This is a genomic window from Faecalibacterium intestinale (assembly GCF_040096575.1).
Taxonomy (GTDB): Bacteria; Bacillota; Clostridia; order Oscillospirales; family Ruminococcaceae; genus Faecalibacterium; species Faecalibacterium intestinale.
The window spans coordinates 1-57,671 of record NZ_JBBMEN010000007.1 but is presented as its reverse complement, the minus strand read 5'-3'; the positions used below and the strand labels follow the sequence as shown (position 1 = coordinate 57,671).

The following is a 57,671-nucleotide window of genomic DNA, read 5'->3' as shown; positions in this document are numbered from 1 at the left end:
CAAAATGCTCTGCCCTGTCCCCTTTTGCAATGCACACACCGGTGTGTACCTGATGGGTCTTGCCGGAGAGGGCACGCAGCATCCGCTTGGCGTCCTCTGCATCGCGGGGCTTGCCGAACACGGTGCCATCCACATCCACCACCGTGTCGCAGCCGATGACAACGGCATCCGGGTGCTGCTTTGCCACCGCAAGGCACTTGCCGATAGCCAGCTGCTCCACCAGCTGCGCCGGGGTGGGTGCTGTGACGGCGCTCTCGTCAAAATCGCTGACGCAGACGGTGAAATCGGTGGTGTACAGGGAGAGCAGTTCCCGTCTGCGGGGGCTGCCAGAGGCTAAGATCAGGTTATTTTCCTTCATTTTCTCCGTGTTCCCTTCTTTAGCGGCCGGTAGAGCCAAAGCCGCCCGCGCCGCGCTGGGTATCGCCCAGCTCCTCGGCGGGCACAAAGGCGGCGGTGTACACCGGAGCGATGCACAGCTGCGCCACCCGCTCGCCGGGCTGGATGGTGTAAGCCTCGGCACCCAGATTGACCATGGGCACCTTCAGCTCGCCGCGATAGTCGCTGTCCACCACGCCCACGCCGTTGGCCATGCACAGGCCGTGCTTGATGGACAGGCCGCTGCGGGCGTACACCAACGCTACGCTGTGGGCACCCGGCAGCTCGATGGCAAGGCCGGTGGGTACCAGCACCCGCTGCATGGGGGCAACGGTCAGCGGTGCATCCAGCACAGCGCACAGGTCGGCGGCAGCTGCGCCGGGGGTGGCATAGGCGGGCACCTTTGCCCGGGCATCCAGTACCTTATATTTTACAGTGATGGGTTCCATCGTATAACCTCGTTTCATTTTTCTGTTTTTTCGCTGGCAAAGCTTGAGACAATGCCGGTAGCTTCCTGTCAGTTCGTCCCTTTAAAATACAGGCCGCGGGTAAAATCGCCCTCAAAGGGGGCGTGGGTGCGGATCATTTCCAAAATTTGCGCTGCTTCCTCGCGGGATTCCAGCGTAAAGTAGGCCACACCGTAGTCCACCGCCAGTGCACCGGGCTTGTCACCCATGTAGATGGGCACGGGGTTATAGATGGTGCGCACCCCAAGGCCGCAGCGCACCGGGAACTTTTTGGCCTTGCGGTCGGTCAGCACGCCGGTCTTGTCGCAGTGGGCGCAGTCGTGGATGTTCTGCAGCGGGCAGGCGCGGGTGAGCATCAGCGGCATATGACCGTAGATCATCACGCCCGTGGGCACAGGCTTCCCGTTCCGGGTGGGTGCAATGGACGCAATATCGCTATCTTTTACCTCCGGCAGAATAAGCAGGCTGGAAAGCCCCTGCTCTGCATAGAACTGCGCCGCCGCATTGTTGGTGATGTTCAGCCCGAAGCCGCCGGTCATGGGCAGCCCACGGCACAGCCGCAGATGGGCGATGTTGCTGACCTCGTACCCGGCAAAGCCCGCATCCTGCGTGGCTGCGATGCGACGGGCGGTGTCCTGTTCCAGCGCACCAAACATGACCCGGGGCAGCTCCAGAATGGTCTTAGCCCGCCACTCCCGGGGCACACGGTCGGCCTGCGCAATGGGCAGGATGAGGTATTCCACTCCGTCAAGTGCCCGCTCCGGCACCTGTTCCCAGCGCTCGAACCGGGCGCGCAGGGTGCGGTGAGGCGGCAGGGTACGCTGCGGCAGGGCGGCAACGTGTTCCTCGGTGGTAGGCCACGGGCGCAGCACCTCCCGCTTTTTGAGCAGGACATCCAGTGCTTCCCGGCGCAGCTCGTTTACGGCGCTGCCGGGGATGAACCACGACCCGCCGTCCATTTCCACGGTGATCTTCTCTGCCGTAAAGGGCGTGCCGCCGGTCTTTGCCAAGCTGCGGTTCAGGCTCTCGGTGGGGTCGGTGCGGGCAGGCTGCGGCTCGGCGTCCCCATAGGCAAAGGCCTTGTTGCCATCGGCATCGGTAACGGTCAGCTTTTCGCCGCCTTCCTCAATTTCCAGCTTCATCTGCACCGGCACGCGGGAGCGCTCGCGGCGGTAAAGCTCGCGCAGCATGGGCAGGGTCTTTTTGGTCAGCTCGGCGTCGGCTTCGCTGCGCACACCGAACATCGTGCCGTCGATTTTTCCGTCCAGATACCCGGAGGTGAAACCGGAGCGGCTGAAAGCGTTCTTCAGCAGGTCGCGGTCGTAGGCGCGGCCCTCGCGGCCCGCCAGACAGGCGCTGACCGCCGCCGCCACATACTCCGGCGTGCGGAGACGACCCTCTATTTTTGCCGATGCTACGCCAAGCGCCTGCAGCTTGTCCAGCTTGTCGATGGCAGAGTTATCCTTGAGGGAGAGGTGATGCAGCCGCCCGGGCTTGCCCTCCGGCAGGGCGTTGGCTTCAAAGGGCAGACGACAGGGTCCCGCACAAGAGCCCCGGTTGCCGCTGCGTCCGCCCAGAAAGGCGGACATATAGCACTGGCCGCTCACGCTCATGCACAGCGCACCGTGGATGAAGCACTCAGTCTCGATGCCGCAGTGCTTTGTGATATGCTCCACCTCGGGCAGGCTCAGCTCACGCGCCAGCACCACCCGGGTAAAGCCCAGCTCCTTCAGTTCCAGTGCGCCCTGCAGGGTGTGGACGCTCATCTGGGTGGAACCGTGCCGGGGCAGCTGCGGGGCGATCTTACCAATTAAGGTAGCCACTGCCAGATCCTGACAGATGACCGCATCCGCACCGCTGGCCGCCACCGCCCGGATAGCCTGCTCCAGCGCCGACAATTCCGTGCCGTACACGGTCGTATTCAGCGCAACGTGCACCGCCACGCCCCGGGCGTGGCAGAAGCGCACCGCCTCCTGCAGGCTGTCTGCATCAAAGTTGCCGGCACCCGTGCGGGCGTTGAAACCCGAAAAGCCCAGATATACTGCGTCCGCGCCGCTGAACACCGCCGCGCGGAGCATTTCTTCACTGCCCACCGGGGCTAAGATCTCGATCCTTGCCATAGTTCTCCTTCTGACTTCTATTTATATAAGGTACATTCAGTTGGTCTCGTCTGCCTGCGCGCTGTCTGCCGCCGGGGTTTCCGGGGCTGCGGACTGCTCCTGTGCCGTCTCTGCCGCAGCGCGGGCGGCGCGTTCTTCCCGGCGGGTCTCGCGCTGGCGCTCCTTGGCAAGCTGCTCCCGCAGGGCAGCAGCTTCCCGGCGCAGCACGGCATTCTCGGCCAATGCCTTGTCCTCGGCCAGCTTTGCCCGGGCTGCATCTGCAATGTAGTCCTGGATCTGGCTGCGCATATTCTCGGCACTGCCGGTGCTCTTGCGGTATTCGTCCAGATAATCCATCGCGCAGAACACCGCCGCCTTGGTCACCGAAAGGTTATCATTGGTGTCCAGCAGCTTTGTGATGTCCTCGTCCAGCTTTTTGGCAAGACCGAGGATGTACTTTTCCGAATCTGTGGTGGCGATGGCATACGGTGTGCCCGCGATGTTGACCCTTACCTTGTTTACCATGGTGTTTTCCCCTTTTTATCCTGTATCTGTACGGCGCAAGGCCGTTTGTTCTGCATTTTACCGGAATTTGGCACCGTTCCCGGTAACGTTTCGGCTTTCGAAAACGTTTCGGCGGAGTTTCCTGTGCCATTACTGCCGGAATTACTCCCCGAAAAACGTTTCGCGGTTCAGTTCTACCCTCTATTATAATATAAATACGCCGCAAGAAAAAGTGTAATTTTTGAAATTTCGGCATATTTGTCAGAAAGTGGCCTGAAAAAATAGCAGTTACGGAAAAAAAGCGCCTGTTTCCTTGCATTTATAAATCGTTCATATTATAATAACGTTGTTATGTTGGCAGCCGGGCGAAAGAGGGAACGTTTCTGCTGCTATTATCTACTCAATTATTTTAGCAAAGCAAACGCTTATGCGGATAGGAGCACACTATGACATCAAAAGAATTTGGCAAAATTCTTCAGGACAAGCTCACCAGTGAGTACGGTGTGGAGCTGAATGTTGCCTCCAACCAGCAGATCTACCGCTCTCTGGCTCTGATCTGCCGTCAGATGATGAGCGAGAACCACAAAAAGTTCCAGTCCAAGGCTATCGGCACCGGCACCAAGCAGGTCTACTACCTCTGCATGGAGTTCTTGATGGGCCGCAGCCTGAAGATGAGCCTGTTCAATCTGGGTCTGGACGAGGTTGCCAAGAAGGCACTGGCTGACGCCGACATCAATCTGGACAGCATTTTTGAGGAAGAGCCCGATGCAGGTCTGGGCAACGGCGGTCTGGGCCGTCTGGCAGCCTGCTATCTGGACGGCATGGCCACCACCGATATCTGCGGCACCGGCTACTCCATCCTGTACGAGTACGGCATCTTCAAGCAGAAGATCGTGGACGGCTGGCAGCAGGAGCGCGCCGACAACTGGCTGCCCGGCGGTCAGGTGTGGCTGAAGAGCCACCCGGATCAGGCTGTGGAGATCCGCTTTGACGGCGAGATCCACGAGAACTGGGACAACGGCTTCCACTACATCCAGCACACCAACTACAACAGCGTCATGGCTATCCCCTCCGATATGTATGTGCAGGGCTACGACGGAAAGGGCGTTGCAAAGCTGCGTCTGTGGCAGGCAAAGGCCCCGGACTTTGATATGTCCAGCTTCTCTCTGGGCAACTACAACACCGCTATGAGCAAGAACGCCAACGCCGAGCTCATCTCCAAGGTGCTGTACCCCAACGATAACCACGTTGAGGGCAAGATCCTGCGCCTGCGTCAGCAGTACTTCCTGTCCGCTGCTTCTATCGGCGATATCGTGCAGAACCACCTGTCCAGCTATGCTACGCTGGAGAACCTGCCCGACAAGGTCGCTATCCAGCTGAACGACACCCACCCCACTCTGGCTATCCCCGAGATGATGCGCATCCTGCTGGATGAGTGCGGCTTTGACTGGGACAAGGCCTTCAACATCTGCCAGAAGGTGTTCTCCTACACCAACCACACCGTTATGGCCGAGGCTCTGGAGAAGTGGAACGTGGACATCTTCAAGATGACCCTGCCCCGCATCTACCAGATTGTGGTGGAGATGGACCGCCGCGCCCGCGAGGAGCTGGCAAAGGCCTTCCCCGGCGATCAGGGCAAGATCGACTACATGGCACTGATCGGCGACAATCAGGTGCGCATGGCCAACATCTGCGCCTACACCGCCAACAGCATCAACGGCGTTTCCAAGCTGCACAGCGAGATTATCAAGGAGAGCGTTTTCCACGATTACTACCTGTTCAAGCCCAACGCCTTCAAGAACGTGACCAACGGCATTGCATACCGCCGCTGGCTGCTGGCTTCTAACCCCGGTCTGTGCAAGCTGCTGGACGAGACCATCGGCGACGGCTACAAGCACGATGCTTCCGATCTGACCAAGCTGAACAAGTACGCCGACGACAAGACCGTGCTGAAGAAGCTGAACGAGATCAAGCTGGCCAACAAGAAGGACTTTGCAAGCTATCTGGCAAAGAGCACCGGTCAGGTCATCGACCCCAATTCCATCTTTGACTGCCAGGTCAAGCGTATGCACGAGTACAAGCGCCAGCACCTGAATGCGCTGAACATCGCTGCACAGTACCTGTACCTGAAGGAGAACCCCAACGCCGACTTCATCCCCAAGACCTACATCTTCGGCGCAAAGGCTGCTCCCGGCTACTACATGGCAAAGCAGATGATCCGCATGATCTGCAAGCTGGGCGACCTGATCAACAACGACCCCGCCGTGCGTGAGAAGCTGCGCGTGGTGTATCTGGAGGAGTATTGTGTCTCCCTGAGCGAGCACCTGATGCCCGCTGCCGAGGTCTCTGAGCAGATCTCTCTGGCAGGCACCGAGGCTTCCGGTACCGGCAACATGAAGTTCATGCTGAACGGTGCCATCACGCTGGGCACTCTGGATGGTGCAAACGTGGAGATCGCCGATGCTGCCGGTAAGGAGAACGAGCTGATCTTTGGTATGCTGACCCCCGAGGTGAACAACCTGAAGCAGGTGGGCTACCACCCCAACGCCTTTATCATGGGCGACGACGTGGCCAACAGCGCCCTGAACTTCCTGGAGCGCGGCTGGAACGGTGAGAACTTCCACGAGGTCACCGAGAATCTGCGCAGCAGCGACCCGTACATGGTCATGGCAGACTTCAAGGACTACCGCCGTGCACAGGCCGACCTGCAGAAGCTGTATGCTGACCGCGAGACCTGGGCCCGCATGAGCCTGAAGAACATTGCCAACAGCGGCATCTTCAGCGCAGACCGCGCCGTGCTGGACTACGCCCGCGATATCTGGTACGCTTCCCCCGTGCCCATGGGCAAGTAATTTTCCCCTGTAAAACCGCAAAGCCCCGGTGGCATTTCGCCCGCCGGGGCTTTTTTGAGAAAGGACGATCTTTTTTGTCTTGTCTGTTCAACAGCTACGACCCCTACTTTAAGCAGCCCTTTGGTGCCGTGCGCGCCGGGCAGAGCGTGCACCTGACCCTGTGCATCCCCGAGGAGCTGGGCTATGTGGACCCGCACCTTGTACTGCAAAAGGAGGGCAAATACGATGTGCCCGTGCACTACCGCATGAAATTTGACGGCCAGACACCCCACCAGAACCATTTCTCGGTGGATGTTGTGCTGGGCGACCCGGGCCTATACTTCTACTATTTTGATCTGTATACCGACTTCCGCCGCATCGTGCGCGGGGCAGACAACTGCGGCGTGGTCAGCTGGCAGGAGGGTGAAAGCTGGCAGATCACGGTCTACGAGCCGGATTTCCAGACGCCCGAATGCATCAAGGGCAAGGTGTTCTACCAGATCTTCCCGGACCGGTTCTGTGAGGGCATTGAGAACAAGCCCATGCCCTTCCCGGATCGGCTGTATCAGGCCGACAAGCACGCCGAGCCCTTCTGGCAGCCCAACGAGACCGGCGGCCACCTGAACGAGGACTACTTCGGCGGCGATTTAGAGGGCATCCGCATCAAGCTCCCCTACCTGCGGGAGATGGGCGTGGATTACCTGTACCTGAACCCCATCTTTGAGGCGCACTCCAACCACCGCTACAACACCGCCGACTACCTGAACGTGGACCCGCTGCTGGGCACCAACGAGGAGTTTGAGGTGCTCTGCCGCGAGGCCGCCAAGTACGGCATCGGCATCGTGCTGGACGGCGTGTTCAGCCACACCGGCTCCGACAGCCGGTACTTCAACCGCGAGGGCCGCTACGGCGAGGGCGGCGCTTACCGCGACCCCAACTCCCCCTACCGCAGCTGGTACGACTTTGACTCCAAGTACAAGGGCGGCTATCGCAGCTGGTGGGGCTTCGAGACCCTGCCGGAGGTCAACGAGGAGACCCCCTCCTTTGTGGAGTTCATCACCGGCGAGGGCGGCGTCATCGACACATGGCTGCGTCGGGGTGCTGCCGGTTTCCGTCTGGATGTGGCCGACGAGCTGCCGGACGAATTTATTGAGAAGATCCGCACCGCCGTCAAGCGGGTAAGCCCGGAAAAGTTTTTGCTGGGCGAGGTGTGGGAGGACGCCACAACCAAGTTCGGCTTTGACCACCGCCGCACCTACCTGCTGGGCAAGGGGCTGGACAGCGTGATGAACTACCCCTTCAAGAACTCCGTGCTGGATTTTGTCAAGGGCAAACCTGCCCAGCAGGCCGCCAACGAGATCCTTTCCATCTGCGAGCACTACCCTGCCCCTGCCATCAACACGGCACTGAACTTTTTGTCTACCCACGACACCGAGCGCGCTTTGACCGTGATCGCGGACGAGCCCGCCAACGGACGCGGCCGGGAGTGGCAGAGCGGCCGCAGCGTGACCGGCGAAGCCTACGAGGAAGGGATGCTGCGCCTGCGCATGGCCTATGCCATCATCTACACCCTGCCCGGCGTACCATGCCTGTACTACGGCGACGAGATCGGGATGCAGGGCTACCGCGACCCCTTCAACCGCGCCTTCTTCTGCTGGGACAGCCACGAGGAGCGTCTGCGCCCGGTGCTGGCACAGCTGGCGCAGCTGCGCCACAGCTGCGAAGCCTTCCGCACCGGAGAGCTGCGGGTGCTGCGGGCTGAGGACGGCATTCTGCACTACCAGCGCATCGGTAAGACCGAGACTGCGGAGATCATCGTGAACCGTTCTGAGCACATCATCGTGGAGCCGCTGGCCAGTGGCAAGCACACCGAGGTAAACCCCATGGGCTTTACCATCGTGGTGGAAGAAAACGGCCACAACCCCAACCACAGCTACTACGATATCCAGTAAATCAATTTTTCGGGACAGCGAAATACCTTTTGGGTGTTTTGCTGTCCCATTTTCATCCTTTCTTTTCCATTTTTGTCTATATTTTGTTTTCTGTGCAACGTTCCAGTAAAAAACTCTTGACCTTCCCCCAAGGGGATGCCGTATAATAGCAGCATAAGGAGGTAACATACCATGCAGATCTCCCCCATTCTCTGGCTGGCTGCAGCCGTGGGCTTTCTGGCACTGGAGGCCAGCACCTTTAATATGACCTCCATCTGGTTTGCCATCGGCTCCGCCGCCGCATTGCTGTGCTGCGTGTTCACCGGGTCGTTCCGGGTGCAGGCGGTGGTCTTTCTGGTGGTAAGCATCCTGTGCCTTGCAGCCTTCCGCCCGCTGGCGGCAAAGCTGCGGCTCAAACATACCGCCACCAACGGCGACCGCAATCTGGGACGGGAGGCCATCGTGCTTTCCCCTGTCACCGCCGAAGTCCCCGGCCGGGTGCGGCTGGACGGCGTGGACTGGAACGCCCGCTGCGCCACCCCCGGCGACACCCTTGACCCCGGTGCGCTTTGCCGCGTTACCGAGATCCACAGCACCCTGCTCATCGTAGAGCCTGTTCTGACCGAAAGCCGTAACCCCCACACAACAACCTGACAAAGGAGATGCACTATGGTTCTGTTTTTTGTCATCCTTGCGCTTGTTTTTGTTCTGGTGCTGGTCATTGTTTCCAACATCGTCATCGTGCCGCAGTCCAAGGTATATGTCATTGAGCGGCTGGGCAGCTACTCCGATACATGGACTGCCGGCCTGCACGTCAAGATCCCCTTTATTGAGCGCATTGCCAAAAAGGTAAGCCTGAAGGAGCAAGTTGCAGACTTTCCCCCTCAGCCTGTGATCACCCGCGATAACGTGACTATGCAGATCGACACCGTGGTGTTCTTTCAGGTCATGGACGCAAAGCTGTACACCTACGGTGTCAACCAGCCCATTGCCGCCATCGAGAGCCTTTCTGCCACCACCCTGCGCAACATCATTGGTGAGATGGAGCTGGATCACACCCTGACCAGCCGCGATGTCATCAACGGCAAGATCACCGCTATCCTTGACGAAGCCACCGACAAGTGGGGCATCAAGGTGAACCGCGTGGAGGTGAAGAACATCATCCCGCCGCGGGAAATTCAGGAAGCCATGGAAAAGCAGATGAAGGCTGAGCGCGAGAAGCGCGCCGTCATCCTGAAGGCCGACGGTGAAAAGCAGGCCGCCATCACCGCCGCAGAGGGCGAAAAGGAATCTGCCATCCTGCGCGCCGATGCTGTGAAGCAGCAGCGCATTCTGGAGGCCGAGGGCGAGGCACAGGCCATTCTGGCTGTGCAGAAGGCCAACGCCGATGCCATCCGTCTGCTGAACGAGGCCATGCCCAGCGACAAGGTGCTGGCCATCCGCAGCCTTGAAGCGCTGGCGAAGGTCGCCAACGGCAAAGCCACCAAGATCATCATCCCCTCTGAGCTGCAGAATCTGGGCGGCGTTGTGCCCAGCATCAAGGAATTGATGACCGACCCGAAGGACGCCGAGTAAGCGCCCACTTATCCAGCAGTAAGCTAAAACAGCTCCCGGTCACGTTAAGCGGCGTGACCGGGAGCTGTTCTTTTGCTATTTTGCTTTATCCGGGGGATTACTTCTCCCCTTTTTCCTCGTTCTCCTGTGCCTGCTGTTCGCGGCGCAGTTCTTTAATGCGCTTTTTCTCGCTCTGGACGTGGGGCCACGGCCAGGAGAAGCCCTCGTTCTGCTTGCACCAACGGGTAAGGGGGTAGAAGGCAAAGGCCAAGCCAAAAATGTACAGCAGAGCGTACAGCAGCGCATCCAGTGTGATCAGGGCATCCAATGCACCGATCACCGCCACAACGCAGCCTGCCTTTAAAAAGAACTGGCCGTTCTGGCGGCAGTATTCCTCAAAGTTTTCGGCCTTGACCGCCCTGCGCCCCTGATCGCCCCACACGCGGGGATTTTTCATCACCGAAAAACCGTAAAAGGCCATCATCAGGCCAAGGGTAAGTTGAAAGCCAAAAAACATGAGTCATACCTCGTTTTTATCAGAATCAGTCCTCAAACAGGGGCTTCATAAAGGGCAAAAAATCCAGCGTTGCAAAGTAATCGCGGGGGGTCTGGGCGCGGCGGATCAGCCGGTGAGAGCCGTCCTCGCACAGCAGCACCTCGGCGCAGTGCAGCTTGCCGTTGTAGTTGTAGCCCATAGCGGAGCCGTGGGCACCGGTATCGTGGATGTAAAGGATATCTCCGATGTCGATCTTGGGCAGCATCCGGTCAACGGCAAACTTGTCGTTGTTCTCGCACAGGCCGCCCACCACGTCGTACTTGTGGTCGCAGGGGGCGTTCTCCTTGCCCAGCACGGTGATGTGGTGGTAAGCGCCGTACATGGCGGGGCGCATCAGGTTTGCGGCGCAGGCGTCCAGACCGATGTACTCCTTATAGATGTGCTTTTCGTGGATGACGGTGGACACCAGCGCGCCGTAGGGGCCGGTAGTAAAGCGGCCCATCTCGCTGAAGATGGCTACATCCCCCATGCCGGCAGGCACAAGGATCTCTTCAAACTTCTGGCGCACACCCTCGCCGATGGCCATGATATCGTTCTCGGTCTGCTCCGGGCGGTAAGGGATGCCCACGCCGCCGGACAGGTTGATATAGCTGATATGCGCACCGGTAGCCTGCTGCACCCGGACAGCCAGCCGGAACAGGATTGCTGCCAGCTCCGGGTAGTAGGCATCCGAGATGGTGTTGGAGGCAAGGAACGCATGGATGCCGAACTGCTTTGCGCCCTTCTGCATCAGCTTTTTGTAGCTGTCGATCATCTGCTGCTCGGTCATGCCGTACTTGGCATCGCCGGGCTTGTCCATGACCTGAAAGCCCTCTTCGCTTTCGCCCAGCTGGAAGGTCCCGCCGGGGTTATAGCGGCAGAAGATCTCCTGCGGCACACCAGCCACCCGCTCCAGAAACTCCACCATGGTGGCATCGTCCAGATTGATGTAGGCACCCAGCTCGTAAGCCTTCTTCATATCCTCCACGGGGGTCTGGTTGGAGGAGAACATGATATCGTGGCCGGTAAAGCCGCAGACCTCGCTGAGCATCAGTTCGGTCAGGGAAGAGCAGTCCACGCCGCAGCCCTCCTCCTTGAGGATCTGCAGGATGACAGGGTTCGGCAGCGCCTTGACCGCAAAATACTCCTTGAAGCCCTTGTTCCAGCTGAAGGCCTTGTTGATGCGGCGGACATTCTCCCGGATGCCCTTTTCGTCGTAGACGTGGAACGGCGTGGGCACATCCTCGATGATCTGCTGTGCCATCGCCTCGGTCAGAAACGGTTTCTTTTCCATAATAACATCCCTCTCGTTTTGCGCAGCCCGGCATTTTCCGGCCTGCGGTCTATCCCATGCGGCCCAGTGCCGCAGTTCAAGCTGTTACAGTTTCAGGTTCTCCCGGGTGGGGGTAAAGGTGGGGATCATGGCTGCCAGCTGGCGCACCACGCCCTCATCGTTGTGGGCGGCAGCGGCTTCCAGCGCCTGCAGCTGCCCGTAGAACTCGGCAAGATCAATGGTGCGGGGGCTTGCCACAAAGATCTTATTGTGCTGGGTGCGGCGCATCTTGTCCTGCTCCTCGTCCATCATCAGCTCCTCGTAAAGCTTCTCTCCGGGGCGCAGACCCACGATCCTGATCTCCATATTCACGCCCGGCTCGTAGCCGTAAAAGCGGATGAGCTGCTTGGCAAGGTCCATAATGCGCACCGGCTCGCCCATATCCAGCACATAGATGTTGCCGCTCTCGGCCAATGCGCCCGCCTGCAGCACCAGCTGGGCTGCTTCCGGGATGGTCATAAAGTAGCGCACGATGTTGGGGTCGGTCAGGGTGACCGGCCCGCCCTTTTTGATCTGGGCTTCAAACAGCGGGATAACGCTGCCGTGGCTGCCCAGAACGTTGCCGAACCGCACCGCCACGCACTTCATATCCGTGTTGCCCGCAAAGGTCTGGATGAGCATCTCGCAGATGCGCTTGGTGCAGCCCATGACGCTGGTGGGGTTCACAGCCTTATCGGTGGAAAGCTGCACAAAGCGCTCCACCCCGTGCTCGCTGGCGCTGACCAGCAGATTTTTGGTGCCCAGCACATTGTTCTTTACGGCTTCGGCAGGGCTTACCTCCATCAGCGGAACGTGCTTGTGCGCCGCAGCATGGAACACCACCGTGGGGTGGTAGGTATCAAAAACCTCGTCCAGACGCTTTTTATCCCGGATAGAGCCGATGAGCACCGTGACCGGGATATCGCGGCCGTACTTCTGCTGCAATTCCATCAGCAGCTCGTAGGCGCAGTTTTCGTAGATATCAAAAATAAGCAGCTTGCCGGGCTTAAAGCGCATGACCTGACGGCACAGCTCGCTGCCGATAGAGCCGCCGCCGCCCGTTACCAGCACCGTTTTGCCGGTAAGGTAGCCGGATATTTTGTCGGTATCCAGCGTGACCTCCTCGCGGGAGAGGAAATCGGCGGGGTTCAGCTCGCGGAACACCTCCTGCTGGGGCGCACCGCTGCCCACCAGCTGCGGGTCGCTGAGCACCTGTACCGCGCAGTGGGTGCTGACGCACAGGTCGATGACGTGGCTCAGGCGGCTGCCCTTTAAGGTGGGGATGGCAATGATGATGCTGTGGATGCCGTAGCGATTGCACAGCTCCGGGATGTCCTCCAGCGTGCCCTTCACCGGCACACCGTGGATGGTCTGGTTCAGCTTTGCGGGGTCATCGTCCACCGCCACCACGGCGTGGCCGTATTCCTTGTTGGATTTGCACACGTTGATGGCCCATGCACCGGCTTCGCCCGCGCCCACGATCATTACAGGGCGGTTGGGGTCTTTGGCGGGCACCTTGCGCAGCTGCTCACCCAGCGGGTGGTTCAAAAACAGCCGCCATGCCAGACGGCTGCCGCCGATAAACAAAAAGATGAGCACGGATGCCATACAGTTGGCGGAATTAAACAGCACACCGTGGATAAAGTGGCGGTTCACTACATACACCACAGCGGTGGGCACGGCGATCATCCCGGCAAGACGGATCAGATCCCGCTCACCGGCGTACTTCCACAGCACCGAGTACAGCCCGCCCGCCAGAAAGCAGACGATATACACCGCCACGATCCACGGCAGATTTTCGTATAGCAGAGCGCGGTTGTGCGGCCACCACACGGCATCTACCGCACCGTCTGCCCGCAGCAGCAGGGCAAAATAAAAGCTGAATGCCACAATGGCAGCATCCATCAGCACCAGCAGCGCACGGCGCAGCAGCACCTGCGGGGTATTCTTGGTTTTATCTTTCACTTACGATCCTCTTTTTTCCTCTCAGCGCCAAAGGCTTTTGCCCAGCGCTGCTTTTTCGGCAGTGTTCCCCGGCAGTGCCGGAAGGATACAACTACACGTTTGTATTATACTCACAATCCCCGCCTGTGTCCAGAAAATTTACGTTTTTATCACTTTCCCCTGTTTTTCCCGGTCTTTGCCTGCCGCAGCACCGCCCGCACTTCCTCCCAAAGCCCCAGCGGCAGCGCCGCCAGTAAAAACACGATGGCCGTCACCGTGCCGCCCGCCGCCAGCACTGCCAGCTGCCCCGCCAATTCCTGTGCCGGAAAGCCCGCCAGCGCACGGCGCACGCCCCGCCCTGCCGCCCCGGCGGCGGCAGCAGCCAGCAGCGGTGCACCCAGCCAGCGCCGGAAGGCGTGCCCTGTGCCGCTGGAAAGCAGCAGCCGCCCGGTGTTGGCCGCGCAGGTGTAGAAGCTGGAAAGCAGGATCACCGCCAGAAAGCCCCGCATCCCGTACCGGGGCAGCAGCACCGCCACCCCGCCAATGCGCAGCACGGCGTCCCATACGCTGTACCGGAAAGCGGCTTTCTGCTCCCCGATGCCCTTCATGGCACCGTCCACCATGCTTTCCAAGTACATCAGCGGCATAGCCGGGGCAAGGATCTCCAGATAGAACCCGGTCTCCGGGCTATGGTAGAGCAGCTGCGCCAGCGGCCTGCCCCACACCCAGAACAGCGTACCCGCCAGCGCGGAGAAATACCCCGTGAGCCGCAGCATCCGGTCCAGCAGTGCGTTCAGCCGGGCGGTCTGTCCCTCGATATGCGCCTGTGTGATCTCCGGCATCAGCAAAACCGCCAGACTGCCCAGCAGCCCAAAGGGGAAATTGAGCAGCGGCAGTGCCATACCCTTTAAGGTGCCGTACTGCTCCAGCGCGGCGGTGCGCCCGCCGGAAGCCGCCAGATATACCGCAAGACAGGCGGGCACCAGCATATTCTCGGCCGTGTGCAGCGCGCTGGAAAGCGCCCTGCCGCCCTCCACCGGCCAAAGGATGTCCCACAGCCGCCGGGACACCTCCCTTGGCGGGCGCGGCGCTGTGCTGCCGAAGCAGCGTGCCGCCTCCCGCCGGTAAAACAATGCCATCAGGGCGGTGGATACGGCCTCGCTCAGGGCGGTAGCCGCCAGCACCAGCGCGCAGCGGCTGCCGTCCGGCCAGCCCTGCGTGCGGGAAAGCGCCCACACCACGGCGGCAATACGCACCGTCTGCTCTGCCAGCTGGCTGAGCACGTTCGGCTCCACCCGCCGCCGCGCCAGAAAAAAGCCACGCAGCACCGCCGAGATCGCCATCCACGGCAGCCCCAGCGCCGAGGTGCGCAGCGCGGCAGCGGCGCGGACATCCCCCAGCCACCATTTTGCCGCAAGGCCTGCGGTGGCAAGCTGGGCGACCATGGCAAGCCCGCCCAGCGTAAGCCCTGCCAACACCAGCCGCACCAGCATCCCGCGCGCAGCGGCCTTGTCCCGGCTGAGCTCCTCGGTCAGCAGCCGGGTAGCCGCCACCGAGATGCCCGCCGTAGCCAGCGTAACGAACAGTCCGTACACCGCCAGCACCAGCTGGTACAGCCCCATACCCGCCCCGCCCAAGGCGTTAGCCAGCCAGATGCGCAGCCCCATGCCTGCCAGCCGCAGCACCACGTCCGAACCGGTAAGCAGCGCCGCATTTTTAAAGTAATTCTGCCGCACCCTGCACCTCCCCCTGCCCCGGAACGGGCGTTCACGGTTCAGCCTATGCGGCAGCTTTGCAAAACATGAGCGGCGCTATGGGTTGTTTCTGCGCACTTTTTATGGTATAGTTAACAGTGGTCAGGCAGGGCGCAAGCCCGCGCCTGTATTTTGAGCAAGGAGGAAGCGCACCGCCCGGGTCCTGCCCCTGCCGTGCGCGACAAAGAGAATGAGCGAAGAATGTACCCATGACTGCTCTAATTGCAGTGCAGCCTGTTCTTCCCGCGATGCCGCTCCGCAGCACGATGCCCCCAACCCTAATAGCAGTGTGAAAAAGGTCATCGGCGTTGTTTCCGGCAAGGGCGGCGTGGGCAAGAGCATGACCAGCGCCCTGCTGGCCTGTGCCATGGCCCGCCGCGGCTACCACTGCGGCATTCTGGATGCCGATATCACCGGCCCGTCCATCCCCAAGCTGTTCGGCATTCATGGCCGTGCCATGGCGGACGACAAGGGCTGCTGGCCCATCCAGAGCCGTATGGGCATTGATGTGATGAGCATCAACCTGCTGGTGGAGAACGAGGAAGACCCCGTTGTGTGGCGCGGCCCGGTCATCGCCGGTGCCGTCAAGCAGTTCTGGACCGATGTGGTCTGGAAGGACGTGGATTTCCTGTTCGTGGATATGCCCCCGGGCACCGGTGATGTGCCCCTGACCGTGTTCCAGAGCCTGCCGGTGGACGGCATCGTTGTGGTGGCAAGCCCGCAGGAGCTGGTAAGCATGATCGTGGCAAAGGCCGTGAACATGGCTGAGATGATGAAGGTGCCCATGCTGGGCATCGTGGAGAACATGAGCTACATCGTCTGCCCGGACTGCGGCAAGCACATCAATGTGTTTGGCAACAGTCATGTGGACGAGGTGGCCGCAAAGCACAACCTGCCCGTGCTGGCCAAGTGCCCCATCGACCCCAAACTGGCCGAGCTTTCCGACGCCGGCATGATCGAGACCTACGGCGGCGAATTTTTGGAAGGCGCAGCAGACGCCTGCGAAAAGCTGCTGAAATGATCTGACCCTCTGGCTGCTGCACAAACTGCTGTGCAGCAGCCTTTTCTATATGTTCTTGTTTTAGCAAGCTCGCCCTCTCAGTCACCTACGGTGACAGCTCTCCCAAAGGGAGAGCCCTTGGCAGTCCACGCTAACTTCATCTTTTTGCCAAGGCCTCTCCCCTTGGGAGAGGTGGATGCGACCAGCGGGAGCAGACGGAGAGGGCGAGGATGCTAACCTTGCGACACAGGGCTTTTTGCTTAGATATGCCTGCCGCGGTGCAAAAGACATTCTTTTCCGCACGGCTTTGGGGCGGCAGCGCACTTTAAAAAACAAGGTTCGCGGCCCATTCCTGCTTTTAATTTTCGTTTTGTGAAGCAGCTGTTACTTTTTATCTGTTTTTTTAAACAAATTCTGCTTTTTGCTATTGTAAAACCCACCGCAAAGCTTTATAATAGTAAAGTAAGCATTGCCCGCTTATGCGGGCGTGCCATACAAGCATGGAGAACCGGAAGCGCCCGGCATCTGCAAGGATATCCCCGCTGTGCGGCGGGCAAAGGCATTTCCGCTTTTTCAAATTTATAGAGTAATTGGGAAAAAGGAGTATTCTATTATGCTGACGAATGAATACCTGAAGCGTGTTTACGAGGGTCTGGAAAAGCGCAACGCCAACGAGCCCGAGTTTTTGCAGGCTGTGCGCGAGGTGCTGGAGAGCATCCAGCCCGTTGTGGAAAAGCACCCCGAGTACGAGAAGGCTGGTCTGATCGAGCGCCTGGTGGAGCCGGAGCGCATCATCACCTTCCGTGTGCCTTGGGTGGACGATGCCGGTAAGGTGCAGGTGAACCGCGGCTACCGCGTGCAGTTCAACAGCGCCATTGGCCCCTACAAGGGCGGCCTGCGCTTCCATCCCTCTGTCAATCAGGGCATCCTGAAGTTCCTGGGCTTCGAGCAGACCTTCAAGAACAGCCTGACCACCCTGCCCATGGGCGGCGGCAAGGGCGGCTCTGACTTTGACCCCCACGGCAAGAGCGACATGGAAGTGATGCGCTTCTGCCAGAGCTTTATGACCGAGCTGTACCGCCACATCGGCCAGTTCGTGGACTGCCCCGCCGGTGATATCGGTGTCGGCGGCCGCGAGGTCGGCTATATGTTCGGCCAGTACAAGCGCCTGACCAACAGCTTCCAGGGCGGTATGCTCACCGGCAAGGGCCTGACCTTCGGCGGTTCTCTGGCTCGTACCGAGGCTACCGGCTACGGCCTGTGCTACTTTACCGCTGAGGCTCTGAAGTGTATGCGCAACGACAGCTTCAAGGGCAAGACCGTGGTCATCTCCGGCTCCGGCAACGTGGCTATCTACGCCTGCGAGAAGGCTACCCAGCTGGGTGCCAAGGTCGTGACCATGTCCGACTCCAACGGCTATGTCTACGACCCCAACGGCATCGATCTGGCTTACGTCAAGGATCTGAAGGAAGTGCGCCGCGGCCGTATCAAGGAGTACGCCGAGACTCACGAGGGTGTAACCTATGTGGCTGATTGCAGCAAGGTGTGGACTGTCCCCTGCGACATCGCCCTGCCCTGCGCTACCCAGAACGAGATCAACAAGGAGTCTGCCGAGGCTCTGGTAAAGGGCGGCTGCACCGTGGTCTGCGAGGGCGCTAATATGCCCAGCACCCCGGAGGCCATCGAGGTCTACCTGTCCAATGGCATTCTGTACGGACCCGCAAAGGCTTCCAACGCAGGCGGCGTGGCTACCTCCGGTCTGGAGATGAGCCAGAACTCCGAGCGCCTGAGCTGGAGCTTTGAGGAAGTGGATGCCAAGCTGAAGGGCATCATGGAGGGCATCTTCCACGCTTCCTATGACGCTTCTGTGGCTGCCGGTTCTGAGGGCAACCTGATGGTCGGTGCAAACTGCGCCGGCTTCCTGAAGGTCGCTACCGCCATGATGGCACAGGGCATCACCTACTAAGTCATACTGCATCGTCCAAGAGTCGCGCCCGCAGGGGTGCGGCTCTTTTTTGGTATAACCCCGCCCCGCTCTGCCCACACTGGCAGTATCTTATGGCAGAAAGGGTGTTTTGTATGGACGAGCAGATGTTTTGTTTTCAGTGTGAGCAGGCGGCGGGCTGCACCGCCTGCACCGGCGCAGCGGGGGTGTGCGGCAAGTCGGCCGAGACAGCCGCCGCACAGGACCGGCTCACCGGGGCGCTCATCGCGTTTGCCGGGCAGCTCATCGCGGCGGGGCGCGGCCCGGCCCCGGAACAGGCCCGGCTGCTGATGCAGGGGCTGTTCACCACCATTACCAACGTGAACTTTGACCCCGCCGCCGTGGACGCGCTGACCCGCCGGGTGCACGACGCCAGCCCCGGCACCGGCCCGGACTACGACATGCAGGCCCTCTGGCGGGAACCGGATGCCGACCGGCGCAGCCTGAAATGCTTTGTGCTGTTCAGCCTGCGGGGCATGGCCGCCTACAACTACCACGCCCGGGTGCTGGGCCGCATCGACCCGGAGCTGGACCGGTTCTTCTGTACCGCCCTGCAGGCCGTGGGCGACCCCGGCCAGACCACCGACGCCCTGTGGCAGCTGGTGCAGGCCACAGGAGAAGCCAGCTACCGCTGCATGGAGCTGCTGGACGCGGCCAACACCGGCGCGTTTGGCGATCCGGAACCGGTGCAGGTGCCCCTGACCATTGAAAAGGGGCCGTTCATCGTGATTTCCGGCCACGACCTCTACGACGCACAGCAGCTGCTGGAACAGACTGCAGGCCGGGGCGTCAACGTCTACACCCACTCGGAGATGCTGCCCGCCCACGGCTACCCAGAGCTGAAGCGCCGCTACCCCCACCTCAAGGGCAACTTTGGCACCGCATGGCAGAACCAGCAGCGGGAGTTCGAGGACATCCCCGCGCCCATCCTGTTCACCACCAACTGCATCATGCCCCTGCGCGCCAGCTACGCCGACCGGGTGTTCACCACCTCGGTGGTGGCTTACCCCGGCGTGCCCCACATCGACGAAGGGCGCGACTTTTCCCCGGTGATCGAAAAGGCGCTGGAGCTGGGCGGCTACGCGCAGGACACCCTGCTGCCCGGCCTGAACGGCGGCTCCACGGTGACCACCGGTTTTGCCCGCACCGCCGTGCTGCAGCACGCGGACGAGATCGTGCAGGCGGTGCGGGACGGTAAGCTGCGGCACTTCTTTCTGGTGGGCGGCTGCGACGGTACCCGGCCCAGCCGCCGCTACTACACCGAGTTTGCCCGCCTTACCCCGCCCGACACCATCCTGCTGACCCTGGCCTGCGGCAAGTTCCGCCTGAACGACCTGCCCCTTGGCACCGTGCCGGGCACCGGCCTGCCCCGCATCCTGGACGTGGGCCAGTGCAATGACGCCTACAGCGCCATCCGCATCGCATTGGCGCTGGCCGACGCCTTTGGCTGCGGCGTCAACGACCTGCCCCTCTCGCTGGTGCTGTGCTGGTTTGAGCAGAAGGCCGTGTGCATCCTCATCGCGCTGCTGGCGCTGGGCATCCGGAACATCCGGCTGGGGCCTACCCTGCCCCCGTTCCTCTCGCCGGGGGTGGTGCGCACCCTGCAGGAACGGTACGGCCTCAAGCCCATTGCCACCCCGGAAGCCGACCTGCAGGCCATTCTGGGCGGGTGAGGTTTTGTTTGTATGCCGCGCACAGCTGCGGGGGCTCGCGGCGTTTCGCACAAGAAGCGGCGCAATGTGTGTAGCATATTTGGTGCAGCTGTCACTTGAAGATTTTTCAGGAATCTGTATAATATCAGGTATCGGAACAAAGGCGTTCCGCAGGGGCATCCTATGCCCTTGCGGGGCGCTTTTTTCTTTTTGCAGGGGATAAAAAGCTGCGGAGGGTGCCGCAGCCCCCGGTAAGCAAACAAGTAAAAAGGATGGGAAAGACTATGGAAAACTTTACAGAGCAGAAAACCACCCTTGGTCTGTACGACCCACAGTTCGAGCACGATGCCTGCGGCATCGGCGCTGTGGTGGACATCAAGGGACGTAAAAGCCACCAGACGGTGGACGATGCACTGTCCATCGTGGAGCGGCTGGAGCACCGCGCCGGTAAGGACGCCGAGGGTAAGACCGGCGACGGCGTGGGCATCCTGCTGCAGATCAGCCACAAGTTCTTCTCCAAGGTGGCCGAGGAGCTGAACATCCGGCTGGGCAACGAGCGGGAGTACGGCGTGGGTATGTTCTTCTTCCCCCAGAACGAGCACCTGCGGGCACAGGCTATGAAGCTGTTCGAGGTGGTCACCCGCAAGGAGGGGCTGGAGTTTCTGGCATGGCGCGAAGTACCCGTTGACCCCGATGCCGTGGGGCAGAAGGCGCGGGACTGTATGCCCGCCATCTGGCAGTGCTTCATCAAAAAGCCCGCCAAGGTAAGCAAGGGCATTGAGTTTGACCGCCGCCTGTACATCGTGCGCCGCGTGTTCGAGCAGGCCAGCAACGGCACCTATGTGCCCAGCCTGTCCAGCCGCACCATCGTGTACAAGGGTATGTTCCTTGTGCACGACCTGCGCCGCTTCTACGCTGATCTGCAGGACCCGGATTATGAATCCGCCATCGGTATGGTGCACAGCCGCTTTTCTACTAACACCAACCCCAGCTGGATGCGTGCACACCCCAACCGCTTTATCCTGCACAACGGCGAGATCAATACCATCAAGGGCAACACCGATGCCATGCTGGCGCGTGAGGAGAGCATCTCCAGCCCCATTTTACAGGACGATATGAACAAGATCCTGCCCATCATCAACACCTCCGGCTCGGACTCCGCCATGCTGGATAACGCACTGGAGTTCATGGTGATGAACGGCATGGATCTGCCGCTGGCTGTGATGATCACCATCCCCGAGCCGTGGGAGAACAACAAGAACATCAGCCAGAAAAAGCGGGATTTCTACCAGTACTACGCCACCATGCTGGAGCCGTGGGACGGTCCCGCCGCCATCCTGTTCTCGGACGGTGACGTGATGGGCGCGGTGCTGGACCGCAACGGTCTGCGCCCCAGCCGCTACTACATCACCAAGGACGGCCGCATGATCCTGTCCTCTGAGGTGGGCGTGCTGGAATGCGATCCGGAGAATATTCTGGTCAAGGAACGCCTGCGCCCCGGCAAGATGCTGCTGGTGGATACCGTCAAGGGCGAAGTGGTGGACGACGAGAAGCTGAAGGAGCTTTACGCCAGCCGCGAGCCCTACGGCGAGTGGATCGACCGCAATCTGGTGCAGCTGAGCGGGCTGAAGATCCCCAACGTGAAGGTGGAGAGCTACACCGGCGAACAGCTGACCCGGCTGCAGAAGGTGTTCGGCTACAAGTACGAGGACGTGAACACCATGATCCTTGCCATGGCGCGGGCGGGCGCAGAGCCTTCCGGTGCCATGGGTACCGACACTCCGCTGGCTGTGCTCAGCAGCCAGCATCCCCCGCTGTTCAACTACTTCAAGCAGCGGTTTGCACAGGTGACCAACCCCCCTATTGACGCCATCCGGGAAAAGGTGGTCACTTCCACCAGCGTTTACATCGGTGCCCACGGCAATCTGCTGGAGGATAAGCCCGAGAACTGCAAGGTGCTCAAGGTGCACAACCCCATCCTGACCAACACCGACCTGTTGAAGATCAAGTACATGAACGTGCCGGGCTTCAAGGTGGCTACGGTGTCCATCAACTACTACAAGAACACCAGTCTGGAAAAGGCCATCGACCGGGTATTTCTGGAGGTGGACCGCGCCTACAAGGAGGGTGCGAACATCATCATCCTGTCTGACCGGGATGTGGATGAATACCATGTGACCATCCCCAGCCTGCTGGCTGTTTCGGCAGTGTCCCAGTACCTCATCCGCACCAAAAAGAGCACCGCACTGGCACTGATTTTGGAGAGCGCCGAACCCCGGGAGGTGCACCACTTTGCCACCCTGCTGGGCTACGGTGCCTGCGCCATCAACCCCTATCTGGCACACGAGACCATCGGGCAGCTGATTGACGAAGGTCTGCTGGACAAGGACTATTACGCCGCCGTGCAGGACTACGACAACGCTATCCTCAGCGGCATCGTGAAGATCGCCTCCAAGATGGGCATTTCCACCATCCAGAGCTACCAGAGCAGCCAGATCTTTGAGGCTGTGGGTATCTCGAAGGAGGTCATCGACAAATACTTTACCGGCACGGTGAGCCGTGTGGGCGGTGTGAGCATGGCAGACATTCAGGCCGATGTGGAAGCGCAGCACAACGCTGCCTTTGACCCGCTGGGACTGGATATCAACATGGAGCTGTCCGACAGCGGTGCCCACAAGTTCCGCAGCGGCAAGGAAGAGCACCTGTTCAACCCCCAGACCATCCACCTGTTCCAGAAGGCCTGCCGCACCGGCGATTACGCCACCTTCAAGCAGTTCACCCAGACGGTGGACAACATGGGTGCCGAGGGCGTGCATCTGCGCAGCCTGCTGGACTTCAACTACGCCGCAGACGGCGGCATCCCGCTGGAGGAGGTAGAGCCGGTCTCCAGCATCGTCAAGCGGTTCAAGGGCGCTGCCATGAGCTACGGCGCACTGAGCAGTGAGGCGCACGAGACCATTGCCATCGCCCTGAACCGTCTGGGCGGCCGCAGCAATACCGGCGAGGGCGGCGAGCCCGAGGAGCGTTACCACAGCGAGAGCAATTCCAAGATCAAACAGGTAGCTTCTGCCCGCTTTGGCGTGACCAGCAAGTATCTGGTCAGCGCCGAGGAGATCCAGATCAAGCTGGCACAGGGCGCAAAGCCCGGCGAGGGCGGCAACCTGCCCGGTGCAAAGGTGTATCCGTGGATCGCCAAGACCCGCCACAGCACCACCGGCGTAGGACTCATCTCTCCCCCGCCCCACCACGATATCTATTCCATCGAGGATCTGGCAGAGCTGATCTACGATTTGAAAAACGCCAACCGCAGCGCTAACATCAACGTCAAGCTGGTCAGCGAGGCCGGTGTGGGCACCATTGCCGCCGGTGTTGCCAAGGGCGGCGCACAGGTCATTCTGGTGTCCGGCTATGACGGCGGCACCGGTGCTGCACCCCGCACCTCCATCAAGCACGCCGGTCTGCCTTGGGAGCTGGGCATCGCCGAGACCCACCAGACCCTGATCCTGAACGGCCTGCGCACCCGCGTGCGCATTGAGAGCGACTCCAAGCTGCTGTCCGGCCGGGATGTGGCCATCAGCTGTATGCTGGGCGCAGAGGAGTTCGGCTTTGGCACCACCCTGCTGATGGCAGAGGGCTGCGTGATGATGCGTGTGTGCAATCTGGACACCTGCCCCATGGGCATCTGCACCCAGAACCCCGAGCTGCGCAAGAACTTCAAGGGCAAGCCGGAGTACATCATCAACTACCTCACCTTTGTGGCTGAGGAGCTGCGGGAGTACATGGCAAAGCTGGGCGTGCGCACCGTGGACGAGCTGGTAGGCCGCACCGACCTGCTGCGGGTCAAGCCCGCCGCCCCGGGCAGCCGCGCCGCGGAGTTGGATCTGGATTGCATCCTGCACAACCCCGCCATTGCAAACAGCAACGTCCACTTCATCAAAGAGGACAGCTACGACTTCCATCTGGAAAACACGCTGGACATGAAGGTGTTGATGAAGAAGTTCAAGCTGGGCAGCAAGGCTCCCCAGAGCGTCAGCCTGAATGTTTCCAACGTGGACCGCGCCTTTGGTGCCATCTTTGGCAGCGAGATCACCCGCAAATACGGCAACGACCTGCCGGATGATGTGTACACCGTGCACTGCACCGGTGCAGGCGGCCAGAGCTTCGGTGCCTTTATCCCGAGCGGCCTGACGCTGGAGCTGGTGGGTGACTGCAACGACTACATGGGCAAGGGTCTTTCCGGCGGCAAGATCGTTGTGCGTCCGCCGCAGGGCATCGACTTCAAGCCCGAGGAGAACATCATCACCGGCAACGTGGCGCTGTACGGCGCTACCAGCGGCAAGGCGTTCATCTCCGGTGTGGCCGGTGAGCGCTTCTGCGTGCGCAACAGCGGCGCTACCGCCGTTGTGGAGGGCGTGGGCGACCACGGCTGTGAGTACATGACCGGCGGCACCGTGGTGGTGCTGGGACAGACCGGCAAGAACTTTGCAGCCGGTATGACCGGCGGCATTGCCTATGTGCTGGACGAGAACTGGGACTTCTACCAGCGGGTGAACAAGGAGACCGTCAGCCTTGAGCCGGTGGAGCACAAGTACGATGTTGCCACCCTGAAGGAGTTGATCCGCGCCCATGTGGAGGCCACCGGCTCTCCGCGCGGCAAAGAAATTCTGGACAATTTCAGTGCGTTCCTGCCCAAATTCAAAAAGGTGCTGCCTTACGATTACGACCGGATGCTGCGGGTCATCGCCTCGGTAGAGGAGCGTGGTCTGGACGGCGAGCAGGCACAGATCGAAGCATTCTATGCAGTGCAGAAGCATAAGTAAGGAGGGGCAGCAGCATGGGTAAGATAACAGGATTTATGGATTATGCGCGCAAGACCAGCACGGACGTTGCGCCGCTGGAGCGCCTTGAAAATTTTAACGAGTTCCACATCTGGCTCTCGCGGGAGCAGCAGCAGACGCAGGCCGCCCGCTGCATGGACTGCGGCGTGCCCTTCTGTCAGGCGGGCATGATGATCGGCGGCATGGCCTCCGGCTGTCCGCTGAACAACCTCATCCCGGAGTGGAACGATCTGGTGTACCACGGCAAGTGGGAGCTTGCGCTCCACCGCCTGATGGCCACCAACCGCTTCCCGGAGTTTACCAGCCGGGTGTGCCCTGCCCTGTGTGAGGCCGCCTGCACCTGCGGGGATGTGACCGGCAGCAGTGTCACCGTGCGCGAAAACGAGCACGCCATCATCGAGACGGCCTACGCCAAAAACTGGCTTACCGCTACCCCGCCGCCGACCCGCACCGGCAAGAGCGTTGCCGTGGTGGGCAGCGGCCCTGCGGGGCTTTCGGTGGCCGAGTATCTGAACAAGCGCGGCCACGCCGTTACGGTGTTTGAGCGCGCCGACCGTGTGGGCGGCCTGCTGATGTACGGCATCCCCAACATGAAGCTGGATAAGGCAGTCATCGAGCGCCGTGTCAAGCTGATGCAGGCCGAGGGTGTGGTGTTCCGCACCGGCATGGATGTGGGCGGTGCCGTGCCCGCCGAGCAGCTGCTGGCAGATTTTGATGCCGTGGTGCTGTGCTGCGGCGCAAAAAAGCCCCGCGATTTGAACGTGCCCGGCCGGGACGCCAAGGGCGTGCACTTTGCCGTGGACTACCTGACCAGCGTGACCAAGAGCCTGCTGGACTCCGGCTTTGCAGACGGCAGAGCTATCAACGCAGCCGGTAAAAACGTGCTGGTCATCGGCGGCGGCGACACCGGCAACGACTGTCAGGGCACTGCCCTGCGGCAGGGCTGCACCGACCTGATGGCACTGGAAATGATGCCGCAGCCTCCTGTCGAGCGCACCGCTGCAAACCCGTGGCCGGAGTGGCCCCGGGTGCTGAAGGTGGACTACGGCCAGACCGAGTGCATTGCAAAGTTCGGCAAGGATCCGCGCGTGTACCAGACCACCGTGAAGGAGTTTTTGAAGGACGATGCCGGCAACCTGACCGGTGCCGTCATCAGCTGCCTGAAACCGGAGCGCGACCCCGAGACCGGCCGCACCAGCATGGTGCCCACCGGCAAGGAATTTACCTACGAGTGCCAGCTGGCGTTTATTGCCGCAGGCTTTACCGGCTGCGAAAACTATACAGCCGATGCCTTTGGGGTGGAGCTGACCGCCCGGGGCAATGTAGCTGACCACAGCTTTAAGACCAACGTGGACAAGGTGTTCGTCTGCGGCGATATGCGCCGCGGCCAGAGCCTTGTGGTGTGGGGTCTGCGCGAGGGCCGCGATTGCGCCGCCGAGGTAGACCGCTGCCTGATGGGCTACACCAACCTTTAATTTGCCATTCTCTTTCCTATCCTAAACAAGCAGAAGCGGGAGCCCGTTATAAGGCTCCCGCTTCTGCTTTTGTTGTATGCTGTTTAATCTGTATCGTATTCCGGCTCGGTGCTGCCCTCCGGGGTCGTTTCCGGGGTAGTAGGCTCGGTAGCAGCAGGCTCTTCCGGGGTGGCGGTGATCTGCACACTGGGGTCTGCGGCGATATATATGGTGATCACCGTACCCACCGTGACCATAGCGCCCTCTTCCTCGCTGGCAGAGACCACACAGCCCGTGGCATAGGAGCCATCGTTCACCACCATAAAGCAGCTGGCCACAAGCCCCCGGCTGCTCAGGATCTCAATGGCCTTATCCTGCGATGCACCGATGATCTTTGGCATCTCCACCTTCTCCGGGCCCTGACTGACCACGATCTGGATCACCTCGCCGTTCTCCATCACCTCGCCAGCCTCCGGCTCCTGCCGGATAACCTGCCCGGAGGGCACAGTATCGCTGTACTCCAGCACCGCCCGGAACAGGTACATACTGGTGTACTCGCGGTTATTCTTGATCTGCTCGTAGTCGATGCCCACAAAGTTGGGCACAAGGTTCTGTGGCTTCATTTCCTCGCTGCTGGCTGCTTCCGAGCTCGGCACCGAGGTTGCAGACTGCTCCTCCTTGCGGCTCACGATGCCCCACAGGGTGAGCAAGATCAGAACGGAAAGCAGGATCAGGATGCCCGCCAGCAATCCCTTCAAACTGAGCAGGTGTTCCCTGCCCTGCGGGCTCTGCTCTGCCCGCACCGGATGCATCGGGGTCTCCGGCTTCATGGTGCGGGTCAGCTCGGCGGTATATTCCTTGGAAGAAAGCGCCTGATACAGCTGCGGCACGGTCTGGATGCGCTCCATGACCTTGAGCCGCAGCCCCAGCTGCAATACATCGGAGACATAGGCCGGTACGGCAGGCTCTACGGTGCGTGCCCGGGGGTTAGAGTCCGACACCACGCGCTGGGCAGCGGGCATGGGTGCCTGCCCGCACACCATGCGGTAAAAGACGGCAGCAAGGCTGTACTCATCGGTGTAGCGCCCCTCAAACTCGGCGGTGGTGTACTGCTCCGGCGCAGAGTAGCCTTCGTACAGCTGCTCGTGCAGGCCGCTGCCTGCGGTGCGCAGACCCACAGTGGCGTACCCAGCCAGACGGCAGCGGCCATCTGCCATTACCCGGATATTCTCCGGGCAGATGCCGCGGTGCACCAGCCCTGCTTTGTGCATGGTCGCCACGCCCTCAAACACCGGGCGCAGCATGGCGCAGGCCTCCTCTGCCCGCACCGGGGCAGGACGGTTTTCCAGCCACTGCTCCAGCGGGGTGCCGCCTAGGTTTTCCAGCACCGCATACACGGTGTTGTTGGCTTCCACCACGTCCAGCACGGCTTCCAGACCGCTGGCGGGGGTAATGCGCTGGATGGCGCGGTACAGGTCTGCAAAGTCCATACGGGTGGTCTTGAACAGCACTTCGCTGCCCTGCTTGGGGCGCAGGATGCAGTCCGCACCCCGCTCCGCAGAAAGGGTGATCGGCAGGTACTCCTTGATGGTCACCCGGAAAGCGCCCAGATTCTCCACGCCGCTGTACAGTACACCCTCGCCGTCCAGACTGCGCATCTCGCCCACAGTGTAGCGCCCGGCCAGCACCGTGCCCACCGGCAGACAGCCCGCCGGGTTGCAGCCCTCTAAGATCTTCCCGCAATGGGGGCAGACGGTCGCCGCAGGCGGCAGTTCCCCAATGCAGAACGGACACAGGCGTTTTTGCTCCATAGTGTTCTCTCCCCTTCCAAGCTTCTATGCTTTTTATTTTATCATAGTGTTCCCCGCCGTGCAAGCTGTCCGCATTTTGGTGCACACGCAAAAAAGACCGGGGCCCGCAGCCCAAAGGGCTGACAGGCTCCGGTCTTATAGATGCAAGGGGTTTTCTCTTATGCTGCGCTTAGTGGATGAACACAGGACCCAGCGGGTTTGTGATGGGGCTTACGTAACCGCCCAGCAGCTTGGGAATAGCAAGGCTGATGTCGGGGACGTAGGTCAGCAGCAGCAGTGCAACGAACATACACAGGTAGAACGGCAGGGTCGCCTTGACCACTTTCTCCATGGGGCGCTTTGCAACGGCAGAGCCGATGAACAGAACGGAGCCAACGGGAGGAGTCAGCAGACCGATGCCACAGTTCAGAACCACGATGATACCGAACTGGATGGGATCGATGCCGATGGAGGTGGCGATGGGCAGCAGGATGGGGGTAGCAATCAGGATGATGGGAGCCATATCCATGATCATGCCCAGCACCAGCAGGATCAGGTCGATGAGCAGTGCAATGATGTAGGGGTTATCGGTGAGGTCGGTGATGGCGGTTGCTGCCAGATCGGGCACGTGCAGCATGGTCAGGCAGTTGCCGAACACTGCAGAGGTAGCGATCAGGATCAGCACGATGGACAGGGTGTTGACGCACTCGTCCAGAGCGTGCCACACGCCCTTCCAGTCCAGACCCTTATAGACGAACACGGAAACGAGCAGAGAGTAGATAACGGCGATAGCAGCAGACTCGGTAGCGGTAAACACACCGCCGACAACGCCGAACACCACGATGATAACAGCGGCCAGTGCCCAGATAGAAGTGCCCAACTGCTTGACAAAAGCCTTGATGCTGAACGGATCGCCCTTGGGGTAGTTGCGCTTGACCGAGATGATGTAGGAGCCGATCATCAGCACGATAGCCAGCAGAGCGCCGGGCAGGTAGCCGGCCAGGAACAGGCTGCCCACGGAGATACCACCGGCGGTGGTAGCGTAGATGACCATGTTATGGCTGGGGGGAACCAGCAGACCCTCGCAGGAGGAGGTAATGGTAACAGCGGTGGAGAAGTCTGCACCGTAGCCCTGATCCACCATCATGGGGATCATGATAGAGCCGATGGAGGCGGTATCGGCGGAAGCGGAACCGGAAATGCCGCCGAAGAAGTAGGAAGCCACGATGTTGACCATGGCCATGCCGCCGCGCATCCAGCCCACGCAGGCGTCAGCCAGTGCGATCAGCTTTTCAGAGATGCCGCCGGAGCCCATGAGCACGCCCATGGTGATGAAGAACGGAACTGCCATCAGACTGAAGGAAGAGATACCCTTGACCATCAGGCGGCAGACGTCGGTCAGTGCCTGTCCCTGCACCAGCATGCACAGCACGCTGGACAGACCAACGGCGTATGCAATGGGGAAGCGCAGGAAGATCATAACAAAGAAGCTGACAAGAAGGACAATGATTGCCAGTGTCTGAACTGTCATATTACATTTCCTCCTTTACAAAAAAGCTCTTGATATGGTTATACAGAGACTCGATTTCAAAGATGATCATGGCAACACCGGCCAGCGGCACCGGGAAGTACATCCAGAAGCGGCTCAGCCAGGGCATGGAAACATAGAAGCCACGACCGCCCAGTGTGGTGGCGTAGTTCCAGCCGACCGCCATCATCACCACACCAAGGACCATCACAGCCACGTCGGACAGGATGTCCAGCGCCTTGACCACTTTCTTGGGCAGGTACATATCAAAGGCAGTCATGCGGATGTGTGCGCCGCGGCGGATGGCCAGTGCAGCGCTCAGCACAGCCATGTAGCTCATGCAGGTCAGAACGACCTCCTCAGACCAGGAGGGGTCCGGAATAAAGGGGACGTAACGGCCAATGACCGACATCGTGGTAATGAGGATATCTGCAATCAGCAGGATCTTGCAGATGAACAGAACCACCTTGTAGGTAATGTCGTACGCCGGTCTGATCTTATCCAGAGTGGTAAAGATTTTCGGCATAGAAATTCCTCCATATAAAAGCCCGGCGAAGCCTGCGGGCGTATTCCCGTGGGCCCCCGCCGGGCAATGTACTACTTAGATTGGATGGAAAGCCAGATTATGCCTTCATGTCCAGCAACTTCTGGTACAGCTCAGCCTGATCAGAGGTGTTGTCCTTGATGACCTTAGCGCAAGCTTCCTGCCAGGGAGTCTTGTCGTCCACATCCACAACGTTGCAGCCGGAGGAACGCAGCTCGTCCAGAACCTTGTTCTCAGCGGTCTCAGACAGATCAGCGTTGAACTTCTGGGTGTCGGCAGCAGCAGCCATAACAGCAGCCTGCTGGTTAGCGGTCAGCTTGCCCCATGCGTTGTCGGTGATGACAGCCTGCACAGCGCCCAGAGTGTGGCCGTCCAGGATCAGGTTGTTAGCAACCTCGGGGAAGGCGTTGGACTTGTAGTTTGCGATGGGCTGCTCAGCGCCATCCACAACGCCGGTCTGCAGTGCGCTGTACAGCTCGCCGAAAGCAACGACGGTGGGGTTAGCGCCCAGACCCTCGACCATGCCGTTCATAACGGGGTCGTTGGACACACGCAGCTTCATGCCCTTCAGGTCGCCGATCGCAGCAACGGGCTTGACGGTGAAGAAGTGACGGAAGCCCTCCTCGCCGTAGAACAGGCCGCGAACGGGCAGACCCAGCTCCTGGGGCTCGTTCAGGAACTCAGGAGCCAGATCGCTGTTGGCAAAGTTCCAGAAGTGAGCACGGTTGTTGAAGGTGAAGGGGATGGACAGGAGCTTAGACTTGTTGCAGCCGTAGCTGGTCAGAGCAAAAGCAGAGATACGGCTGATATCGATGGAGGTAGAGCCGCCCAGAATAGCGTCCAGAACGTCGTTCTCAGAGCCCAGAACACCGGAAGCCTGCACATCAACGACCACAGAACCGCCGCTCAGCTCCTCGACCTTCTCCTTGAAGTGAGAACCGGTCTGACCAACGATGGTATCCAGCGGGTTGACCTCGGCGTAGACCAGAGTCACCTTGGGATCGCTGGCAGCAGCAGCTGCATCACCGGCAGCAGCAGAAGAAGCTGCGGTAGAGGTGGAAGCAGCGGTAGAAGTGGAGCCGCTCTTGGAACCACCGCAGGCGGTCAGAGCAACAGCAGCAGTAGCTGCACCGGCAACAGCCATAAAGCTACGACGAGAGATCATTTTCATAGGAATCGTCCTCCTTAAATAATTGTGAACTTCTCCGGGCGCACAGGTGCCGGAGCTTTCGTTCATTGACTGTACACACTTTAGCAAATTTTCCGAAATGAAACAAGGGCTTTCAAAAAATGTCCTGTTTTTCGAAAGAATGTCAAGATTGTTTTTGCCATATTGCACAAGCGTTTTTCATTTCGTTTGTGCAACACTGCTGACCAGTTGGATACATTCCTGTATTCATAATGCAAAAATAACACCCCGACAAATGTCCGTCCGGGCACTTCTCGGGGCGTTTTCTTCAGCTTTTTTGTATCCGATCGATCAGTTCCTGCTGGGCAGAGAATTCATCGTACATGGGCTGCACCGCTGCGCGGAAGCGGGCTTTCTCGGCTTCGTCCAGCTCGGTAACGCAGATGCCCAGCTTGCGCATATTCTGCTCCGCGTCCGCTTCCCGCCGTGCCCAGAGCTCGCGTTCCTTCTGTGCGCTCTCCCGGGCGCAGGCGCGGATCACCTCCGGGAAGCTTTCGTCCAGCGCGGCAAGCTTTTCCATCACCGCCGGGCTGGCCAGCTGCACTTCCGGCACGCGGGTGTGCTCGTCCTTCAGGAAAAAGGGCGCTACCTCGTAGTGTCCCATCACCTCGTAGCTGGGCCAGTTGTTCTCTGCGCCGTCGATCTCGGCATTATGCAGGGCGGCATATACCTTGCTGTACACCACCTGCGCCGGCTTTGCCCCCAGTGCGGTGATCATGTCGCTCATCATGTCCGACTCCTGCACCCGGATGGTCAGCCCCTGCAAATCATCCAGCCCGGTCACCTTTTCCCGGGTGTAGAAGCTGCGCACACCGGCGTCGAACCACGAAAGTCCCACTAAGTCCATCCCGTCCAGCATGGCCAGAAACTCGTCGCCGATGCTGCCGTCCAGCACACGCCACATCTGCTCGGCATCACTGTACAGGTAAGGCAGCTGCAGTACGCTAAGCTCCGGCTCGTACTCTGCCAGCTGGCTCAGGGACACGCGGGAAAAATCCACCCCGCCGAACTGCATCTGCTGGATGACACTCTGCTCCGCGCCCAGCTCTGCCCCACTGTAAACCAGCACTTTCACCCGGCCATCCGTGTGCTGCGCCACAAGCTCGGCAAAGGCCTTTGCCGCCTTGCTGGTGGGGTAGTCCTCCGGCTGATTCTCCGCATAGCGCAGAATGAGCGGCTTTTCCTGCTGCGAAGAAGCAGACTGTGCCGTGCAGCCTGTGACTGCCAGTGCCGGTGCTGCCGTCAGCAGATACAGCAGCTGACGGCGGGTCACAGCCGCGCCTCCCGGGCCGCCTTTGCCGCTTCCTTCCGGTACTGGGTGGGGGTCATGCCGGTGCGCTTTTTAAAGGCACGGGCAAAGTAACTGGCATCCTCGTAGCCCACCATGGAGGCCACCTCCGCTGCGGAGCGGAAGGGGTCGGCCAGCAGCTCCTTGGCAGCATTGATGCGCAGCTCGGTCAGGCAGTCCAGAAAGTTCATCTTCTGGTACTTTTTGAACTGCGCCGAAAGATACGCCGGGCTGATGTGCAAGATCTCGCTCACGCTGTCCAGCGAGAGGTCGGACATATAGTTGTCTTCCATATACTTGCGCACATGATCCATCACCAGTGCGTTGCGGTCACTCTCCCCTTCCCCGGCGGGGTCGTTCTCCTGCTCCGGGGCGGTTTCCTGCTCCGGGGCTTCCGCAGCCAGCTCTGCCAGACGGCGTCCGGCTTCGATCTGCCGGATGGCGCGGCGGATGGCAGCTTCGGTCTCGTCCGGGTCCACCGGCTTCAGCAGATAGTCGCAGGCACCCAGATGCACCGCTTCGTGGGCGTACTGGAACAGGCTGTATGCCGTGATAAAGATCACCTTGCACTCCGGGCGCTGTTCCAGCACCGCGCGAGCGGCATCCAAGCCGTTCATTCCCGGCATCTCGATGTCCATCAAAATCAGGTCTGCACCCCAGAGCACAGCGGTATCGGCGGCTTTGCGTCCGTTTTCCGCCATTTCCACTGTTACCTCATGCTCGAACCGGCGCATGACGATATCCGCCAGCGCTTCCCGTTCCATCTTCTCATCATCCGCGATCAACAGACGAATCATTCCTCAAATTCCTCCTCATTCTCCACCAGCGGCAGATACAGGATCACCGCAGTTCCCCGCCCCGGCCGGGAGCGCACCACCACCCGGCAGCGGGCATCCAGCAGCCGCAAGCGGGCAGCCACATTATAAATACCGATATGTTCCCAGCGGGGTGCGGGCTGTTCCAGTGCCGTGCGCAGCTGCTGCAGCTGCTCCGGCTCAATGCCTACGCCGTTGTCCAGCACCCGGATGCACAGCAGACCTTTTTCCCGCAGGGGGATCATGCGGATGCGCACCACGCCGCCCTCTTCCTTGGGGCAGATGCCGTGCTTGAAGGCGTTTTCCACGATGGGCTGCAAGATAAAGGACGGCACCATAGTCTCGGTCAGGTCCAGCGAGTCCGAAAACGCCCACTGCATCTGCACCCGGTCGCCAAATCGCACATGGTAGATGGAGTAGTATTCGTCCACAATGCGCACCTCCCGGGAGAGGGGCACCTGTTCATCGTTGCTCATCAGGCTGTAACGCAGCAGATGGGAAAGCGCCATAATGAGTGCCTGTGTGCGGTAGGCGGACTCTGTGCCCGCCATCTGCTGGATGACGTTCAGGGTGTTGAACAGAAAATGCGGGTCGATCTGGCTGCGCAGCTGCTGTAACCGGCTGCGCTCCATGCGGTTCTGCAATTCCAGTGCTTCGGTCTTTTGGCGGTGCAGCTCCCGCTCGATCTCGTTTTTCTCCTGTAAGGTACTCACCTGCTGCGCCATGGAGTGCTTCATGCGGTTGAAAGACTCCGCCAGCTGCCCGATCTCCGGCTGCTTAGGCAGCGGGATGTCCGGGGTGTCGAACTGGCTGCGGCTGATGGCACGGGAAGCTACGATCATCTGGGAGACTGGGGTCAGCAGCCGCATGACCATCAGACCGGAAGCGCAGCCCAGTGCCACGCACAGCGCCACCACCACGATCTGCATCAGGGCGATCCGCTCGCCCAGCTCCGAGATCTCGGTATAAGTAGTCTGGGCGTCCAGAATCGAGGCTTTCAGCAGCTGCATGGTGTACTGGCTCAGATACCCGCCGCAGACCGAGACCTTGTTATAGTATAGCTGGGACGCCTTTGCATCCTGCCCACTGGAAAGGTAGCCCTCCAGTTCCTCCAGCAGGGCGCTGTAGCTGCCGTAGGTGGTCTCCACTGCGCCGTAAAGCACCCACTGCTCATCGCTGACGTTCTGCAAGCCGTCCATATTGAATCGGATGCGCCACAGCCATGCGTTGCTGGTGGAGCAGGCTGCCCGGAGCTTTTCCAGCATTTCCTCGGTCTCGCCGTTCTCCCAGCGGTACGCTTCCAGAATGCTGATGGAACTTTCCACACCGCCCTGAAACCGGCTGATGGCGTTAAAGTTGCCCATCTGGTCGTCCTGCACCTGCTGCACCGCCCGTGCCTGATAGCCGTTCAGGGCAAGCTGCAACGCAAAGGCCGCAAAAAAAGCCGCCAGACACAGCACCATGCGCTGCTTGAGCGTAACGCTGCGCTTCCAATTGCGCTTTTCCATGCAAAGCTTCCCCCTTTTTCCCCTAGATAGTACCTTATTTTACCACGCTTTGCGGGCGGTTTGCAAGCCGGATGCACCGCCACCGGTGCATCTTTTGCTTGCTTCTTGCCGATAAATGTGGTACTATGCCCAAAAAGGAGGGTAACTTTATGACCCAGATTGTTTGCGTTTCCGTTCAGATGGACGAAAAAAGCTTTCACGATTTTGCATCTTTCGATCTGCTGCGCCACAACAAGGGCTGGCAGCGCCCGGCGGTGTTCACTGCCATTCTGCTGGTGTGCGCCGGGATCTGCCTGAGCCAGATCGGCAAGCGGGAGGGTGCCGGGCTGCTGACCGCTGTGCTGACCATCGTAGCCATCGGTCTGCCCGCCGTATACTTCGGTACCTTCTTTGCTAACCTCTCCAAGCAGATCAAAAAGCTGGGTCTGCCCCGCCCCTTCTACCGGCTGGAACTGGACGCCGCCGGGCTTTCGGTCTGGATGGCCGGTGAGCAGAACAAGACCGAGCCCACCAACCGCTACACTTGGAACACCGTGTACTGCGCCTACCGCACCAAAGAGGCGGTGTACATCTACGTCCAGAAGAATCAGGCCTATCTGCTGAACGAGAGCATGGATGCCGCATGGAGCCTGCTGGGCAGTGCCCTGCCCGCCGCCAGCCTGCACGACTGCCGGAAGTAAGGAAGATTTTTTATAATTTGCAGAACAGCCAAGCCGACAGGCTTGGCTGTTCTGCTTTTTTCACGCAGGGACAAAACAAAAACCCACGCTGCGGCAAAGCAAAAGCGCAGCGTGGGTACGGAAATAGCGTTATAAAGTTTTAACGAGCCAGAGTGTACTTGTGCAGGGTCTTGCGCACTGCGCCGTTACCGGCGTACAGCTCCTTGACCATGCCCTCGATCTTTTCGCCCAGACCAACGGCATACAGATCCACACCGAACACATCGGCACGGCTGTACAGAGCCTTCAGGCAGCTGAAGTCCTGCTCGCCTTCCTTGACCTGCAAGGGGCTGACGATGGCCTGCAGCTCAGCCAGCAGCGGATCGGGAGAGATCTCGAAGGGCTGGCCGTTGTCGTCGATGCCCTTCAGGTAGCGGGCATAGCCTGCCAGCACCAGCGGGATCAGCACGAGGTTGGACTTGTCCAGACCGCGCTCCTCGTAAGCCTTGATGGTCTCGCCGAAGCGGATCGCCAGCTTCTGGGAGGTATCGGTAGCGATACGCTGGGGAGCATCAGGCATGAAGGGGTTGGGCAGACGGCGGTTGATGACAGCGCCGATGAACTCGTAGGGGTTCAGCACGCCGGGATCAACGACCACGGGCATCGCCTCGATATAGCCGACCTTCTGGATGAAGGAGCGCAGATCCTCGTCTGCCATCTCGGCAGAGATGAGGGTGTAGCCCAGCATACAGCCATAGATAGACATGGCAGTGTGCAGGGGGTTCAGGCAGGTGCAGACCTTCATCTTCTCGATCTTGTCCACGGTCTCGCGGTCGCAGTACAGCACACCGCCCAGCTCCAGCGGAGGACGGCCATTGGTGTAGTGATCCTCGATGCACAGGTACTGGGTCTCCTCGGCGTTGACGAAGGGAGCGGTGAAGGTGTGCTTCTCGGTAACGATGGTGTAGTTATCCTCAAAGCCGTCCTTTGCCAGCATCTCCTGCACCTTTGCGTCCGGGCGCGGGGTGATCTTGTCGATCATGCTCCACGGGAAGGTGACCTTGGTCTCGTCCTGCACATAGGCCAGGAACTCTGCGGGCACCAGACCCTGCTCCACCCACTTTGCAGCGTAGGCGTGGACAGCGGTCTTGACCTTATCGCCGTTGTGAGAGCAGTTATCCATGCTCTGCACGGTCAGGGGCAGCTTGCCGGCCTTGAAGCGCTCGTACAGCAGAGCGGTGACCTTGCCCATCGCCAGAACGGGGGTCAGGCCGCGCTCCAAGTCAGCGGGAGCAACGCCGTAGCCCTTCTCGGTGATGGTAAAGGAGATCATCTGCAGGCTGGGGTTCTGGAAGATCTCCACCAGACGTGCCCAATCAGCGCCGAAGGAATAGTCAGCCTTCAGGCTCTCGGTAACGGAAGCGATGACCTTCTTCTCGATCTCGCCGGTGGACTTCAGGCAGACCAGCAGGCTCAGGTTATCGTAGGGCTGGTAAGCCTTGTCGATGATCTCGTAGTCAAAGCTCTCGGCCACGATGACGCCGCGGTCGTACTTGCCGCTGTTCAGTGCATCGTTCAGCACGGCAGCGGGGAAAGCGCGGAAGATGTTGCCGGCACCGAAGTGCACCCAAGTGGGCTCGGCGTGAGTCTTGGCCTTTACAGCCTCAATGTCGAATTTGGGCAGCTCGTAGCCCTTTTCTGCCCACTCGGCGGACAGATTGCCGTTTTTGATATCAGACAGCTTCATAATAATCAGCCCTTCTTTTCTTCATCCAGACGGTCCAGCAGATCCCAGATACCCAGCATATACTGGATGCCCAGAGCACGGTCATACTTGCCATAGCCGGGGCGGCAGACGCCGGGGCCTTCCTCCCACAGCTGACGGCCATGGTCGGGACGGATGTAGCCCTCAAAGCCGCAGTCATGGTAAGCGCGCATCACCTCAATGATGCCGGTCTCGCCGCAGCAGTCGCGGTGCGCAGCCTCGGAGAAGTCGCCGTTGGGGAAGTGGTGGATGTTGCGGACGTGACCGAAAGCAATACGGTCGCAGTGCTTGCGGATGATCTCGGCACAGTTATTGTTGGGGTTTGCGTTCAGGCTGCCGGTGCACAGGGTCAGGCAGTTGTACGGATCGTCCACCATCTTCAGGAAGCGGTCGATGCTGGGCTCGTCCACCAGCAGGCGGGGCAGGCCGAAGATATCCCAAGGAGGATCGTCCATGTGGATGGCCATCTTGATGTCGCACTCGCGGCAGGTGGGCATCAGGGCTTCGAGGAAGTACTTCAGGTTCTCCCACAGCTTCTCCTTGGTGACAGGGGCGTAGGCCTTGAACAGCTCGTCCAGCTTTGCCATGCGCTCCGGCTCCCAGCCGGGGAAGGTCATGTTATACTTCTCGGTGAAGGACATGATATACTCAGCCATAGCCTTGTAATCGCCCTTGATCTTGTCCTTCTCGTAGAACAGTGCGGTAGAACCGTCGCCTACCGGGTGGAACAGGTCGGTGCGGGTCCAGTCGAAGATGGGCATGAAGTTGTAGCAGATGACCTTGACACCAAACTTGGACAGGTTGCGGATGCACTGCTTGTAGTTCTCGATATACTGGTCGCGGGTGGGCAGACCGATCTTGATATCGTCGTGCACGTTGACGGACTCGACAACATCCATATCAAAGCCGTAGGCGTGGATCTGGTCTGCAACCTTCTGGATCTCGTCGATTTCCCAGATCTCGCCGGGCATCTTGTTGTGCAGTGCCCAGACGATGCTGGTCACGCCGGGGATCTGCTTGATGTCGCTCAGGGTGACGGGGTCGTTGCCCTCGCCATACCAGCGCCAACCCATTTTCATAGGCATAGAGAAGTTCCTCCTGTCGTTATTTATCATGTGGCACGCGCAGAACGCCTGCACGCTCTTCTTGCTTATATTCTAATATATCAGTTGTAAAATAGCAATACGCGCAATGCCAATTTTTTGTGTTTATTCTTGTATACTTTACACAAAAACGGCAAAATGCCAGTTTTTTAACAAGGTTTTTGGGCAGTGTGCTGCTTTTCTTCCATAGATTCCCTGCTCTGCCGCTGGGCTGCCCAAGCAATAGCTTGTAACCGCCAAGCATATAGTGCTCTGACCCGCCCGGCGCAAAAAGCAGCCGGTTGACAATTCCTATAAAAACCTTTATATTCAAAACATTCAGCGCCCGCGAAACCTGCCGGGCGCATTCATCCGCTTCTATCCAAACTTCTATATATAAAGGAGGATCCGCTATGGTTTCACCTGACAAGTACATCGCCGGGCGTTTCGCTGCCGATTGGATCGCGGCATATCCCGTGGTCTCCGACCTCTGCGCCCTGAAGGAGACTGCATGGGTAAACCCGGACAAGCTGCCCTTTGCACAGGCTGCGGCTGCCTGCCCGCTGACCTTTGCCGACATCGAAGACGCCGCCGCGCGGCTGGAGCGTTTTGCCCCCTACCTTGCCGCCGTCTTTCCAGAAACTGCTGCGACCGGCGGCATCATTGAATCCCCTGTCCGACCCATCCCCCGGATGCAAAAGGTGCTGGAAGAGCGCAGCGGCACCCCCATCGCCGGACAGATATGGGTCAAGCTGGACAGCCACCTACCTATTTCCGGTTCCATCAAAGCCCGTGGCGGCATTTACGAGGTGCTGAAAACCGCCGAGGACATTGCCCTGCACAGCGGAATGCTGCACCTGACCGACAACTACGCCGTTCTGGCAGAGGAGCACTTCCGCAAGCTGTTCTCGCAATACTCCATTGCGGTGGGTTCCACCGGAAATCTGGGGCTTTCCATCGGCATCATGAGCGCAAAGCTGGGGTTTCAGGTCACCGTGCATATGTCCGCTGACGCGCGGCAGTGGAAAAAAGACCTGCTCCGCAGCCGGGGCGTCAAGGTGGTGGAATACGCCTCCGATTACAGCATCGCCGTGACCGAGGGGCGCAAGCTGGCGGCGAGTGACCCCTACTGCCACTTTGTGGATGACGAAAACTCCAAGACACTCTTTCTTGGCTATGCCGTAGCCGCCCTGCGGCTGAAAAAGCAGCTGGACGCGCAGGGCGTCACCGTGGATGCAGAGCATCCCCTCTTCGCCTATCTGCCCTGCGGCGTGGGCGGCGGCCCCGGCGGCGTGGCCTTTGGCCTGAAGATGCTGTTCGGCGATGCCGCACACTGCTTCTTTGCCGAGCCCACCCACTCCCCCTGCATGATGCTGGGCATGGCTACCGGCGAAAACAGCAGCGTCTGTGTGCAGGACTTTGGCATCGACAACCGCACCGCCGCCGATGGTCTTGCCGTGGGGCGTGCTTCCGGCTTTGTGGGCGGGCTGATGCGCCCCTTTATGAGCGGCTGCTACACCCTGCAGGACGAGCGGATGTATACCCTTCTGGCACAGCTGGCAGATGCCGAAGATCTTTACCTTGAGCCCAGCGCTCTGGCGGGAATGTATGGCCCAGTGCTCACCCAGCCCGGGCAGCTGCTTGGCGCTTACACCGAAGCTGCCCTGCCCGCCGGTACGCTGGCAAACGCCACCCATCTGGTCTGGGCCACCGGCGGGAATATGGTTCCCCGGGAAGAAATGCAGCGCTACTACGCAAAAGGCAAGGCGCTGGCACAGCAATAACAAACAAAAGCCGCCTTTCGTGCCAAACAGCACAAAAAGCGGCTTTTTATCGTTTTATTTCAGGAGCAAAGAGCCTTGCGGAAGCTTATTCCGGCAGGTCCTCTTCGTTCTCGAGAGAGTGCCAGACGTTCTGGACGTCATCGTTATCCTCCAGAGAATCCAGCAGCTTGCCCATCAGCTTCAGCTGATCAGGGTCGGTCAGGCGGGTGGTGGTCATGGGCACCATGGCCAGATCGTCGGACAGGATCTCGTAACCCTTCTCTTCCAGAGCCTTGACCACAGCGGAGTAGTTCTCGGGGTCGGTGGTGACCTCGGCTGCGTCCTCGCTGGCATCAAAGTCCTCGGCACCGGCATCCAGAGCGTCCATCATGGCCTCATCGGCGTCCTTATCCTCCAGAGAGATGTCAATGACACCCTTCTGGTTGAACAGGAAGGCCACGCAGCCCATAGCGCCCAGATTGCCGCCGTTCTTATCGAAGTAGTGGCGCAGGTCGGCAGCGGTACGGTTGCGGTTGTCGGTCAGGGTCTCCACCATGACTGCCACGCCGCCGGGGCCGTAGCCCTCGTAGGTGATGGCCTCGAACTCGGTCTTGTCGCCGCCCTCGGCCTTCTTGATGATACGCTGGATGTTATCGTTGGGCACGCTCATGCGCTTTGCCTTGGCGATCAGGTCTGCCAGCTTGCTGTTGGAAGCCGGGTTGGGGCCGCCGTCACGGACGGCAACGCTGATCTCGCGGCCGATCTTGGTAAAGACCTTGGCGCGGGCGCCGTCAGTCTTTTCCTTCTTGCGCTTAATGTTGTTCCATTTGCTATGTCCAGACATGGGAAAGAGCCTCCTAAATTTATCGGTATCTCCGCCTGCGGGCAGACGGGCTGTGGTCGCCCGCTTGTGGCAGCACACAAAATCTAACTCTGTTATTTTATCACAATCCACCGGCGCGTTCAAGCCTGAAAAGCCTGATTTTCGCCCGGATGCGTGTAAATCTGCGGTTTACAGCAGCCGCAGTGCCTTGGGGTAGTGGTTTTTCACCCGCCCGCCGGACACCTTGCCGCCGCCCAGCGGCCAGCCGTCCACGGTCACGCAGCACCAGCCGTCCGCTGCCGTGCGGGCTTCCACCTCGCGGCCGGAGAGATACTCGGTGCAGCGGCAGTCGGCAAGGGTCAGCTGCTCGCAGTTCGTGCACAGGCTGCCAAAGGCCGTGAACAGATGATGCTCCGGCACAAAGCGTCCCTTCTGCACACTGCCTACGAACACCCCCGCCCGCAGCACATGGAGCCCCGTCTGCGGAAAGGCCACCGGCAGCAGCACACCGCCGCCATGCACCACAGCCGGGCGCTGCGCCAGTGCAGGGAAATACTGCCGGGCAAACTCCTGCCATGCGGCAAGGCTCTGCGCCGGGGTGGCTTCCCCTGCCCCGGTGTCCCGGGTGCGGCGGCTTGTGCCCTGCACAGCGTCCCGGCAGGCGCGGCTGTCCGCACGGCGGGTGCTGCGGGCATCTGCCGCCTTGGCAGGCTTTGCCTTACCCTTGCCCTTTTTGCCCGCCTGTGCAGCAGCGGCAAGCCAGAGCTGTTCTTCCGGGGTGTATTCCCCCTCCGGCGGCAGGGTGCGGGGCGTGCCCGCCTTGACCAGCCGGGCCATAAAATGCCCCTCGCCGCCCTGACAGGGCCAGATGCGGCGCACCTTACTTACGTCCAGCGACAGGCCGCCGGTGCGGTTCTCTTCGCCTGCGCTGCCAAAGGTGTAGTCCACGTTGCCCAGCACATCTGCCAGCGCAAACTCCGGGTGGCGCTGCAAAAAGGCCGCCACCTGTCCTTCGTCCTCCTCCGGCGCAAAGGTGCAGGTGGAGTACACCAGCTGCCCGCCGGGAGCCAGTGCCGCTGCGGCACAGTCCAGAATCTGCGCGCCCAGCTCTGCGCACTGCTTTACCAGTGCTTCGCAGTGCTGCTGCAGCGCTACTGGTTCCTTGCGGAACATTCCCTCACCGGAGCAGGGCGCATCCACCAGCACCCGGTCGAAAAACTCCGGCAGTGCATCGGCAATGCGGGCGGGGGTCTCGTTGAGCACCACGGCGTTGGAAACGCCCATGCGCTCAAGGTTGCTTTTTAAAATTTCGGCGCGCGCAGCCACATACTCGTTGCTCACCAGCACACCGCGCCCCTGCAGTGCCGCCGCCAGCTGGCTGCTTTTGCCGCCGGGCGCGGCGCACAGGTCCAGCACCCGCATCCCCGGCTGCACTCCCAGCAGCGGCGCAGCCGAAGAAGCCGAAGGCTCCTGCGAGTAGAACACCCCCGCATGGTGGTACGGATGCCGCCCGGGCTTAAAATCCGGCTGATGCACCACAAAAGCCGCCTTGCAGAAGGGCGAAGGCTCCAGCGGGAAATCTGCCCGCTGCGCAAACTGCTCCGGCGTGGTGCGCAGCGCCGACACGGTGACCCCGCGCTCTGCCGTCTGCTGCGGAGCGGCATACAGCTGCTCGTACCGCTGCCCCAGCAGGGCACGCTCCCGCTGCTCAAAATATTCCGTAGGCATATTCTTTTCCTCCCATGGGATGTATAAAGCCGCCGGCTGCGGCCACACTATGGACTGTGAGGGCGGCCCCGCCCCCACAGCAACGACCGAAAGGAGCATTCACACCATGGAAAACCGCAGTGAGAACCGCAGCACCAATTGCAAGAACCAGACCTCTAACCGTACCAGCAGCAAGACCACCAACAGTGCCACCAACGAGCACAAGCACCCCAACCAGTACACCAAGGGTGCCGATGACGAAAGCGCCAAGAACTCCACCAACAGCCGTTCCACCAACGCGAAGAACAGCCGCTGATGGCGTAAGCGGCATCTGACGGACCGCAGATGCCAACAAGCAAAGCCCGCTGCCTTCCACCACTGGTTTCCAGTGCGGAAAGCAGCGGGCTTTCGCATTCTTATTTCTGGTCAGGATCAAACTGCTGCCACAGCACCTCAAACAGCTGGTGCACGCGCTCCAGCTGTCCGTTCAGGTACAGCCAGCCCAGCAGGCATTCGAAGCCGGTAGAGGCACGGTATTCCTCCGGGGAGGCGTGCTTGGCGACGCTGGCCTTGCTGGCGTTGCGGCCGCGCTTGAACACGGCCAGCTCGTCCTCGGTGAACAGCGGCTCCAGCAGCTGCTCTTCCCGGAACTGCGCCTTGGCAGAGACATACTTGACCTTTTCGGCGTTCAGCTTTCCGGCTGAAAGGCGGTGGTGCTCCACCAGACGCTGGCGCACCAGCAGTTCCAGCACGCTGTCCCCTACAAAGGCCAGCGCCAGCGGGCTGAGCTCCCGCAGGTCGATCTTTTCTGATTCGTTCATGATGCTTTATCCTTAGAAGATATAGTCGAACTGATACTCGCCGATGAGAATGGTATCGTTCTCTTCCACGCCCTTCTGCACCAGCGCGTCCAGAATGCCGCTCTCGCCCAGCTGGCGCTGGAAGAACTGCAGGCTCTCGTAGTCGTCCACGTTGCTGCCAGCCAGAATATACTCCAGCCACGGGGCATCCACGCTCCACACATGGGCTTCCATGCGCTGGATGGTGAAGTCGCGGCCGTTCTTCTTGGGCTCCGGCTTTTTGTACTCGGGGGTGAACACCGGCACCTGCGGGATATCCTTGAGACGGTTGTACACGAGGCCCGGCAGCTGCTTGACGCCCTGCATGGTGGCGGCAGAGATGGCCACGAAGGTCAGCCCCTTGCCCTCCACATACTGACGGAAGGTCTCGATCTGCTCCTCGGTGGCAAGGTCGCACTTGTTGCCAACCACGATCTGCGGACGCTCAGCCAGCACGGGGCTGAACTTTGCCAGCTCCTCGTTGATCTTCTCAAAGTCCTCGATGGGGTCGCGGCACTCGCTGCCGGAAACATCCACAACGTGCAGCAGCAGGCGGCAGCGCTCCACATGGCGCAGGAAATCGTGTCCCAGACCGACGCCCTCGCTGGCACCCTCGATCAGGCCGGGAATGTCGGCGCAGACAAAGCTTGCGCCCTCACCCACCGACACAACGCCCAGCGTGGGCACAAGGGTGGTAAAGTGGTAGTTTGCGATTTTGGGCTTTGCCGCGCTGATGGTGGAGATGAGGGTGGACTTGCCCACGTTGGGGAAGCCGATCAGACCCACGTCCGCGATCAGCTTCAGTTCCAAGGTCACCTGCAGATCCTCGCCGGGCATACCGGGCTTTGCAAACTTGGGGATCTGGCGGGTGGGGGTGGCAAAGTGTGCGTTGCCGTAGCCGCCGCGGCCACCCTTAGCAATGGTGACCGGGGTGTGGTCGGACAGGTCTGCGATGACAAGGCCGCTCTCTGCGTCCTTGATCACGGTGCCCAACGGCACCTTGATGACCAGATTCTCGGCATTTTTGCCGTGGCACAGGCTTGCGCCGCCCTTGCCACCCTCCGGGGCCACATACTTGCGCTTATAGCGGAAATCCATCAGGGTGGACAGATGGTCATCCGCCACAAAGATGATATCGCCGCCCCGGCCGCCGTCACCGCCGTCCGGACCGCCTGCGGCCACGAATTTTTCGCGGTGGAAACTCACCGCGCCATCGCCGCCCTTGCCCGCATGGAGCCATATCGTGGCGATGTCGATAAAGTTAGTCTGTGCTGCCATACAGCCCCTCCTTAGCTTTATAGGCTATTGCGTTTCAGCGCCCTCATCCGAGACAGCGCCACCCGAACACATAGCCTTATTTCATCAAAAAGAGCCGGGCCACAAGGGTCCGGCTCTACGATTGCAGTTATTCAGAAAGAAGTTACTGCTTAACGCTGCACTTCTTGCCGCTCTTGCCCACGCGCTCGAAACGGACGGTGCCGTCCACCAGAGCAAACAGGGTATCATCGCTGCCCTTGCCAACGTTCTCACCCGGCATGATGTGGGTGCCACGCTGACGAACCAGGATGTTGCCGGCCAGAACGAACTGACCGTCTGCACGCTTGGTGCCCAGACGCTGTGCTGCGGAATCGCGGCCGTTCTTGGTGCTGCCTACGCCCTTTTTATGTGCCATTGTAATTTACCTCCTTAGCCGTTGATCGCAGTGATCTCAACCTTGGTGTAGGGCTGACGATGGCCCATACGGCGAGCACTGTGCTTCTTTGCGCGATAGGTGATGATGTTCAGCTTCTTGCCCTTGCCATTCTTGATGACCTTGGCAGAAACGGTAGCACCCTCAACAACAGGAGCGCCAACCTTCACAGAACCCTCCTCGCCAATAGCGAGAACCTGATCAAACTTCACTTCGGAGTCGGCCTCAACGTCCAGCTTTTCGATGTAGACGATGTCGCCCTGCTCCACGCGGTACTGCTTACCGCCGGTAACAATGATTGCGTACATTTTGTTCATTCCTTTTCGTTGTACTCGCTGGTCGTAAAGGCAGACCCTTACTGCGGGCCATTTCAGGCGCCCACACCATGCGGCTAGAATATTATAGCAAAAACCAAACCGGATTGCAAGAGGAAATTTCCCCTTTTGCGCAGATTTTTACGCTTTTTTCTGCCCGGCCTGTTCTATGGCGGCTTTTACCTGCGCATTATAGGCCTCGGTCTTTTCCAAAAACAGCTTGCGCGGGCTGGAAGCCAGCAGCTGGGTGTCCTTACCTGCAAAGGAGATGGGGCCGTCCAGCTTCTTTTGAGCCGCCTTGTTCTCGGCGTTCAGCGCCAGCGGCACCAGCAGAGACTTGCCCTTGAACTTGCGGGTAAAATACACCTCTGCCGCAATGCCCGCCACCACGGCGATGCCTGCCACCAGCTGGGATGCCCGCAGCCCGATGGAGGGCACCAGCATCAGGCTGTCGGTGCGCAGACCCTCGATCCAGAAACGGCCTGCGCCGTACCAGATCAGATACCGCAGGGTGATATCACCGTTGAACTTGCGCTTTTTGATGTAGCGGAACAGCAGGAAGAAGCCCACAAAGCACCAGATGCTCTCATACAAAAAAGTGGGGTGCACCGGCAGGTTGGGGTCGATGACCACACCCTTGGGTACCGTGACCGTGCTGCTCATCAGGTAAGCACGGGTCGTCTCGCTGTACATTCCCCAAGGCAGGGTGGTGTTGCAGCCAAAGGCTTCCTGATTGAAAAAGTTGCCCCAGCGGCCGCAGCCCTGCCCGAGGAGAAAGCCCATAGCGGTCAGGTCAAACATGGGCAGCACCGGCACGCCCCGCCACTTGCAGGCCAGACCACCGAACAAAAAGCCGCCAATGATGCCGCCGTAGATGGCAAGGCCGCCATCGCGGATGGCGATCATCTCCCAGATGCTTTCATATTTAAAAGGTGCCATAGCCACATAGTAGGCGCGGGCGCTGATGATGCCCAGCACTACGCCAATAAGGATGACATCCACCATACTGTCGGGGTCTACGCCAAACTCGATGCTGTGCCGGAAGGCAAAGACCAGTGCCAGACACAGACCCACCGCAATGCACACGCCGTACCAGTAGATGCTGACCCCGCCGATGGTAAAGGCCACACGGTTCAGCTGAAAGCTCAGCCCCAGACCCGGGAACTGTACCAGATTTGTAAGATGGTTCATCCTTCTTCCTCCTCGTCCTCTTCTGCCGCCTGCGCCGTGCCGTCCGGCTGGATGTACATGGTAGCCATGCGGTCGGTGCACAGGATGTGCTGCAAGGCAGCGTCCGCATCCTCTGCGGTCAGCCCAGCCAGCATGGAGATCTGCTGCGCCACCGTCTGGCCGCTGAGGGCAAAGTCTGCCATCTGGCTGGCCGAGTCCTCCACGTTTTCCAGATTTTCGATCAGCTGACCGTATTTTTCGTTCTTGCACAGGGTAAACACTTCCCTGTCCACCCCTGCGGCGCGCACCCGGGCGATCTCGTCCAGCAGCAGCTGGCGCACGGTGTCCGGCACATCGCTCTCGCCGGTGAACAGGATGCAGCAGCAGCCGTCCACCCGCAGCACCTCGCCGCCAAAGCCGGGGTTCACAAGACCTTCGTCATACAGGCGGCGGTACAGCGGCGACATTCCGCCCACGATGCAGCTGAGCACAAGATCGTACAGCGCCTCGGTGCGCAGATCATCCGCAGGCAGCGGCTCTTCCTTAAAGCCCACGCCGAAGCAGGGCTTGGAGACCGGCATGGTCAGCGTTTTTTCCGTGGCGGCAAGGGTCATGGGCTCCGAAGCCCACAGCCGCTGCACCTTCTGTGCCGGGCGGGACTCCATCAGGCCGTGCCGCTTGCAGGCAGCCAAGATCTGCTCCATGGTGGTGTTGCCGGCCGCAGCCAGCACCATATTGCCCGGGGCATAAAAGGCCTTGCAGCTATTGTACAGCATGGCGGGCGTGATCTCGGCAATGCTTTCCACTGTGCCCGCGATGTCGCTGCGGATGGGGTGGCTGTGGTACAGGCACTCGAACAGGCCGGTGATGAGCCGCCAGTCCGGGCTGTCATCGTACATTTTGATCTCCTGCCCGATGATGCCCTGCTCCTTGGCGATGGTCTGCTCGGTAAAGTAGGGGTGGCCTACCATGCCCAGCAGCACATCCAGACTTTCGTCCAGCTGCTGGGTGGCCGTGAACAGGTAGCAGGTGCGGTCAAAGCTGGTAAATGCGTTGGCGTTGGCACCGGTCTTTGCGTACTTGGCAAAGGCATCGCCGTCCTCGTCCTCGAACATCTTGTGTTCCAGAAAATGCGCCACACCCGCCGGCAGATGCACCGTTTGCCCGTTCAGGCAGAAATCCCGGTCGATGGAGCCGAACTTGGTGGCATAGATCACATGGGTGCTGGAATAGCCCGGCATGGGGCGCACCAGCACCGTCAGGCCGGAGGGCAGGGTCTGCCACTGGTCGGCCACGGTCTTTTCCAGCAGGGTCTGGTTATTCTGCGGCATGGGCAGTATCCTCCTTTGTAAGCAGATAGCTGACCGAGAGGGTCAGGCGGCGCAGGATATCCCGCACCTCGTCCTTGGTCACGGCACGCAGGGCATTCCGTGCCTGCTCCGGGCTCTGGATAGGCGCAGCGCTGTTGGCACCGGCGCGCAGCACCTCGATGTAGTACCAGCTCTCGATGCCGCCAAGACTGTCCTCTACCCCGTTCATGCCGCTGAGCAGACCCCGGCGGCAGTCCTCAAATTCTTCGTCGGTAATGGGACCGGTGCACAGGTCGGCAAGCTCTTTCAGAATCGCCTGCTCTGCGCGGGCGGCATCGGCGTGCTCCACGCCGCTGTTCACCGCCATGCTGCCGGTAAAGCTCTGGAACGAGGAGGAGCAGTAGTAGCACAGATGGTCCCGTTCCCGCACATTGAGGAACAGGCGGCTGGTCACGCTGCCGCCGTACAGCGCCATGGCAAGGCGCACCGCTGCTAGCTGCTGCGGCTGCATGGGCTGCCCCAGCGTGAACAGCATACACAGCTTTGCCTGCACCATATCGTAGTTTTCGGTCTTGTGCACCGGTGCAATGGCGGGCATGGCCATGTTTTCCACCAGCGGCAGCGGGGCGCGGTCGATGCAGGCAAGCTCTGCCAGCAAAGCGTCCCGGATGGCAGCGGTCTGGGCGGCATCGCAGCCCAGCACCAGCAGCTCGATGTTGGCGTTGCGCAGCATCTGCCGGTAGGCGGCGGTCAGCATAGCCGGGGTAAGGCCGTCCACCTCTTCCAGATAACCCTCCTGCCGCACGCCCGCCGGGCTGTCGCCAAAGAATTCCCGGTTGGCCTGATGCAGACAGTAGATGCGTTTATCGTTGATCTCGTCCTCAAGGCCTTTTTTCAGCATCTGCTTTTCAATGCTGACGGCCTGCGGGTCAAAGCAACCGTCCACAAGATAAGGATGGAAAGCCGCGCCCAGCGCGATTTTGGTATACTCGGCGGTCAGCGCCTCGCCCTCCAGCGCAAAGGCATCCTTGATGCCGGTCACGCTGACGCAGAGGTTGTGGTTGCAGCCCATGGGGCGGGCGTCCACGGTCAAATCTGCACCGTAGAGCTTTGCCAGCTTTTTGGTCAGCCGGGTCATATCCGGGCAGTCCGCATAGCCGCGCTCCATCACCAACGGCAAAAGAGCATGGGCAGTGGCCGTTTTACGCTCTGCCGGGAAGGCAAAGTGGATGCTGATGCGGCAGCGGTTGAATTTAGAAGCCGGGTCGCAGGAAAGATGCACGCCCGGTGCAATGAGAGTACGTTCCAATGATAGTTCCCTTCTCTCTGCGCCGCAGCACAGAGCATTTGATTCAGTCTGCCCGCTGCAGGGCGATGAACTCTTCTAAGCTCAGGCCGCTGGCGCGGATGGCAAGGGCGTTTTCCACCCCTACATAGCGCCAGTGCCACGGCTCGAACACGATGCCGGTGGCGGCCTGCCTGTCCTGCGGGTAGCGCAGGATAAAGCCGTATTCCGCGGCGTAGGCCGTAAGCCACTCGTAGGCACGGGTCTCGGCAAAGCTGGTGTCCTGCTGCGGGTCGTCCGCGCTGAGGATATCTGCCGCGTAGCCGGTGCCGTGCTCGTTGGCGTTGGCAGCGGGCTGGATGGTAGCCGCCAGACGGGCGGCTTCCTCTTCGCTCTTGCGCTTATCGCGGTAGGTCTGCACCCGGGCTTCATAGGCATCCTGCCGGGTGTCGGCGTCCTGATAACCCGCCACAAGGGTCAGGCTGATGCCGTCTGCCTGCGCGGCGGCGGCCATGCTGCGGTACTGCATGGCGGCTTCGGCTTCCAGCTGCTGGCCGGTGGTCTCGTCGGCAATATCCAGCAGCGGGGTCGGCTCGACGGTATAGGGCAGATTGGCATTTACCAGCGTAAGCCGCGTGTCTGCGGCGTTGAACACATAGTCTGCGCCGTTGTACACGCTGGCTGCAAATACCTTTGGCCCGGCCAGCAGGCTGTGCACCTTGGGCAGCAGCCACAGGATGCCGCCGGTCAGCAGCGCCACCACCGCAGCGCAGCCGGCCAGAAACAGCACCCAGTTGCGGGCCAGCCGCAGCATTTTGCGGCGTTTCCATTGTTGATAGGTCAGGCGCTTATCAGCAGGCGCTCTGGAGGTACGGGTGGGTTCACTCATGCGGCGGGGCTCCTTTTCGGCATAGTTGCAGCGCCGGTGCGCCGCACAGATTCAAACTATATTATACACCCCTTTGCAATTTGTGTAAACGCCGCCGTGTGTAAAAAAATTATGACCTGCCCGCCCCCGGCAGGGAGCAGACAGGCCATAACCGAAAATTTTACGCAGATCAGTCAAACAGCATATCATGGATGGCGCTGACAGCCTTGTCGGCGTCTGCACGGTCGATGATGCAGGAGATCTTGATCTCGCTGGTGGAGATCATCTTGATGTTGATATTGTTGTTGGACAGTGCCTCGAACATCTTGGAAGCAACGCCGCTGTGGCTCTGCATACCGGCACCCACGATGGAGACCTTGGCGCAGGTGGTGTCCACACTGACATCGCTGAAGTGTGCACTTTCCTTCAGCACACGCATGGCCAGCTCGGCTTCGCCCTCGGCACAGGTAAAGCTGATGTCCTTCTTACCGTCGCGGCCGGTGGACTGCAGGATGATGTCCACATTGATGTTCTTCTGTGCCAGCAGACCAAAGATCTTAAAGCTCATGCCCGGCTCGTCGGGAACGTTGAGAATCGTGATAACAGCAACATCGGTGTCCTTGGCAACACCCTTGATCAGCATACCTTCCATGTCCTTTGTAACCTCCTTAACCACCGTACCTGGGATGGGGTTCAGGCTGGAGAGCACCTCCAGCTCCACATTGTACTTTTTGGCCAGCTCCACGCTGCGGTTGTTCAGCACCTGTGCGCCCAGAGATGCCAGCTCCAGCATCTCGTCAAAGGTGATCTCTTCCAGCTTGCGGGTGTTGCGCACCTTGCGCGGGTCGGCGGTGTAAACGCCCTCCACATCCGTATAGATCTGGCAGCGGTCAGCGTGCAGGGCAGCGGCAATGGCCACAGCACTGGTGTCGGAGCCGCCGCGTCCCAGCGTGGTGATATCGTCCAGCTTGTTCAGACCCTGGAAACCTGCCACCACCACCACACGGTTGCGCTCCAGCTCCGAGGAGATCCGCTCGGTCTCCAACCGGGTGATGCGCGCCTTGGTGTAGGCACGGTCGGTGCGGAAGCCCGCCTGCCAGCCGGTCAGGCTGATGGCATGGCAGCCCAGCTCGTTCAGCGCCATGGCCAGCAGTGCGATGCTGATCTGCTCGCCGGAGGCCAGCAGCATATCCATCTCACGCGCCGAGGGGTTATGGGTGATTTCCCCTGCCTTGGCGATCAGGTCATCGGTGGTGTCGCCCTGTGCGGAAACTACCACCACTACGTCATTGCCCGCGTTGTGGGTGTTGGCCACGATCCGCGCAACGTTGAAGATACGGTCACGGTCCTTTACGGAGGAACCGCCGAATTTCTGTACGATCAACGCCATATCTTGTCACTCTCCTCTTTACGCCCCGCGCTTGCGGGGGCTTGCCGGGCGGAAGCGTTCTTGCACTTCCTTTACCCGTTTATCATTCCACAGTCGCGCCGGTGTTATCGGCATCCAGCTGCAACAGTGTAAATGCTTCACATCCGTCCAGACCTTCCAGCAGCTCCAGACCTTTTTCCAGCTTAGAATAGAACTTTTCGGCTTCGGCCTTTTCCGCCACAGCCATGACCGTGCTGCCTGCACCGGAGACATACACGGCCTTTGCGCCGCACAGCCGCGCCATATCGAACACCTCGCGGGAGCCGGGCATCAGGGGCATCCGGTACTGCTGGTGCAGCTTATCCTCAGTGGCAATGGCCAGCAGGTCGTGCCGTCCCTCGCAGAAAGCTGCGGGCACCAGCGCCGCACGGGACAGGTTATACACCGCATCCTTATGGGATACCTCCTTGGGCAGGGCAGCGCGGGCCGCTTCGGTCAGCAGCTTGTAGTCCGGCACGATGGCGGCAAAGCAGAGACTTTCGTCCACATTCCGCTTGACCGAATACACCTTGCCGTCCTCGAACACGCTGCTGGTCAGACCGCCCAGCAGTGCCGGGGCCACGTTATCGGGGTGTCCCTCAATGGCAGTTGCCAGCGTGAGCAGCTCCTGCGTGTTGAGCACATCGCCCAGCATCCGGTTGGCGCCCAGCAGACCTGCGATGATGCAGGCCGAAGAAGAGCCCAGACCGCGTGCCATGGGGATGGGGTTCGTCTGGGTGATCTTGAGGGGCGGGATCTGCTTGCCCACTTTTTCGAACAGACCCTTGGCGGAGCGGTACACGAGATTCGACTCGCCCCGGGGGATGCGGGTGCCGTCCGATGCTGAGATCTCCAGCACCTCGCTGTCCTCAAAGGTGACTGTGTTGTACAACGTAACTGCCAGACCCAGCGCATCGAAGCCGGAGCCTACGTTGGCGCTGGTGGCAGGAACCGAAACCTTGATCTTCATTGCCGCAGTTCCTTTCCGTTACACTTCTTCGGGCAGACGCTTGAGCACCAGCTTCACGCTGCCGCCCACGGCCTCCACCTTGCGCGCGGCCTCGGCCAGCGCACGCTCATCGGCGCGCTCCACAAAGTAGGCGCAGCCCTCGTACCGCTCATCCACCACCTTGCCGTAGCCGTAGATGGCTTCCACCACAGCGGGTGCAATGCCCGCCACACGCACATAATATGCAGCGGGAGCCGGGTCGGTGAGCATTCCGTCCACCGGGTCTGCGGGCTGCCAGAACAGGCTGTCGTGCACCTGTGCGCCGTTTTTCAGGGCATCCACCACGTCTGCCACCACAGCGCTGGCGGTGGGCAGCTTGCCAGCGCCCTTGCCGTAGAACACTACATCGCCCAGCATATCGCCCTTGACCAGCACCGCGTTGAACACATCGTCCACGCTGGCCAGCTGGTTTGCTTTGGGCACCAGACACGGCTCTACACCGGCGGCAACGCTGCCGTCCTTGCCAAGCTTCATCCATGCAATCAGCTTGATGACGCAGCCCAGCTTTTCGGCGCTGGCAACATCGGCGGCGGTAATGGCGCGGATGCCCCGGGTGGGAATGTTCTGGGGGTAGATCTGGTGGCCGCACACCATGGAGGACAGGATGGCGATCTTGCGGCAGGCATCGCGGCCGTCCACATCATCGCTGGGGTCCTTGGTCTCGGCGTAGCCCAGCTCCTGCGCAATGTGCAGCGCATCCTCAAAGTCAAGGCCCTCCCGCACCATCTTGGTGAGCATGAAGTTGGTGGTGCCGTTCACGATGCCCTCCACCTCAGTGATGACGTTAGCTGCCAGGCACTGGTGCATGGGGGTAATGATGGGCGTACCGCCGCCCACAGAGGCCTCGAACAGGAAGGCACAGTCGTGCTCCTTGGCCAGCGCCAGCAGCTCTGCGCCGTAGGTAGCCACCATCTCCTTGTTGGAGGTGCACACGCTGCGGCCGCTCTCCAGACACGCCTTGACATAAGGGTAAGCAAAGCGGGTGCCGCCGATGGTCTCCACCACCACCCGGATCTCCGGGTCCTGCAGGATCACGTCAATGTTCTTGACCACCAAAGGCTCCACCGGGTTGCCGGTAAAGTCTTTCGGGTCCAGAATGTACTTTACCTCCACCGGTTCGCCAGCCCGGCGGGAGACACTTGCGGCATTGCGGCACAGCACCTCGTACACGCCGCTGCCCACCGTGCCAAAGCCCAGAATTGCAATTTTAGCCATACTCTCTTTCCCTCGTTTCCTGTTTTGTTACAGGTTATACCCACAGCGCACACCCACGACCATGCGCTGGCGCGAAAGCTTTTCGGTCAGTTCCTCCGGGGACATCTGCATGGTGTCGGTGCGGATGGTGACCGCCACCAGCGCAGCCCCGTTTTCCGGGGTGGACTGGTTGATGGTCACAATGCTGGCACCTGCGGCGCTGATGCCTGCCAGAAGGCTTTGCAGCGCACCGGTCTCGTCCCGCAGGGTGGCCATGACCGTGATGACCTCACGGCCGTTCTCGGAATCAAAGATACAATCCTTATACTTATAAAATGCGCTGCGCGAAAGCTCTACCGCACGGGTCGCAGCTGAAATACTGCGGGCTTCTCCGCTGGCCAGCAGCTCCTTGGCGCGCACCACCTTGAGAAAGACCTCCGGCAGCACCTGCGCATCTACCAGATAAAAACGGCGTTCCAACTTGTTCACCTCTCAAACACAAGTGTTCTTGCAGAAAATATAATAGCATCCGAACCCCTGCAATGCAAGAGCCCGGATGCTATTTTGTCACTTTGTCCAGTTTTGTCTTGTAAAGTGCGCCCTGCCCTTGCCGGATTTTTCAGCAAAGGGGCGAAAAAGTACGATTTTTGCCCTTATTCCGTATCCAGCGCACTGGTGTCGGTGGGGACGACCGGTTGGGTGGGCACAGCATCGTCTGTGTTCTCGGTAGGGGCAGCAGCCTGCGGGGCTGCGTGGGAGTAGGTGCAGGTATCGGGCAGGTCATCGGCACGGTAGTAGCCCACAGCAGTGCTCGGGCATCCTGCACCGGCCAGAAGGCCGCTCTGGGTGCAGTAGCGGCGCTCCACCACGCCTGCGGAGGTGGGGAATGCCTTATAGGGCAGATCTGCCTGTGCCTGCTCCATCAGCGCCTTCCACGCGGTCACACAGGTGCGGGTCTTGGCCTGCTGCTTGGACAGGGTCTTGGTCATATCGTAGGGTGCATCGTAGCCCCACCACACAGCGGTGACATAGTAGGGCGTGCCGCCCACGAACCACAGATCCTTTTCGTCGCTGGCAGTACCGGTCTTACCAAAGGCTTCCATGCCGTTGGAGTTGGGATAGCGGCCGCTGGCAGTACCTACGCTGGAGAACAGAACGTTCTTCAGCAGACGGTTCATGACATAGGCAGTATCGGGGGTCAGCGCCTGATAGCTGGTGGCGTTGTTTTCCAGATAGATGTTGCCGTCCCGGTCCAGTACACGGGTGTACAGATGCGGGGTGGTGTACTCGCCATCATAGAAGATCTGGAAGGCTGCGGCCAGCGCCATGGGGGTAACGCCCTTGGTCTGGCTGCCCATGACCATCTGCGCCAGACCCACGTCGTTGGTGGGGTCCAGCGTATTCAGCTGCAAGGTGTTGTAGACAAAGTTGAAGATATTGCTTGCGCCCACAAGGTCGCCCACGCGGATCGCGATGGTGTTCAGCGAGCGGGCAAGGCCGTTCCACAGCGGGAGATCGCTGCCGTCGCCGTAGTTGCCGCCGTAGTTGCGCGGCCAGCTGCGCCATGCGTTGGGGTAAGCGCGGAGCTGCTTATCGGAAAGACCCATCAGGCCGTTCTTGCGGCAGTAGTCCTCGTCCCGGATGATCATATCCTGCTTCTGGTACAGGGGGGAGTTGTTGAGCATGGTGGACCAGTTGACCAGACCGTACTCGATGCCCAGTGCATAGGCGCCGATGGGCTTGATGGTAGAACCGGTCTGCCGCTCCACGTTGTAAGCACGGTTCAGGGAAAGGCTCTTGGTCTTTTCGCCTAAGCCGCCCGCAATGGCCAGCACGTTGCCGTCATAGTCCAGCGTAACCATGGCAGCCTGCGTGCGCACGTTGCGGTAGTAGTAGACGGTGCCGTCCTCGCCGGTGCGGGTCTTGGGGGTGCCGTCCTCGTTGAACACCTGCACATCATCGTCCGAAATGGAGGTGACCTCTTCCTCATGCCAGCCCGCCGGGAAGTAGGCATCGTCAGTGTTCAGCATCAGGTTTTCCATCTGGGACTGCAGCTTGGTGTTGACAGTGGCTTCGATGGTAAAGCCGCCGGTGTAGAGCAGCTTCTGCGCCTCGGACTCGCTGATGCCCTCCTTGACCATGATGTCCTGCACGACCTCGTTGAACAGTGCATCGGTGAAGTAGGAAGTGACGGTGCTGGGCTTTTTGCCGCTGTCCTCTTCGGCCAGCACAAGGGGCTGCGCAGCGCCGTTGCGGTAGTCCTCCTCGCTGATCACGCCCTGCTGCCACATATTGTACATGATGAAGTTGCGGCGGTTGATCAGGTTTTCGGGGTTCGTATAGGGGTTATAGTTGGTGGGGTTTTTGGTAATGGATGCAATGGTGGCGCACTCCCACAGGCTCAGCTGGCTGACATCCTTGTTGAAGTACTCGTTGGCAGCCGTCTGCACACCCTGAATGGTGCCGGTAAAGCTGATGGTGTTCAGATAAGCTTCCAGAATGGTTTCTTTCGAGTAGCTGCGGCTCAGGCAGAGGGCGCGGTAGATCTCGCGCACCTTGCGCAGTGCACCATCGATGCCGCTGGCACTGTTGTCATCGGTCAGGTTCTTGATGAGCTGCTGCTCCAGCGTGGATGCGCCCTGCTTGGAACTGTAAATAGGCAGCAGATACTCGTTGATCATTGCGCCGATGGTGCGCTTGAAGTTGACGCCGGGCTCTGAGTAGAAGTCCTTATCCTCGGTGCAGATGAACGCATACTGCAAGTTGGAAGGGATCTGCTCAAGGTCTGCCCACACGCGGTGGCTGTTGGAAGAGCGCAGGGTGGCATACTCCACCTGTGCGCCGGTATCCGGGTCGGTAGCCACCACCATACTGGACTGGCTCAGCTGGATATTGTCCAAGTCCAGCAGGTCGCCGTCGTTGGCAGTAGCCTGCACCACATAGAACACCATGCCCACGGCCACCACGCTGCCCAGCATGATGCCAAGGCAGAGTACCGTAGCAAGGGTGCGGCCGATGAACCGCAGGATGGGGTGTTTACTCTTTTCCTTCGGCGGCTTGGGGCTTTTGGGTGCCTTGGGTGCGCGGGTACGGTTTTCCGCTACGGAGTGTACCTCGCGGCGGCTCTGGGAAACATTAACCTTACGTCCCACCGGGCGGGCAGGCTGCTCCTCGCCGCCCCGATGGATCTTTCTCATCTCATTGTTGGAGATAGGGATCGCCTCCTGACATTTCAAGACTGTTGCCGGGCATTGCTGCGCCGGGCTTTATCCACATCGTTTGTGACACGAAACTTCAAACTGCAATACCATATTATAGCACGCACGCCCCAGCCGGGCAAGAACCAATCTTTGCGCGCTGAGCAGATATAAATAGTATAACACACTCTCTTGTGGAAAGTACAGTATCTGCGTGTGAAAATTGTCTGTCTCCCGCCCAAACGGGGCATACTTGCAGAGAAAGGGAGTGTTTTTTATGCGCAAGCTGTCTGTCTGCCTGTTCTACGGGCTTTGCGTATTCACCATTGTATTCAGTCTGTTCTGGATGGCGCTGCCAAAGCTGCCGCTGTCCCAAAGCCCCGCCGGATCCGAGACCGATCCCGCCTCTCCCCTGAGCCTTGCCGCGCAGGCTGCGCCCCAGACGGACGCTGCCCGCTACTGCCTGCGGGACAGCGGCGGGCGGGTGGCGGTGTACACCTGCCGCGCCGATGGCACCCCGGGCACTTTGATCCGCGTGACCGGCATCTACACCAATCTTCTGCCGGAAAACGACGCTTTGCGCATCAAGCGCGGGCTTGTGGTCAACAGCCCCCGGGAGCTGGACCTGCTGCTGGAGGATCTGGGGGAATAAATGCAATAGGGGGCGGGGGGGGGGGGGGGGGGGGGGGGGG

General features: G+C 60.1%; 46 protein-coding genes (1 of these 46 running past the window's edge). 13 read left to right on the top strand and 33 right to left on the bottom strand.

What is annotated here, in order from left to right:
- The 4 genes from WMO20_RS07485 to WMO20_RS07470 all read right to left on the bottom strand — a co-directional run.
- Nucleotides 1-358 carry the 5' portion of a Maf family protein gene (locus WMO20_RS07485; RefSeq protein ID WP_112090337.1) on the bottom strand. Its footprint begins 206 nt before the window's first position, so the window shows 358 of its 564 coding nt (coding positions 1-358); its start codon is at nt 356-358; the stop codon falls past the left edge of the window.
- A gap of 19 nt (nt 359-377) precedes the next feature.
- Nucleotides 378-824, bottom strand: coding sequence for a dUTP diphosphatase (gene dut, locus WMO20_RS07480; protein WP_055185030.1), 447 nt, complete (start codon nt 822-824; stop codon nt 378-380).
- 68 nt (nt 825-892) lie between these two features.
- The gene (locus WMO20_RS07475; RefSeq protein WP_349186323.1) at nt 893-2,962 is read right to left on the bottom strand and encodes a U32 family peptidase; all 2,070 of its coding nucleotides are present in this window, start codon (nt 2,960-2,962) and stop codon (nt 893-895) included.
- 36 nt (nt 2,963-2,998) lie between these two features.
- Nucleotides 2,999-3,466, bottom strand: coding sequence for a cell division protein ZapA (locus WMO20_RS07470; RefSeq protein WP_308562051.1), 468 nt, complete (start codon nt 3,464-3,466; stop codon nt 2,999-3,001).
- Nucleotides 3,467-3,891: 425 nt separating this feature from the next.
- On the opposite strand from WMO20_RS07470, the gene WMO20_RS07465 reads away from it, so the two are divergent.
- The 4 genes from WMO20_RS07465 (at nt 3,892) to WMO20_RS07450 (ending at nt 9,782) form a co-directional block, all read left to right on the top strand.
- On the top strand, nt 3,892-6,297 hold the full coding sequence (locus WMO20_RS07465; protein ID WP_349186315.1) for a glycogen/starch/alpha-glucan phosphorylase: 2,406 nt from the start codon (nt 3,892-3,894) through the stop codon (nt 6,295-6,297).
- A gap of 74 nt (nt 6,298-6,371) precedes the next feature.
- Nucleotides 6,372-8,228, top strand: a complete 1,857-nt coding sequence (locus tag WMO20_RS07460) for a glycoside hydrolase family 13 protein (RefSeq protein ID WP_349186311.1) — start codon at nt 6,372-6,374, stop codon at nt 8,226-8,228.
- Between the two features lie 171 nt (nt 8,229-8,399).
- Nucleotides 8,400-8,861, top strand: coding sequence for an NfeD family protein (locus WMO20_RS07455; protein WP_097779655.1), 462 nt, complete (start codon nt 8,400-8,402; stop codon nt 8,859-8,861).
- A 15-nt stretch (nt 8,862-8,876) separates the two neighbouring features.
- A complete protein-coding gene (locus WMO20_RS07450) occupies nt 8,877-9,782 on the top strand; it encodes an SPFH domain-containing protein (protein ID WP_112090331.1) in 906 nt (301 codons plus the stop codon).
- A gap of 97 nt (nt 9,783-9,879) precedes the next feature.
- Here WMO20_RS07450 and WMO20_RS07445 read toward each other — a convergent pair whose 3' ends face one another.
- The 4 genes from WMO20_RS07445 to WMO20_RS07430 form a co-directional block, all read right to left on the bottom strand.
- Nucleotides 9,880-10,278: a hypothetical protein gene (locus tag WMO20_RS07445; protein ID WP_005923466.1), complete on the bottom strand. Its 399-nt coding sequence runs from the start codon at nt 10,276-10,278 to the stop codon at nt 9,880-9,882.
- A 25-nt stretch (nt 10,279-10,303) separates the two neighbouring features.
- Entirely contained in the window at nt 10,304-11,590 is a 1,287-nt protein-coding gene (locus tag WMO20_RS07440; RefSeq protein ID WP_154265514.1) for a diaminopimelate decarboxylase, read from the bottom strand.
- An 84-nt stretch (nt 11,591-11,674) separates the two neighbouring features.
- Nucleotides 11,675-13,573, bottom strand: a complete 1,899-nt coding sequence (locus WMO20_RS07435) for a polysaccharide biosynthesis protein (RefSeq protein WP_349186308.1) — start codon at nt 13,571-13,573, stop codon at nt 11,675-11,677.
- 149 nt (nt 13,574-13,722) lie between these two features.
- Nucleotides 13,723-15,288 (bottom strand): oligosaccharide flippase family protein, encoded by a 1,566-nt coding sequence (locus WMO20_RS07430; RefSeq protein ID WP_349186307.1) that lies wholly within the window; start codon nt 15,286-15,288, stop codon nt 13,723-13,725.
- A gap of 208 nt (nt 15,289-15,496) precedes the next feature.
- Here WMO20_RS07430 and WMO20_RS07425 point away from each other — a divergent pair, with 208 nt between their 5' ends.
- The 5 genes from WMO20_RS07425 (at nt 15,497) to WMO20_RS07405 (ending at nt 26,255) form a co-directional block, all read left to right on the top strand.
- Nucleotides 15,497-16,327: an Mrp/NBP35 family ATP-binding protein gene (locus WMO20_RS07425; protein WP_217297121.1), complete on the top strand. Its 831-nt coding sequence runs from the start codon at nt 15,497-15,499 to the stop codon at nt 16,325-16,327.
- A gap of 592 nt (nt 16,328-16,919) precedes the next feature.
- Nucleotides 16,920-18,272: an NADP-specific glutamate dehydrogenase gene (gdhA, locus tag WMO20_RS07420; RefSeq protein ID WP_117929781.1), complete on the top strand. Its 1,353-nt coding sequence runs from the start codon at nt 16,920-16,922 to the stop codon at nt 18,270-18,272.
- A 113-nt stretch (nt 18,273-18,385) separates the two neighbouring features.
- A complete protein-coding gene (hcp, locus tag WMO20_RS07415) occupies nt 18,386-19,963 on the top strand; it encodes a hydroxylamine reductase (protein WP_044960262.1) in 1,578 nt (525 codons plus the stop codon).
- 263 nt (nt 19,964-20,226) lie between these two features.
- The gene (gene gltB, locus WMO20_RS07410; protein WP_349186304.1) at nt 20,227-24,762 is read left to right on the top strand and encodes a glutamate synthase large subunit; all 4,536 of its coding nucleotides are present in this window, start codon (nt 20,227-20,229) and stop codon (nt 24,760-24,762) included.
- Nucleotides 24,763-24,776: 14 nt separating this feature from the next.
- Nucleotides 24,777-26,255, top strand: a complete 1,479-nt coding sequence (locus tag WMO20_RS07405; protein WP_349186302.1) for a glutamate synthase subunit beta — start codon at nt 24,777-24,779, stop codon at nt 26,253-26,255.
- An 83-nt stretch (nt 26,256-26,338) separates the two neighbouring features.
- On the opposite strand, the gene WMO20_RS07400 is transcribed toward WMO20_RS07405, so the two are convergent.
- The 7 genes from WMO20_RS07400 to WMO20_RS07370 all read right to left on the bottom strand — a co-directional run bounded on the left by WMO20_RS07400 (nt 26,339) and on the right by WMO20_RS07370 (nt 34,896).
- Nucleotides 26,339-28,045, bottom strand: coding sequence for a PASTA domain-containing protein (locus WMO20_RS07400; RefSeq protein ID WP_349186300.1), 1,707 nt, complete (start codon nt 28,043-28,045; stop codon nt 26,339-26,341).
- A 169-nt stretch (nt 28,046-28,214) separates the two neighbouring features.
- The gene (locus tag WMO20_RS07395; protein WP_055184998.1) at nt 28,215-29,555 is read right to left on the bottom strand and encodes a TRAP transporter large permease; all 1,341 of its coding nucleotides are present in this window, start codon (nt 29,553-29,555) and stop codon (nt 28,215-28,217) included.
- 1 nt (nt 29,556) lies between these two features.
- Complete coding sequence (locus WMO20_RS07390) at nt 29,557-30,078, bottom strand: TRAP transporter small permease (protein WP_055184996.1); 522 nt, start codon at nt 30,076-30,078, stop codon at nt 29,557-29,559.
- A gap of 97 nt (nt 30,079-30,175) precedes the next feature.
- Nucleotides 30,176-31,267 (bottom strand): TRAP transporter substrate-binding protein, encoded by a 1,092-nt coding sequence (locus WMO20_RS07385; RefSeq protein WP_349186297.1) that lies wholly within the window; start codon nt 31,265-31,267, stop codon nt 30,176-30,178.
- A gap of 286 nt (nt 31,268-31,553) precedes the next feature.
- The gene (locus WMO20_RS07380; protein ID WP_316540947.1) at nt 31,554-32,558 is read right to left on the bottom strand and encodes a TRAP transporter substrate-binding protein; all 1,005 of its coding nucleotides are present in this window, start codon (nt 32,556-32,558) and stop codon (nt 31,554-31,556) included.
- Entirely contained in the window at nt 32,555-33,370 is an 816-nt protein-coding gene (locus WMO20_RS07375) for a response regulator transcription factor (protein WP_316540946.1), read from the bottom strand. The genes WMO20_RS07380 and WMO20_RS07375 overlap by 4 nt, the downstream gene beginning before the upstream one ends.
- Nucleotides 33,367-34,896, bottom strand: coding sequence for a sensor histidine kinase (locus WMO20_RS07370; protein ID WP_349186296.1), 1,530 nt, complete (start codon nt 34,894-34,896; stop codon nt 33,367-33,369). The genes WMO20_RS07375 and WMO20_RS07370 overlap by 4 nt, the downstream gene beginning before the upstream one ends.
- Before the next feature lie 149 nt (nt 34,897-35,045).
- On the opposite strand from WMO20_RS07370, the gene WMO20_RS07365 reads away from it, so the two are divergent.
- Nucleotides 35,046-35,576 carry a YcxB family protein gene (locus WMO20_RS07365; RefSeq protein WP_349186294.1) on the top strand — a complete coding sequence of 177 codons (531 nt, stop codon included), beginning with the start codon at nt 35,046-35,048 and terminating at the stop codon, nt 35,574-35,576.
- 139 nt (nt 35,577-35,715) lie between these two features.
- On the opposite strand, the gene WMO20_RS07360 is transcribed toward WMO20_RS07365, so the two are convergent.
- Genes WMO20_RS07360 through WMO20_RS07350 form a run of 3 tightly spaced genes read right to left on the bottom strand, consistent with a single transcriptional unit; the run spans nt 35,716 to nt 38,832 of the window.
- On the bottom strand, nt 35,716-37,302 hold the full coding sequence (locus WMO20_RS07360) for a mannitol dehydrogenase family protein (RefSeq protein ID WP_349186291.1): 1,587 nt from the start codon (nt 37,300-37,302) through the stop codon (nt 35,716-35,718).
- A gap of 5 nt (nt 37,303-37,307) precedes the next feature.
- Nucleotides 37,308-38,405 carry a mannonate dehydratase gene (uxuA, locus tag WMO20_RS07355; protein WP_112090316.1) on the bottom strand — a complete coding sequence of 366 codons (1,098 nt, stop codon included), beginning with the start codon at nt 38,403-38,405 and terminating at the stop codon, nt 37,308-37,310.
- Between the two features lie 19 nt (nt 38,406-38,424).
- The gene (locus WMO20_RS07350; protein ID WP_349186286.1) at nt 38,425-38,832 is read right to left on the bottom strand and encodes a hypothetical protein; all 408 of its coding nucleotides are present in this window, start codon (nt 38,830-38,832) and stop codon (nt 38,425-38,427) included.
- Here WMO20_RS07350 and dsdA point away from each other — a divergent pair.
- A complete protein-coding gene (gene dsdA / locus WMO20_RS07345) occupies nt 38,816-40,186 on the top strand; it encodes a D-serine ammonia-lyase (RefSeq protein WP_349186283.1) in 1,371 nt (456 codons plus the stop codon). The genes WMO20_RS07350 and dsdA overlap by 17 nt on opposite strands.
- An 85-nt stretch (nt 40,187-40,271) precedes the next feature.
- On the opposite strand, the gene WMO20_RS07340 is transcribed toward dsdA, so the two are convergent.
- Both WMO20_RS07340 and WMO20_RS07335 read right to left on the bottom strand, forming a co-directional pair.
- Nucleotides 40,272-41,009, bottom strand: a complete 738-nt coding sequence (locus tag WMO20_RS07340) for a YebC/PmpR family DNA-binding transcriptional regulator (RefSeq protein WP_097779637.1) — start codon at nt 41,007-41,009, stop codon at nt 40,272-40,274.
- Nucleotides 41,010-41,177: 168 nt separating this feature from the next.
- Nucleotides 41,178-42,716, bottom strand: a complete 1,539-nt coding sequence (locus WMO20_RS07335) for an RsmB/NOP family class I SAM-dependent RNA methyltransferase (protein ID WP_349186280.1) — start codon at nt 42,714-42,716, stop codon at nt 41,178-41,180.
- Nucleotides 42,717-42,822: 106 nt separating this feature from the next.
- Here WMO20_RS07335 and WMO20_RS07330 point away from each other — a divergent pair, with 106 nt between their 5' ends.
- Nucleotides 42,823-43,011: a hypothetical protein gene (locus WMO20_RS07330; RefSeq protein ID WP_097779635.1), complete on the top strand. Its 189-nt coding sequence runs from the start codon at nt 42,823-42,825 to the stop codon at nt 43,009-43,011.
- Nucleotides 43,012-43,111: 100 nt separating this feature from the next.
- Here WMO20_RS07330 and WMO20_RS07325 read toward each other — a convergent pair whose 3' ends face one another.
- The 13 genes from WMO20_RS07325 to WMO20_RS07265 all read right to left on the bottom strand — a co-directional run bounded on the left by WMO20_RS07325 (nt 43,112) and on the right by WMO20_RS07265 (nt 56,979).
- A complete protein-coding gene (locus WMO20_RS07325) occupies nt 43,112-43,516 on the bottom strand; it encodes a Mini-ribonuclease 3 (RefSeq protein ID WP_113991994.1) in 405 nt (134 codons plus the stop codon).
- A gap of 12 nt (nt 43,517-43,528) precedes the next feature.
- Nucleotides 43,529-44,812, bottom strand: coding sequence for a GTPase ObgE (gene obgE / locus WMO20_RS07320; protein WP_113991993.1), 1,284 nt, complete (start codon nt 44,810-44,812; stop codon nt 43,529-43,531).
- 142 nt (nt 44,813-44,954) lie between these two features.
- Complete coding sequence (gene rpmA, locus WMO20_RS07315; RefSeq protein WP_005923362.1) at nt 44,955-45,206, bottom strand: 50S ribosomal protein L27; 252 nt, start codon at nt 45,204-45,206, stop codon at nt 44,955-44,957.
- Between the two features lie 14 nt (nt 45,207-45,220).
- A complete protein-coding gene (gene rplU / locus WMO20_RS07310; RefSeq protein WP_015537858.1) occupies nt 45,221-45,532 on the bottom strand; it encodes a 50S ribosomal protein L21 in 312 nt (103 codons plus the stop codon).
- A 147-nt stretch (nt 45,533-45,679) separates the two neighbouring features.
- Nucleotides 45,680-46,729 carry a prolipoprotein diacylglyceryl transferase gene (gene lgt / locus WMO20_RS07305; protein WP_349186276.1) on the bottom strand — a complete coding sequence of 350 codons (1,050 nt, stop codon included), beginning with the start codon at nt 46,727-46,729 and terminating at the stop codon, nt 45,680-45,682.
- Entirely contained in the window at nt 46,726-48,039 is a 1,314-nt protein-coding gene (gene yfmH / locus WMO20_RS07300) for an EF-P 5-aminopentanol modification-associated protein YfmH (protein ID WP_349186275.1), read from the bottom strand. The genes lgt and yfmH overlap by 4 nt, the downstream gene beginning before the upstream one ends.
- Nucleotides 48,026-49,327, bottom strand: a complete 1,302-nt coding sequence (locus WMO20_RS07295) for a M16 family metallopeptidase (RefSeq protein WP_349186274.1) — start codon at nt 49,325-49,327, stop codon at nt 48,026-48,028. The genes yfmH and WMO20_RS07295 overlap by 14 nt, the downstream gene beginning before the upstream one ends.
- A 43-nt stretch (nt 49,328-49,370) precedes the next feature.
- Nucleotides 49,371-50,192, bottom strand: a complete 822-nt coding sequence (locus tag WMO20_RS07290; protein ID WP_349186273.1) for a M15 family metallopeptidase — start codon at nt 50,190-50,192, stop codon at nt 49,371-49,373.
- A 169-nt stretch (nt 50,193-50,361) separates the two neighbouring features.
- Entirely contained in the window at nt 50,362-51,561 is a 1,200-nt protein-coding gene (locus WMO20_RS07285; protein WP_349186272.1) for an aspartate kinase, read from the bottom strand.
- Between the two features lie 82 nt (nt 51,562-51,643).
- The gene (thrB, locus tag WMO20_RS07280) at nt 51,644-52,549 is read right to left on the bottom strand and encodes a homoserine kinase (protein ID WP_005923334.1); all 906 of its coding nucleotides are present in this window, start codon (nt 52,547-52,549) and stop codon (nt 51,644-51,646) included.
- Nucleotides 52,550-52,567: 18 nt separating this feature from the next.
- Nucleotides 52,568-53,803: a homoserine dehydrogenase gene (locus WMO20_RS07275; protein WP_249240269.1), complete on the bottom strand. Its 1,236-nt coding sequence runs from the start codon at nt 53,801-53,803 to the stop codon at nt 52,568-52,570.
- A 27-nt stretch (nt 53,804-53,830) separates the two neighbouring features.
- Nucleotides 53,831-54,271 (bottom strand): ACT domain-containing protein, encoded by a 441-nt coding sequence (locus WMO20_RS07270; protein WP_005923329.1) that lies wholly within the window; start codon nt 54,269-54,271, stop codon nt 53,831-53,833.
- Nucleotides 54,272-54,435: 164 nt separating this feature from the next.
- Nucleotides 54,436-56,979 (bottom strand): transglycosylase domain-containing protein, encoded by a 2,544-nt coding sequence (locus tag WMO20_RS07265; RefSeq protein WP_349186271.1) that lies wholly within the window; start codon nt 56,977-56,979, stop codon nt 54,436-54,438.
- A 277-nt stretch (nt 56,980-57,256) separates the two neighbouring features.
- On the opposite strand from WMO20_RS07265, the gene WMO20_RS07260 reads away from it, so the two are divergent.
- Nucleotides 57,257-57,631: a hypothetical protein gene (locus tag WMO20_RS07260; RefSeq protein WP_112090305.1), complete on the top strand. Its 375-nt coding sequence runs from the start codon at nt 57,257-57,259 to the stop codon at nt 57,629-57,631.
- Nucleotides 57,632-57,671: the final 40 nt, after the last annotated feature.

Coding starts and splice junctions, on each gene's coding strand:
- dut (WP_055185030.1), bottom strand. CDS start 824: ATGGAACCCATCACTGTAAAATATAAGGTACTGGATGCCCGGGCAAAG.
- WMO20_RS07475 (WP_349186323.1), bottom strand. CDS start 2,962: ATGGCAAGGATCGAGATCTTAGCCCCGGTGGGCAGTGAAGAAATGCTC.
- WMO20_RS07470 (WP_308562051.1), bottom strand. CDS start 3,466: ATGGTAAACAAGGTAAGGGTCAACATCGCGGGCACACCGTATGCCATC.
- WMO20_RS07465 (WP_349186315.1), top strand. CDS start 3,892: ATGACATCAAAAGAATTTGGCAAAATTCTTCAGGACAAGCTCACCAGT.
- WMO20_RS07455 (WP_097779655.1), top strand. CDS start 8,400: ATGCAGATCTCCCCCATTCTCTGGCTGGCTGCAGCCGTGGGCTTTCTG.
- WMO20_RS07450 (WP_112090331.1), top strand. CDS start 8,877: ATGGTTCTGTTTTTTGTCATCCTTGCGCTTGTTTTTGTTCTGGTGCTG.
- WMO20_RS07445 (WP_005923466.1), bottom strand. CDS start 10,278: ATGTTTTTTGGCTTTCAACTTACCCTTGGCCTGATGATGGCCTTTTAC.
- WMO20_RS07440 (WP_154265514.1), bottom strand. CDS start 11,590: ATGGAAAAGAAACCGTTTCTGACCGAGGCGATGGCACAGCAGATCATC.
- WMO20_RS07425 (WP_217297121.1), top strand. CDS start 15,497: ATGAGCGAAGAATGTACCCATGACTGCTCTAATTGCAGTGCAGCCTGT.
- gdhA (WP_117929781.1), top strand. CDS start 16,920: ATGCTGACGAATGAATACCTGAAGCGTGTTTACGAGGGTCTGGAAAAG.
- hcp (WP_044960262.1), top strand. CDS start 18,386: ATGGACGAGCAGATGTTTTGTTTTCAGTGTGAGCAGGCGGCGGGCTGC.
- gltB (WP_349186304.1), top strand. CDS start 20,227: ATGGAAAACTTTACAGAGCAGAAAACCACCCTTGGTCTGTACGACCCA.
- WMO20_RS07405 (WP_349186302.1), top strand. CDS start 24,777: ATGGGTAAGATAACAGGATTTATGGATTATGCGCGCAAGACCAGCACG.
- WMO20_RS07400 (WP_349186300.1), bottom strand. CDS start 28,045: ATGGAGCAAAAACGCCTGTGTCCGTTCTGCATTGGGGAACTGCCGCCT.
- WMO20_RS07395 (WP_055184998.1), bottom strand. CDS start 29,555: ATGACAGTTCAGACACTGGCAATCATTGTCCTTCTTGTCAGCTTCTTT.
- WMO20_RS07390 (WP_055184996.1), bottom strand. CDS start 30,078: ATGCCGAAAATCTTTACCACTCTGGATAAGATCAGACCGGCGTACGAC.
- WMO20_RS07385 (WP_349186297.1), bottom strand. CDS start 31,267: ATGAAAATGATCTCTCGTCGTAGCTTTATGGCTGTTGCCGGTGCAGCT.
- WMO20_RS07375 (WP_316540946.1), bottom strand. CDS start 33,370: ATGATTCGTCTGTTGATCGCGGATGATGAGAAGATGGAACGGGAAGCG.
- WMO20_RS07370 (WP_349186296.1), bottom strand. CDS start 34,896: ATGGAAAAGCGCAATTGGAAGCGCAGCGTTACGCTCAAGCAGCGCATG.
- WMO20_RS07365 (WP_349186294.1), top strand. CDS start 35,046: ATGACCCAGATTGTTTGCGTTTCCGTTCAGATGGACGAAAAAAGCTTT.
- WMO20_RS07360 (WP_349186291.1), bottom strand. CDS start 37,302: ATGAAGCTGTCTGATATCAAAAACGGCAATCTGTCCGCCGAGTGGGCA.
- uxuA (WP_112090316.1), bottom strand. CDS start 38,405: ATGCCTATGAAAATGGGTTGGCGCTGGTATGGCGAGGGCAACGACCCC.
- dsdA (WP_349186283.1), top strand. CDS start 38,816: ATGGTTTCACCTGACAAGTACATCGCCGGGCGTTTCGCTGCCGATTGG.
- WMO20_RS07340 (WP_097779637.1), bottom strand. CDS start 41,009: ATGTCTGGACATAGCAAATGGAACAACATTAAGCGCAAGAAGGAAAAG.
- WMO20_RS07335 (WP_349186280.1), bottom strand. CDS start 42,716: ATGCCTACGGAATATTTTGAGCAGCGGGAGCGTGCCCTGCTGGGGCAG.
- WMO20_RS07330 (WP_097779635.1), top strand. CDS start 42,823: ATGGAAAACCGCAGTGAGAACCGCAGCACCAATTGCAAGAACCAGACC.
- WMO20_RS07325 (WP_113991994.1), bottom strand. CDS start 43,516: ATGAACGAATCAGAAAAGATCGACCTGCGGGAGCTCAGCCCGCTGGCG.
- obgE (WP_113991993.1), bottom strand. CDS start 44,812: ATGGCAGCACAGACTAACTTTATCGACATCGCCACGATATGGCTCCAT.
- rpmA (WP_005923362.1), bottom strand. CDS start 45,206: ATGGCACATAAAAAGGGCGTAGGCAGCACCAAGAACGGCCGCGATTCC.
- rplU (WP_015537858.1), bottom strand. CDS start 45,532: ATGTACGCAATCATTGTTACCGGCGGTAAGCAGTACCGCGTGGAGCAG.
- lgt (WP_349186276.1), bottom strand. CDS start 46,729: ATGAACCATCTTACAAATCTGGTACAGTTCCCGGGTCTGGGGCTGAGC.
- yfmH (WP_349186275.1), bottom strand. CDS start 48,039: ATGCCGCAGAATAACCAGACCCTGCTGGAAAAGACCGTGGCCGACCAG.
- WMO20_RS07290 (WP_349186273.1), bottom strand. CDS start 50,192: ATGAGTGAACCCACCCGTACCTCCAGAGCGCCTGCTGATAAGCGCCTG.
- WMO20_RS07285 (WP_349186272.1), bottom strand. CDS start 51,561: ATGGCGTTGATCGTACAGAAATTCGGCGGTTCCTCCGTAAAGGACCGT.
- thrB (WP_005923334.1), bottom strand. CDS start 52,549: ATGAAGATCAAGGTTTCGGTTCCTGCCACCAGCGCCAACGTAGGCTCC.
- WMO20_RS07275 (WP_249240269.1), bottom strand. CDS start 53,803: ATGGCTAAAATTGCAATTCTGGGCTTTGGCACGGTGGGCAGCGGCGTG.
- WMO20_RS07265 (WP_349186271.1), bottom strand. CDS start 56,979: ATGAGAAAGATCCATCGGGGCGGCGAGGAGCAGCCTGCCCGCCCGGTG.
- WMO20_RS07260 (WP_112090305.1), top strand. CDS start 57,257: ATGCGCAAGCTGTCTGTCTGCCTGTTCTACGGGCTTTGCGTATTCACC.